Source organism: Raskinella chloraquaticus (SeqCode) (assembly GCF_021731865.1).
Classification (GTDB): domain Bacteria; phylum Pseudomonadota; class Alphaproteobacteria; order Rhizobiales; family UBA4765; genus Raskinella; species Raskinella chloraquaticus.
This window is the reverse complement of sequence record NZ_JAKFWN010000020.1, coordinates 1-43,691: the sequence shown is the minus strand read 5'-3', so window position 1 is coordinate 43,691 and position 43,691 is coordinate 1. Positions and strand designations below refer to the sequence as shown.

At 61.3% G+C, this 43,691-nt stretch carries 37 protein-coding genes and 1 tRNA gene; 21 read left to right on the top strand and 17 right to left on the bottom strand.

Going from position 1 to position 43,691, the window contains the following annotated elements:
* The 5 genes from ACINK1_RS07690 to cpdR all read right to left on the bottom strand — a co-directional run.
* Positions 1-854 (bottom strand): enolase C-terminal domain-like protein (locus ACINK1_RS07690; protein WP_395760052.1); only part of this gene is annotated, 854 nt, incomplete at its 3' end.
* A 52-nt stretch (positions 855-906) separates the two neighbouring features.
* The gene (acdA, locus tag ACINK1_RS07685) at positions 907-2,127 is read right to left on the bottom strand and encodes a 3-sulfinopropanoyl-CoA desulfinase (RefSeq protein ID WP_376802652.1); all 1,221 of its coding nucleotides are present in this window, start codon (positions 2,125-2,127) and stop codon (positions 907-909) included.
* 113 nt (positions 2,128-2,240) lie between these two features.
* Positions 2,241-3,137 carry a LysR family transcriptional regulator gene (locus tag ACINK1_RS07680; RefSeq protein WP_376802651.1) on the bottom strand — a complete coding sequence of 299 codons (897 nt, stop codon included), beginning with the start codon at positions 3,135-3,137 and terminating at the stop codon, positions 2,241-2,243.
* 152 nt (positions 3,138-3,289) lie between these two features.
* Positions 3,290-3,364, bottom strand: a tRNA-Val gene (locus ACINK1_RS07675).
* Between the two features lie 73 nt (positions 3,365-3,437).
* Complete coding sequence (gene cpdR / locus ACINK1_RS07670; protein ID WP_376802650.1) at positions 3,438-3,797, bottom strand: cell cycle two-component system response regulator CpdR; 360 nt, start codon at positions 3,795-3,797, stop codon at positions 3,438-3,440.
* A 289-nt stretch (positions 3,798-4,086) separates the two neighbouring features.
* On the opposite strand from cpdR, the gene ACINK1_RS07665 reads away from it, so the two are divergent.
* A complete protein-coding gene (locus ACINK1_RS07665; RefSeq protein ID WP_376802649.1) occupies positions 4,087-4,974 on the top strand; it encodes an N-formylglutamate amidohydrolase in 888 nt (295 codons plus the stop codon).
* A gap of 435 nt (positions 4,975-5,409) precedes the next feature.
* Positions 5,410-6,192, top strand: coding sequence for an inositol monophosphatase family protein (locus ACINK1_RS07660; protein WP_376802648.1), 783 nt, complete (start codon positions 5,410-5,412; stop codon positions 6,190-6,192).
* 131 nt (positions 6,193-6,323) lie between these two features.
* Here the strand turns inward: ACINK1_RS07660 and ACINK1_RS07655 are convergent, their stop codons facing one another.
* Positions 6,324-7,280 carry an alpha/beta fold hydrolase gene (locus ACINK1_RS07655; protein WP_376802647.1) on the bottom strand — a complete coding sequence of 319 codons (957 nt, stop codon included), beginning with the start codon at positions 7,278-7,280 and terminating at the stop codon, positions 6,324-6,326.
* A 159-nt stretch (positions 7,281-7,439) separates the two neighbouring features.
* On the bottom strand, positions 7,440-7,739 hold the full coding sequence (locus ACINK1_RS07650) for a hypothetical protein (RefSeq protein WP_376802646.1): 300 nt from the start codon (positions 7,737-7,739) through the stop codon (positions 7,440-7,442).
* 269 nt (positions 7,740-8,008) lie between these two features.
* Between ACINK1_RS07650 and ACINK1_RS07645 the strand changes: the two genes are divergently transcribed.
* Entirely contained in the window at positions 8,009-8,482 is a 474-nt protein-coding gene (locus ACINK1_RS07645; RefSeq protein ID WP_376802645.1) for an Hsp20 family protein, read from the top strand.
* 77 nt (positions 8,483-8,559) lie between these two features.
* Here the strand turns inward: ACINK1_RS07645 and ACINK1_RS07640 are convergent, their stop codons facing one another.
* Positions 8,560-9,261 carry an SDR family oxidoreductase gene (locus tag ACINK1_RS07640; RefSeq protein ID WP_376802644.1) on the bottom strand — a complete coding sequence of 234 codons (702 nt, stop codon included), beginning with the start codon at positions 9,259-9,261 and terminating at the stop codon, positions 8,560-8,562.
* A 25-nt stretch (positions 9,262-9,286) separates the two neighbouring features.
* Positions 9,287-10,357, bottom strand: coding sequence for a low specificity L-threonine aldolase (locus tag ACINK1_RS07635; protein WP_376802643.1), 1,071 nt, complete (start codon positions 10,355-10,357; stop codon positions 9,287-9,289).
* 304 nt (positions 10,358-10,661) lie between these two features.
* On the opposite strand from ACINK1_RS07635, the gene gltB reads away from it, so the two are divergent.
* The 6 genes from gltB (at position 10,662) to ACINK1_RS07605 (ending at position 19,433) form a co-directional block, all read left to right on the top strand.
* Positions 10,662-15,377 (top strand): glutamate synthase large subunit, encoded by a 4,716-nt coding sequence (gene gltB / locus ACINK1_RS07630; protein WP_376802642.1) that lies wholly within the window; start codon positions 10,662-10,664, stop codon positions 15,375-15,377.
* Positions 15,378-15,479: 102 nt separating this feature from the next.
* Positions 15,480-16,898, top strand: coding sequence for a glutamate synthase subunit beta (locus ACINK1_RS07625; RefSeq protein WP_376802641.1), 1,419 nt, complete (start codon positions 15,480-15,482; stop codon positions 16,896-16,898).
* A 109-nt stretch (positions 16,899-17,007) separates the two neighbouring features.
* Positions 17,008-17,388 (top strand): hypothetical protein, encoded by a 381-nt coding sequence (locus ACINK1_RS07620; protein ID WP_376802640.1) that lies wholly within the window; start codon positions 17,008-17,010, stop codon positions 17,386-17,388.
* A complete protein-coding gene (locus ACINK1_RS07615; RefSeq protein WP_376802639.1) occupies positions 17,385-18,443 on the top strand; it encodes a Rieske 2Fe-2S domain-containing protein in 1,059 nt (352 codons plus the stop codon). The genes ACINK1_RS07620 and ACINK1_RS07615 overlap by 4 nt, the downstream gene beginning before the upstream one ends.
* Positions 18,433-19,194 (top strand): hypothetical protein, encoded by a 762-nt coding sequence (locus ACINK1_RS07610; protein WP_376802638.1) that lies wholly within the window; start codon positions 18,433-18,435, stop codon positions 19,192-19,194. Before ACINK1_RS07615 ends, ACINK1_RS07610 begins: the two co-directional genes overlap by 11 nt.
* Entirely contained in the window at positions 19,191-19,433 is a 243-nt protein-coding gene (locus tag ACINK1_RS07605; protein ID WP_376802637.1) for a hypothetical protein, read from the top strand. The genes ACINK1_RS07610 and ACINK1_RS07605 overlap by 4 nt, the downstream gene beginning before the upstream one ends.
* A gap of 132 nt (positions 19,434-19,565) precedes the next feature.
* Here ACINK1_RS07605 and ACINK1_RS07600 read toward each other — a convergent pair whose 3' ends face one another.
* Both ACINK1_RS07600 and ACINK1_RS07595 read right to left on the bottom strand, forming a co-directional pair.
* Positions 19,566-20,762, bottom strand: coding sequence for a patatin-like phospholipase family protein (locus ACINK1_RS07600; protein WP_376802636.1), 1,197 nt, complete (start codon positions 20,760-20,762; stop codon positions 19,566-19,568).
* 58 nt (positions 20,763-20,820) lie between these two features.
* Positions 20,821-21,567, bottom strand: coding sequence for a molybdate ABC transporter substrate-binding protein (locus ACINK1_RS07595; RefSeq protein WP_376802635.1), 747 nt, complete (start codon positions 21,565-21,567; stop codon positions 20,821-20,823).
* Positions 21,568-21,695: 128 nt separating this feature from the next.
* Between ACINK1_RS07595 and ACINK1_RS07590 the strand changes: the two genes are divergently transcribed.
* Complete coding sequence (locus ACINK1_RS07590; protein WP_376802634.1) at positions 21,696-23,120, top strand: amidase; 1,425 nt, start codon at positions 21,696-21,698, stop codon at positions 23,118-23,120.
* A gap of 14 nt (positions 23,121-23,134) precedes the next feature.
* Entirely contained in the window at positions 23,135-23,899 is a 765-nt protein-coding gene (locus tag ACINK1_RS07585; protein WP_376803728.1) for a class I SAM-dependent methyltransferase, read from the top strand.
* Here ACINK1_RS07585 and ACINK1_RS07580 read toward each other — a convergent pair whose 3' ends face one another.
* Both ACINK1_RS07580 and ACINK1_RS07575 read right to left on the bottom strand, forming a co-directional pair.
* On the bottom strand, positions 23,900-27,097 hold the full coding sequence (locus tag ACINK1_RS07580) for an efflux RND transporter permease subunit (RefSeq protein WP_376802632.1): 3,198 nt from the start codon (positions 27,095-27,097) through the stop codon (positions 23,900-23,902). It abuts the gene before it with no gap.
* A 59-nt stretch (positions 27,098-27,156) separates the two neighbouring features.
* Positions 27,157-28,308 carry an efflux RND transporter periplasmic adaptor subunit gene (locus tag ACINK1_RS07575; RefSeq protein ID WP_376802631.1) on the bottom strand — a complete coding sequence of 384 codons (1,152 nt, stop codon included), beginning with the start codon at positions 28,306-28,308 and terminating at the stop codon, positions 27,157-27,159.
* Between the two features lie 459 nt (positions 28,309-28,767).
* Between ACINK1_RS07575 and ACINK1_RS07570 the strand changes: the two genes are divergently transcribed.
* From ACINK1_RS07570 to ACINK1_RS07555, 4 genes are all read left to right on the top strand, one after another.
* On the top strand, positions 28,768-29,835 hold the full coding sequence (locus tag ACINK1_RS07570) for a TAXI family TRAP transporter solute-binding subunit (protein ID WP_395760051.1): 1,068 nt from the start codon (positions 28,768-28,770) through the stop codon (positions 29,833-29,835).
* A 141-nt stretch (positions 29,836-29,976) separates the two neighbouring features.
* On the top strand, positions 29,977-30,102 hold the full coding sequence (gene ykgO / locus ACINK1_RS07565; RefSeq protein ID WP_376802629.1) for a type B 50S ribosomal protein L36: 126 nt from the start codon (positions 29,977-29,979) through the stop codon (positions 30,100-30,102).
* 114 nt (positions 30,103-30,216) lie between these two features.
* Entirely contained in the window at positions 30,217-30,864 is a 648-nt protein-coding gene (locus ACINK1_RS07560; RefSeq protein ID WP_395760050.1) for a tetratricopeptide repeat protein, read from the top strand.
* 28 nt (positions 30,865-30,892) lie between these two features.
* Positions 30,893-31,912, top strand: coding sequence for an alpha/beta fold hydrolase (locus tag ACINK1_RS07555; RefSeq protein WP_376802627.1), 1,020 nt, complete (start codon positions 30,893-30,895; stop codon positions 31,910-31,912).
* Here the strand turns inward: ACINK1_RS07555 and ACINK1_RS07550 are convergent.
* From ACINK1_RS07550 to ACINK1_RS07540, 3 genes are read right to left on the bottom strand one after another with little or no spacing between them, the layout of a single operon-like run.
* The gene (locus tag ACINK1_RS07550) at positions 31,878-33,245 is read right to left on the bottom strand and encodes an AarF/ABC1/UbiB kinase family protein (protein WP_376802626.1); all 1,368 of its coding nucleotides are present in this window, start codon (positions 33,243-33,245) and stop codon (positions 31,878-31,880) included. The genes ACINK1_RS07555 and ACINK1_RS07550 overlap by 35 nt on opposite strands.
* 60 nt (positions 33,246-33,305) lie before the next feature.
* Positions 33,306-34,178 carry a 3-keto-5-aminohexanoate cleavage protein gene (locus ACINK1_RS07545; RefSeq protein ID WP_376802625.1) on the bottom strand — a complete coding sequence of 291 codons (873 nt, stop codon included), beginning with the start codon at positions 34,176-34,178 and terminating at the stop codon, positions 33,306-33,308.
* Positions 34,179-34,181: 3 nt separating this feature from the next.
* On the bottom strand, positions 34,182-35,960 hold the full coding sequence (locus ACINK1_RS07540; RefSeq protein WP_376802624.1) for a M3 family oligoendopeptidase: 1,779 nt from the start codon (positions 35,958-35,960) through the stop codon (positions 34,182-34,184).
* Between the two features lie 212 nt (positions 35,961-36,172).
* Between ACINK1_RS07540 and ACINK1_RS07535 the strand changes: the two genes are divergently transcribed.
* From ACINK1_RS07535 to ACINK1_RS07525, 3 genes are all read left to right on the top strand, one after another.
* Complete coding sequence (locus ACINK1_RS07535) at positions 36,173-37,708, top strand: sigma-54 dependent transcriptional regulator (protein WP_376802623.1); 1,536 nt, start codon at positions 36,173-36,175, stop codon at positions 37,706-37,708.
* Between the two features lie 86 nt (positions 37,709-37,794).
* On the top strand, positions 37,795-39,192 hold the full coding sequence (locus tag ACINK1_RS07530) for a murein L,D-transpeptidase (protein ID WP_376802622.1): 1,398 nt from the start codon (positions 37,795-37,797) through the stop codon (positions 39,190-39,192).
* 198 nt (positions 39,193-39,390) lie between these two features.
* A complete protein-coding gene (locus tag ACINK1_RS07525; RefSeq protein ID WP_376802621.1) occupies positions 39,391-41,046 on the top strand; it encodes a DUF882 domain-containing protein in 1,656 nt (551 codons plus the stop codon).
* Between the two features lie 28 nt (positions 41,047-41,074).
* Here the strand turns inward: ACINK1_RS07525 and ACINK1_RS07520 are convergent, their stop codons facing one another.
* On the bottom strand, positions 41,075-41,353 hold the full coding sequence (locus tag ACINK1_RS07520; protein ID WP_376802620.1) for a DUF2312 domain-containing protein: 279 nt from the start codon (positions 41,351-41,353) through the stop codon (positions 41,075-41,077).
* A gap of 289 nt (positions 41,354-41,642) precedes the next feature.
* On the opposite strand from ACINK1_RS07520, the gene ACINK1_RS07515 reads away from it, so the two are divergent.
* The 3 genes from ACINK1_RS07515 to ACINK1_RS07505 all read left to right on the top strand — a co-directional run.
* Positions 41,643-42,926 carry a glycerate kinase gene (locus tag ACINK1_RS07515; RefSeq protein WP_376802619.1) on the top strand — a complete coding sequence of 428 codons (1,284 nt, stop codon included), beginning with the start codon at positions 41,643-41,645 and terminating at the stop codon, positions 42,924-42,926.
* Positions 42,923-43,417, top strand: a complete 495-nt coding sequence (locus ACINK1_RS07510) for a DUF1036 domain-containing protein (protein WP_376802618.1) — start codon at positions 42,923-42,925, stop codon at positions 43,415-43,417. The genes ACINK1_RS07515 and ACINK1_RS07510 overlap by 4 nt, the downstream gene beginning before the upstream one ends.
* Positions 43,414-43,691, top strand: a 278-nt coding sequence (locus ACINK1_RS07505) for a pyruvate kinase (protein WP_395760049.1), incomplete at its 3' end; no start/stop codon positions are given. The genes ACINK1_RS07510 and ACINK1_RS07505, both read left to right, overlap by 4 nt.

Below are 43,691 nucleotides of genomic sequence, written 5' to 3'. Positions count from 1 at the left end.
CGCTGCCAGCCGGTGATGCCGCCGATGCGTTCAAGGTCGGGCATCATGATATCGGCGGCGCGTTGGGCGATGGCGATGGCCATGGCGTGGGGGCCAGAAAAATTCTCGCCGATCTGGATCGGTGTTTGCAGCGCGGCAGCAAGTTCGGCGTTACCGGCATAATCATCATGGCGGATCGGTTCCTCGATCCAGGATGCGCCTTCGCAATCAAGCGCATAGCCACGCTTCATGGCTTCGGGCAGATCGAGGCCCTGGTTGAAATCAACCATCACCGCCACATGGTCGGGCACAGCGCGCCTTACCGCGCGCATATTTGCAAGATCTTCCGCGATGGTTGGAAAGCCGAGGCGCAGCTTGATGGCGCTAAAGCCGGGTTCAAGCAGTTCCAGCGCCTCAGCGGCAACACGGGCTGGTTCCATCAACCCCAGCCCGTTGCTGTTATAGGCGGGAACGCTGGACGCGTTGGCGCCCAGCAGATGCGACAGAGGCTGGCCGGCGGCCTTGGCGAGGATATCCCAGCAGCAGATGTCGAAGGCGGCAATTGCCATGCGCACCACGCCCTGAACGCCGATCAGGCGGAAGCGCTTGGCAAGCTTGCGGCCAAGATCGACGGGGGCAACAACGTCGCCTTTCACCATCTCCTCGATACCCTTCAGCATGGAGATGATGGCCGGGCCGGCAGCACGCGTATAGGCAAACAGATAGGCGTGGCCGGTGATGCCATCCTCGCTCGTTACATCGACGAGAACGAGCGGCGCGGAGCGCAGGGTCGCAGCCGATGTCCCGAGCGGCCGGTTGAGCGGCACGTCGACGGCGCGGGCGTGGATGGAGCGGATGGACTGCAGCGTCTTCATGCGCGCAGCCTGTCAACAAGCGCTGGCAGGCGCAAGGGCCAGACGCGCAGATTTATTCCGCGGCGATCGCATAGCGGGCGGGCGCGTAGGCATCACGCGCCTGTGGCAGTTTCCAGCCCAGGAGTTTTGACGCCACCAGATTGCGCAGCACCTGTGTCGTGCCACCGCCGATGGTGAACATGCGCACATCGCGCAGCATGCGCTCCAGCGGCAGGGCGTTGGAATAGCCGCGGGCGCCGAACATCTGCAGCGCGTCATTGACGATCTTCTGCGCCGCTTCGCTGGCAAATATCTTGGCCTGCGCTGCCAGATTGGGGCAGGGAAAGGGGCTGTCATGGGACCCTCGCGACCCGGCGGCGGCATAAAGCATCAGGCGGGCGGCGGTGAGCTGGGTCTGCATGTCAGCCAGCATCCATTGCAGCCCCTGGAATTCGCCGATGGGGCGGCCGAACTGGTGGCGCTCCTTGACCCAGGCGAGCGCCTCATCGAGCGCACCCGCAGCAATCCCCATCGCTACCGTTCCAGCCCCGACACGCTGGCTGTTATAGGCGTTCATCAGATCGCCGAAGCCGTTGCGGAAACCGCCTGGCGGGGCAAGAACGCGATGAGCGGCGATCTTCAGATCAGCGAACACCAGTTCTCCCTCGGGCATGCCACGCAAGCCGAGCGTTGCTTCCCGCCTGGTAACCGCGATGCCATCATCCTCGCCAGCGATGGCGATGAACCCGCCAATGCCGAGTTCGCGGCCAGATTCATCGAAGGCGCGGGCGAAAATGAGATGGAGCCGGGAAATGCCCGCACCGGTGATCCAGTGCTTGCAACCATTGAGGATGAAATGGTCGCCGCGCCGGTCAGCGCGGGTTGTCATCGAGGTGGCGTCGGAGCCGGCATCGGGCTCGGAAATACAGATCGCCGGTTTGTCGCCGGCCAGAACCAGGGCTGCTGCCAGTTGTTTCTGCTCTTCGCTGCCATAATGCATGATGGCGGCCAGTGCGCCCATATTGGCCTCAACGACGATGCGGGCGGTGACGGCGCATTGTTTTGCCATCTCCTCGACCACCAGCACGGCATCGAAAAAGGAGCGTCCCTGGCCGCCATAAGCCAGCGGAATGGTCATGCCCATGAAGCCTTCAGCTGTCAGCGCCGTGACAATATCAAGCGGGTAATCGCCGTTGCGATCAATGGCGGCGGCGCGCGGGCGAACGGTGTGGAGGGCAAAGTCGCGGGCGCGCTCGCGCAACGCCGACTGGTCTGCTGTCAGGGTCAACGACATGATCTGCCCTCCTGTCACCAAAACGTGATTGTGACAGTATGGCAGTGTCGCTAAAATCAATCAAACGAAATTTCACGCGCGCTAAATTCATTATTTCGACATTTAATGAAAGATTACGACCCGCTTGCAAGTCGCGAACCGGCAGACGCGGTGACACGGAACGAATTGAGCAGCCCGAGCAGCAAGGCTGATTTGGCCGATTGTGCGTGGAAGATCAGCGACACATTGCGCGAGGCTTCGGGATCATCGATAAACGACAGCCTGATCATGTCGCGCCGGGCGCTGCCCAGGCTGCGCTCGGGAACAATGGCGATACCCAGGCCGCGTTCGACCATGGCGAGAATGGCGTCAAGCGAATCAAGCTCCATATGCTCTTCGGGATGGAGCCCTTTGCGCTGCAGATAGCGGTCAATGATCTCGCCAACGCCGACCCGACGATTGAAGCGGATGAAGGGGTGGTGTTCGCTTTGGGCTAGCCCCAGAGTGCCCTTGAAGCCGGGAGCGGCAATGATCATGAGCCGCTCGCGCAGGATGGTCTCGCAGCGCAGCTCGGGCGGCAGGGCCGGCGGCTCGGTAATGACGGCGCCGTCAAGCTTGCCCGCCAGCACATGATCGACGAGCGAGCCGGACAGGCCGCTTTCAACGGTGATGCGGATGCCTGGATAGCGCCTCCCCAGTCCGAGCAGCGCATCAGGCAGCAGGCTTGATGAGGCAGTGGGAATAACGCCAAGGGTCAGACGGCCGGTGAGACTGTCTCCGGCCTTCACGGTCTCGGCGATGGAGCGCACCAGACCCAGGATCTCGCGTGCGGGCCGGACAATCGCAATCGCCGCCTCCGTCATCGCCGGCGGGCGCACGGAGCGGTCAAAAAGTGCGACGCCCAATTCGTCCTCAAGCGCCTTGATATGCATGCTGACAGAGGATTGCTTGAAGCCAAGGCGTCTTGCTGCCTCGAGAAAGGACTGACTGTCGTGAATGGCGACCAGGCACTGCAGGGCCTTCAGATTCATTGTCGGAGCGCCTCAAACTTTGACCTAATCCAGCCTGTCAGACACAGGACACGCCGGCGGACCTCGTCATGGAGCGTGCAAGACGCCGTGAAGACGTGGTGCCGGCGGCGGCGACACAGGAAAGCATTCTTTGTCATGAGCAGGGAAGGGGATGGTGGGTGCGACAGGGATCGAACCTGTGACCCCTTCCATGTCAAGGAAGTGCTCTCCCGCTGAGCTACGCACCCATTCCGCAAGACGGAAAAGGCTCTTAACCGATCAAGTGAAGGGCTGCAAGCCTTGGTTGTTATTTGTAAAGTGTCAGGCGGCGAGCATGCGCTGGACTTCGCCCACAAGTTCTTTCAGGTGAAAAGGCTTGGAGATCACACGCGCGTCGCGCGGGGCGTTCGAATCAGGATTGAGGACCACCGCCGCAAAGCCGGTGATGAACATGACCTTCAGCGCCGGGTCGATTTCGGTGGCGCGGCGGGCGAGTTCGATGCCGTCCATTTCCGGCATGACGATGTCGGTCAGCAGGAGTGTGAACGGTTCTTCACGCAACCGCTCAAAGGCGGAGCGTCCATTGTCGAAGGACGTCACCTCATAGCCAGCTGTTGTCAGAACCTTGGAGAGAAAGCGACGCAAGCTGTGATCGTCTTCTGCCAGAAGGATTTTTGTCATAAAGGACCTGCGCGGTTAACTTCCAGTGCCGACAGCGCGAATGACACCGCGCTGCGTTCATCGTCATCACATTATCATGTCATCCAACATGCTTAACAGAGCGTAAATTTTCGTGCACTCTATTGCAGATTAATGACATATCATGGTCCTTATTCGTCGAAAGCCGTTGGAGCGGGAGGTGTGCGGCGCCGGACATCGATGGGGCCGGTGGATGCTGGCGGGCTGACGAAGATATCCGCCAGGTGGCGGATCGTTTTTGATGATAACCTCTCAGGCGAAGGCTGATTTCATGGACTATAGCGATCCGCTCGAACGGCCGGCATTCGACATCATGGAGCCGCAGATGCTGCGTGCGCCCGTTATTTTCAACTCCCCTCATTCGGGAAATCATTATCCCAAATCATTTCTGGCAGCCTCCCGGCTTGACGCCCTCACCCTGCGCCGCTCGGAAGATGCTTTTGTTGACGAGTTGTTTGCAGGTGTTGTCGAGCGCGGCGCACCGCTGATGCGCGCCCATTTCCCGCGCGCTTTCCTTGACGTTAATCGCGAGCCTTATGAGCTTGACCCGCGCATGTTCAGCGGGCGTTTGCCGGCCTTTGCCAATACGCGCTCGCTGCGCGTTGCGGGCGGGCTTGGCACGATCGCCCGCGTCGTGGCTGATGCCGAGGAAATCTACGCCAGCCCGCTCAAGGTGAATGAGGCGCTGGCGCGCATTGATCTCTTCCACAAGCCCTATCATGCAGCGCTCAACGGGCTGATGAAGCGCCTGCGCCAGACATTCGGTTATATGGTGCTGGTTGACTGTCATTCGATGCCCTCTGTTGTGCGCCAGGGCGGGGAGCGCATGCGGGCTGATTTCATCATCGGTGATCGCCATGGCACAAGCTGCGCCTGCGAGTTGAGCGACCATGTGGAACTGACATTGACGCGGCTTGGCTACAGCGTCCTGCGCAACAAGCCTTACGCCGGGGGCTATATCACCGAGCAATACGGAACGCCGGCCATCGGCTGGCACGCCATCCAGATCGAGATCAACCGCGCTCTCTATCTTGATGAAACCACATGCACGAAGACCGCTGATTTCGAGCGGCTGCAAGCCCATCTGATGATTTTAGCCGAGACGTTGATTGCGCTTGATACGCCGCTCTCAGACAGCGCGGCGGCTGCCGCCGAGTAAGACTGTACAGAGATTGCAATCGATGTGCCGGGACCCACGACCAGACTTGAAGAAAAGGGGGCCGTCCGCGTTGGCGAACGGCCCAAGTCTAGGGAGGAAACGCCCAAGGAGGGCAGCGGTGCGACGCAGCAACGTCTCACCGCTCATGACGATAATGGTGCAGTGCAAAAGAAAATGCAAGTGCGCCGCAACGTAAAATGCCGCAAGGTTCATGCGCTGGCGTTTGGTCAGCTATGCGCAACAGAAAGAATCGACAAAAAATAATAAAATATGAGGTGTTTTCTGGAACAAAATTTATTTGACTGAAGCATTCTTATGAAAATTCACGAAAAATGATGAGGGGTATCCCTTGTGGCAGCAGCGTCATCAGGCTGCGACTTTTTTGCACTGCGATAAAATACCTATATCAATCCCGCTCGGAATTCAGGTGGTTCGATGGTTTGCGACGAATTTCTCTTTCTTGACGAATTAAATGATGCGGCGCAGGCGGTCACCTTGCCGATGTTTCGGGGGCATCTGGTTGTCGACAGCAAGGGCAATGAGCCGGGTGATTTTGATCCGGTGACGGAAGCTGATCGCCAGGCGGAGCTGACGTTGCGGCGTCTCATCATGGCGCGATATCCTGATGACGGGATCGCGGGCGAGGAATTTCCCGACCACAAGCCGCAGGCCGGTCGCGTCTGGCATCTCGATCCGATTGACGGGACGCGGCAATTCGTGTCCGGCATGCCGCTGTGGGGAACCATGATCGGCCTCATGCAGGGGGGCGAGCCATGCCTCGGTTCGATCGCCCATCCGTTTACCGATGAGCGGTTTTATGGTGGCGGTGGCCGGTCGCGTTATCGACGCGGCGGGGTTGACGCGCCCTTGCATTGCCGCCGCTGTGCCGGCCTTGGCGAGGCAACGCTGTTTTCAACCAGCCCCACCTTGTTCCGTGGCGACAGGAGCGAGCGGTTTTCGCGGCTCAGCCACAGCGTGAAGCTTACACGCTTTGGTGTCGACTGTTACGCGTTCTGCCTGGTGGCGCTCGGCACCATTGATATGGTGGTCGAGACGGGGCTCGATGACCATGACATCATCGCCGCCGTGCCGATCATCGAGGCTGCCGGCGGCGCCGTGGTCGACTGGCAGGGCAGGCGTGCCCGAGCCGGTGGCGATGTTCTGGCGGTGGGCGACAGGCGGCTCATTGAGCCGGCGTTGCGTCACCTCAACGGCTAGAGCATGCTGCGAAAAAGTGAAGCCTGTTTTTCGATAACAGCATGCGAAAACAACAAGATAAGAGCAGGTTGCGATGCCGTGTAAACGCAATTTGCTTCAACAAGGCGGGTGGCGGCGTGAAGCGGCGTTGATCAGCGTGTTCGGCCACTGTCATCGCTGAAAAAAGTATCAATCGCCGCCAAGACCTGCTCACGCGCGATATCTCGTTCCATCAGCAATTCGTGGCGGGCACCGGTGATCGTGAGATGGCGGGCCATCGGCAGACGCCGGGCGATGGCGTCAATGGCGCGATTGGAAACGATAGCGTCGTTACCAGAACTGAGGATCAGTAAAGGCACCTTGGTCTGTTCCATCACACCTTCACTCTCGATATCGGCCATGGCAGCAAGCGAGGCGCCGACCCAGCCGATGGTCGGGGAGCCGATGCCTAGCTGCGGCGCTGCCGCGATGATGGCGGCGTTGCGCGCATAGCGCGCCTCATCCGACGTCAGCACATTGCCGAGAAACGGCTGGTTGTCGCCGGGCTTGGCACTGCCGGTCGGGATAAAAAATCGCCCGAAGCCGGTCTCGTTTGCCACGCGCACCAGAAGACGGGCGATGGCCACGGGCTCATAGGATGTTCCAAGCCCGAGAAAGGGACAGGTCAATACCGCGCGTTCGAAATAGCGTGCCCGGCGGGTCATGAAGCGCAGCACAATCAGACCGCCCGTTGAATGTGCAAGCGCGTAATAGGGCGGCGGGCAATCTTTCCTGACGACCTGCTCGAACAGGGCCACCAGATCGGTTTCATAGCGGTCGTAATGGCTGATGTGGCCCTTGCCCGGGTTGGATAACAAGCGTTGAGAGCCGCCTTGGCCCCGCCAGTCAAGGGTCGCTACCGCAAAGCCTTTGGCGCGCAGATTGGTTATGGTCTCGAAATATTTTTCGATGTATTCGGCCCGCCCCTGTAACAGGCAGATGGTGCCCCGGCCCTGGCCGGATGTGGCAAGCCAGCTGGCCGTGCGCAGGCTGATCGCGTCGCTTGCCTGGATCATCTCCACGCGTGCGCCATCAGGAACGGGATTAGCAGGGGTGGCGATCAACGGCATCGACGCTCTCGCGGACAGAAGGGACGATCAGGGTCGGGATCCGGTCCGGCTCCTGACACAAGACCTCAATCGTATCATGTCCCTCTACCAGTCGCTCGCGCGCTAACCTAGAGCTGATTGGCCGGCATGGCACTGAGGGACGTGGCGCGGAGCGCCCGGTCAGGGGTGAGGACGCTCGCCGACAATCGTGCCATCGCTGGCTACGACCAGTTGGCGCCGGTCGCCACGTGCGCTGGTCGCGCTCACCAGATAGACATCGCCGCGTTTGCGGATGTCACCCAGGTGGCGATAGCCGCGCCGCAGCAGCAAAGCGCTGATCGTCTCGCTATCCGGAGGCGCTGCCGGCTTGCTGGTGAAGATCTGGGCAGCCAACGGCAAGGTGAGCGCCGACAGGCTGGCAAGGATGAGAAAGAGGGAGCGACGACGCATAAGGATATCCGGCAGGCAAAAAGCGATCATGTTGGCGTCCCGTATACCGGCGCCTGCTTGAACCGGACGCTACCTGCCTGTTCACGCCCGATTCATCTGATCCGCCCGGTTTCAGCCGCGTTTGTTATATTTTTTCTGTCGCCGCCCTTGTGTCCGTTTGATCGTTTCCTACATCACCCTTGTGGCGGCCCAACCGGGAGCCATGACAGGCCGGGCCCCGTGGGCCGGTTTGTGTTCACGTGCGCCTGCGGGCCTGCGCCTGTGGTCGCCATCATGTCGCTTCTTGAGGAGGATATGTCATGCGTATCGATTTTTCCCCGCTTTATCGTTCAACCGTTGGCTTCGACCGGCTGTTCCAGATTCTTGATCAGGTCGGTGGCGCCGAGACCGTGCCGGCCTATCCGCCCTATAATATCGAGCGCACGGCGGAAAATGCCTATCGCGTGTCGATCGCGGTTGCCGGCTTTGCCGAAAAGGACCTCAGCATCGAGGTCAAGGAACTGGCGTTGACGGTGCGCGGCGACAGGGCCGAAAAAGCTGACGATCAGCGCGAGGTGCTGTTCCAGGGCATTGCCGGGCGTTCCTTCGAGCGGCGCTTCCAGCTCGCCGATCATGTCCAGGTGGTGGGTGCGGTGCTGGAAAACGGCCTCCTGCACATCGATCTGGTGCGCGAGATCCCGGAAGCCAAGAAGCCCAAGCTCATTCCGATCAAGGCCGGTGCTTCGCGGGCGCTGGAAGGCGCCAAGATTGAAGGCGTCAAGACGGCCGCCTGAGCGTTTCGGAGCGGTTAAACTGACAAGGGGCGCCCCCTTCCCAGAGGGGCGCCTTTTTTGTGGGCTCGAGGATGCGCTTACACGGACCGGGTGATCCCGCCATCCACGCGCAAATTCTGCCCCGTGATATAGGCAGCGCCGGGCGATGCCAGAAAGGCGATGGTGTCGGCAATCTCGCTCACCTTGCCATAGCGCCCGAGCGGAATACGGCTGCGGAATTCCTCCTTCGGCGGGAAGCTGTCGATGAAGCCGGGAAGAACGTTGTTCATGCGGATGTTTTCAGCCGCGTAGCGGTCGGAAAAGAGTTTGGTATAGGCGGCAAGCCCGGCGCGAAAGACGCCGGATGTGGGAAAATTCGCGTCCGGCTCGAAGGCGGCGAAGGTCGAGATGTTGATGATCGCCCCGCCCTTCTGCTTCTGCATGATCGGGGTCACCAGCCGTGCCGGGCGAACGACATTGAGGAAATACACCTCCATGCCGCGATGCCAGTCCTCGTCCGATATGTCGAGGAGAGGGGCGCGTGGCCCATGGCCAGCGCTGTTGACGAGGACATCAATGCGCCCCCAGCGCTCAAGCGTGCGGTCGACAAGGCGGCTGAGATCCGCATTCGACTGGTTGGAACCGGTGACGCCAAGGCCGCCCAGTTCCCCGGCCAGGGCTTCGCCTTTGCCGGACGAGGAGAGGATGGCGACCGAAAAGCCGTCAGCCGCAAGACGGCGGGCAGCTGCCGCCCCCATGCCGCTGCCGCCGGCGGTGATGATGGCTACACGTTCGCCCATATCGTTCTCCTTTTTGCAGTTTCTCTCAGGCCTGGCGGCGCGCGGTGGCGAGCGCGGCAAGAAAATCATCCACGTCCGTCACTTTTGTTTGAAACGAACAGATAAGGCGGGAAATTTCCTCATGCGGTTTCAGGCTCGCGCCAGCTGCAAGTGATGATGCGCCTGGCCAGGGGTAGAAAACATGGCCTGACTGACGCAAGTGATCGGCAAGCGCCATCGGCATGATGGGGAACACCTCATTGCCGTCAGCTGGCCAGGCGAGCATCAATCCGCTCGTGACGAGGCCATCAGCAAGGCGCTTGGCCATGGCGTTGGCATGGGCTGCCAGATCGCGCCAGTGATCGTCTTTCAACCAGGCCTCGACCTGGGCGGCAACGAACCGCATTTTAGATAAAAGATGGCCGCCACGCATGCGACGATAGAGAAAATCACTGGCGCGGGCAGGATCGAAGAAAACGACCGCTTCGGCCGCCATGGCGCCGTTCTTGGTGGCGCCGAGCGACATGACGTCGACACCGGCTTGCCATGTCATGGCGGCGGGGCTGGCATTGGTACTGACGAGAGCATTGGCGAAACGGGCGCCATCAAGATGGACGGTGAGATGATGCGCATGCGCCAGAGCCGCGAGCGCGGTGATTTCGGCGGGTGTATAGCAGGTGCCGCACTCGGTGAGATTGGTGAGGCTCAAGGTCGCTGGCTGCGTCGAATGCGCATCTCCCCGCCGGGCCCGGGAGATGGCCGCATCCAGCGCTTGCGGCGCGATTTTTGCGCCTGCCCCTGCAACGCCATGGAGTTTGGCGCCACTGTAGAATTCCGGCGCGCCGCATTCGCTGGTCGCGACATGTGCCATCTCATGGGCATAGATGGTGCCCCAGGGCGGCGTTACATGGGCAAGCGCCAGCGCGTTGGCGGCCGTGCCGGAGGTCATGAAAAAAACGGCGCAATCGCGCTCGAAAAAGGCTGAAATGGATTGTTCAGCCCGCCCGGTCCATTCGTCGGCGCCATAGGCGGTCGCCGGTCCGGCCTGCATGGCTGCCGATACCGCATTGATGACGGGTGTGCTGGCACCCGCCCAGTTGTCGCTCGCAAATGACATTGCTGCTGCTTTCCCAAATTTGAATACCAAGCCCACAATGTGGCTGCGTAAAACGCAAGGATCAACCGCGGGGCCGGTTGATTGGTGTTTGATTGCCGTGGATGGTCATTATTCGCAATCATTGGTATGGCCAAGACGGAGTTTACGAAAGACTATGTTGAGCGATGGCACTGGCGGCTTGTGAGGGGTTGCAAGCTGTGGCAGGGTGCGCTTTCGTTTAGGACAGGTATGTTGCCATATTTTCGCAGGGGCAGAGCCGATCAGTTTGCCCTGACGATGACGGACGGAACGGATGGAGGCACGCATGGGCGATCAATCGCTTGGCCACAATGCGGTAACGGGTGTGGAAACCGGGTTGTCAACGACAGCCCGAACGGTTCGCCCGGGCAAACCGCTCGCCCATGGCCTGTTTGATCCCAAACGTGAGCATGATGCCTGCGGCGTTGGCTTTGTTGCCCGCATGTCGGGAGAGAAATCCCATGACATCGTCACCATGGGCATACGCATGCTGCAAAATCTCGAGCATCGCGGGGCGGTGGGGGCTGATCCGCGGGCTGGCGATGGCGCCGGCATGCTGGTGCAGATCCCTCACCCCTTCTTTGTCCGGGAAGCAGCCGGGCTCGACATCGTCCTTCCAGAACCTGGCCGCTATGCGGTCGGTCATATTTTCATGCCGCTCGATGCGGATAGTCGCGGAAAGATCAAGAAGCGGCTGACGGAGATTTGCTCGGAGTTCGGGCAGAAGCTTCTTGGCTGGCGCGTTGTGCCAACCGACAATTCAACACTTGGCGAGAGCGTCAAGCCGTCGGAACCCTACCAGGTCCAGTGCTTCATCGAACGTGGCGCGGCGATCAAGAGCGAGGAGGCTTTCGAGCGTCGTCTCTACATCATCCGCAAGGTGCTCTCGAACTTCGTTGCCGCGCAGAACGATCCGGCGATGGAGGGGTTCTACGTCGTCTCGCTGTCGTGCCGCACGATCACCTACAAGGGCATGTTCCTCGCCGATCAGCTGGCGACCTACTATCCCGATCTGTCGAGCCCGGATTTCGCGTCGGCGCTGGCGCTCGTGCACCAGCGGTTTTCGACCAATACTTTCCCGGCCTGGCCGCTGGCGCACCCCTATCGCCTGGTGGCGCATAATGGCGAGATCAACACGTTGCGCGGCAACGTCAACTGGATGGCGGCGCGTCAGGCGACGATGAGCTCGGAGAAATTCGGCGATACCATCGATCTGCTCTGGCCGATTTCCTATGAGGGACAGTCGGACACGGCATGTTTTGACAACGCCCTCGAATTTCTCATCCAGGGTGGCTACAGCCTGGCGCATGCCATGATGGTGCTGATCCCCGAAGCGTGGACCGGCAACAAGCTGATGGATGACGGTCTGCGTGCCTTCTACGAATATCACGCGGCGATCATGGAGCCGTGGGATGGCCCGGCGGCGGTGGCGTTTTCCGATGGCCGGCAGATTGGCGCGACGCTTGACCGCAACGGCCTGCGGCCGGCGCGCTATTTTGTCACCGATGACGGGCTCGTGGTGATGTCCTCCGAGATGGGGGCGCTGCCGATCGAGGAAAGCCGCATCATTCACAAATGGCGGTTGCAGCCTGGACGCATGCTGCTGATCGATCTGGAAAAGGGCCGCATCATCGATGATGAGGAGGTGAAGAAGGAGCTTGCCTCGCAGCATCCCTATCGCGACATCCTCGACCGGACGCAGATCATCCTCGAAGAGATGCCGGCAATGGAGGCAAGCGGGCCACGCGCCAAGAGCGCGTTGCTCGACCTGCAGCAGGCGTTTGGCTATACGCAGGAAGACGTGAAGCTGCTGATGGCGCCGATGGCGACCACGGGGCAAGAGGCCGTCGGCTCGATGGGAACGGATACGCCGATCTCGGCGTTGTCGTCGAAATCAAAGCTTCTCTACACCTATTTCAAGCAGAACTTCGCGCAGGTCACCAATCCGCCGATCGATCCGATCCGCGAGGAAATGGTGATGAGCCTTGTTTCCTTCATCGGTCCGCGCCCCAACGTTTTCGACACGCACAAGCTGTGGGATGAAAAGCGCCTCGAAGTGCGCCAGCCCATCCTGTCGAACGAAGATCTGGAAAAGATCCGCGGTATCTCGGAAATGGCGGAAAACCATTTCATGACGGTGACCCTCGACATCACCTATGCGGCCGACAAGGGTGCGGCGGGGATGGCGGAGGCCTTGCAGCGGGTGTGCGAAAAGGCCGAGCGTTTCGTCGTCAATGAAGAGCGCAACATCATCATCCTGTCCGATCGGCTGGTAGGGCCGGGGCGTATTCCCATCCCGGCGCTGCTGGCAACCGCCGGCGTTCATCACCACCTCATACGCAAGGGGCTCAGGACCTCGGTCGGCCTTGTTGTCGAGACCGGTGAAGCGCGCGAGGTGCACCATTTCTGCTGTCTGGCGGGCTATGGAGCGGAAGCGATCAATCCGTGGCTTGCCTTTGATACCATGCGTGACATTCAGCGGCGTGGCGAATTGCCGCCTGAGGTTGATGGCGACGAAGTCGTCCGGCGGTACATCAAATCGGTCGGCAAGGGCATCCTCAAGGTGATGTCGAAGATGGGCATCTCGACCTATCAATCCTATTGCGGGGCGCAGATTTTCGACGCGCTCGGCCTGTCACAGGAGCTGGTTGACCGCTTCTTCTACGGCACCGCCTCGACCATTGGCGGCATTGGTTTTGCCGAGATCGCCGAAGAAACGGTGATGCGCCATGGCCTGGCCTTCGGCGAGGACCCGGTGCTGCGTCACACGCTCGATATCGGTGGCGAATACGCCTTCAGAACGCGAGGTGAAGACCATGCATGGACGCCCGATATCGTCGCGCATCTCCAGCATGCGGTACGCGCCAACCTGCCGGCCACCTACCGCGAATTTGCCCGCGAGGTGAACGAGCAGAACGAGCGCTTCACAACCGTGCGCGGCCTTTTCCACCTGAAGGGCGCGGACGAAGTCGGGCGCATGCCGGTCGGGCTCGATGAGGTCGAACCGGCCGCCGATATTGTCAAGCGCTTTTCAACGGGCGCCATGTCGTTTGGTTCGATCAGTCGCGAGGCGCATACGACGCTTGCCAGGGCGATGAACGCGATCGGCGGCAAGTCGAATACGGGCGAAGGCGGCGAAGAGGCCGACCGCTTCATGCCGCTTGAGGATGGGTCTGCCAATCCGATGCGCTCGGCCATCAAGCAGGTTGCCTCCGGGCGTTTCGGGGTGACGACGGAATATCTCGTCAATGCCGATATGTTGCAAATCAAGGTGGCGCAGGGTGCCAAGCCCGGTGAGGGCGGGCAGTTGCCGGGCCACAAGGTGGATGCGAGCATCGCCAAAGTGCGCCATTCAACGCCCGGTGTTGGTCTGATTTCGCCGCCGCCGCATCACGATATTTATTCGATCGAGGATCTGGCGCAGCTCATTTTCGACCTCAAGAACGTCAACCCGCAGGCCGATATTTCGGTCAAGCTGGTATCGGAGGTGGGTGTGGGCACGGTCGCGGCCGGTGTTGCCAAATCGCGTGCCGACCACATCACCATCTCAGGCTATGAGGGCGGCACCGGCGCTTCGCCGCTCACCTCGATCAAGCATGCCGGCAGCCCGTGGGAAATGGGTCTTGCCGAAACCCATCAGACGCTGGTTGCCAATCGCCTCCGGGGGCGGGTGGCGCTGCAGGTCGATGGCGGCTTGCGCACCGGGCGCGATGTCATCATCGGCGCGCTGCTGGGGGCGGATGAGTTCGGCTTTTCAACCGCGCCGTTGATAGCCGCCGGCTGCATCATGATGCGCAAATGCCATCTCAACACCTGTCCGGTGGGTGTGGCGACGCAGGACCCGGTGTTGCGCCGGCGCTTCAAGGGAACGCCTGAGCACGTCATCAATTATTTCTTCTTCGTGGCCGAAGAAGTGCGTGAACTCATGGCGGCGATGGGTGTGCGCCGTTTCGATGAATTGGTGGGGGCTTGCGAGTATCTCGCCAAGCGTGACGATATCACCCATTGGAAGGCGAAGGGGCTCAATTTCGACCGGCTTTTTGCCAAGGCGCAAGCAGGCGAAGGCACGGCGATCCGCCATTGCGAGCGCCAGAATCACCCCATCGCCAATGTGCTTGATCGCAAGCTTATCGCTGCGGCGATGCCAGCACTCGACGGTGGCGGCCCGGTCAAGATCGACCACGATATCGGCAATACTGATCGCGCGGTCGGCGCCATGCTGTCGGGCGAGGTGGCGCGGCGCTTTGGCCATGAAGGACTGCCGGACGACACGATCGAGATCGATCTTCATGGGACGGCTGGCCAGTCATTCGGTGCCTGGCTTGCGGGCGGGGTCACCATGACCCTCCACGGGCAGGCGAATGATTATGTCGGAAAGGGCCTGTCGGGGGGGCTTCTCATCATCCGTCCCTCGGCGCAGTCGACGATCGAAGCTGACAAGGCGATCATCGTCGGCAATACGGTTCTCTATGGGGCGATTGCGGGTGAAGCCTATTTCAGCGGTGTTGCCGGCGAGCGCTTTGCTGTTCGCAATTCCGGGGCGGTCGCGGTCGTCGAGGGCGTCGGCGACCACGGGTGCGAATATATGACGGGTGGCATTGCTGTCATCCTGGGGTCGACGGGACGTAATTTTGCCGCCGGCATGTCAGGCGGTGTCGCCTATGTGCTCGACGAGGATGGCCAGTTCGAGAGCCGGTGCAATCTGTCGATGGTCGAACTTGAGCCGGTGGAGGAAGAAGAGGTGCTGCTTGAGCGCCATTTTCATCATGGCGGGGATCTTGAGCACAAAGGCAGGGTCGATGTGGGCGGAGACCTGACGCGTCATGATGAGGAGCGGTTGGTGCAGCTCGTCGAAAACCATCACGCCTATACGGGCTCATTGAAAGCCAGGAAGATTCTCGACAACTGGGCGACCTACCGTCCCAAATTCCGTAAAGTCATGCCGGTTGAATACCGCAAGGCAATCCAGCAGATGCAGGCCTATCGCCAGGCGGCGGAATAGGGGTGGTATGGGGCTGGCCGCACCGCATGGCGGTTGCGGGGGTGGACAGGCATTGGCAGCAGATTGCCGGTTGATGGCAACGATATTCGAAAGTCAGGATTGATGGGCAAGGTCACGGGATTTCTGGAGATTGACCGGCAGGAGCAGAAGTACCAGCCGGCGGGTGATCGCGTGCGCCATTTTCGCGAATTCACGCTGGCGCTTGACGAGCGCGATGTGGAGAAGCAGGCGGCGCGCTGCATGGATTGTGGCGTGCCCTATTGCCATACGGCCTGTCCGGTCAACAACCAGATCCCCGACTGGAACGATCTCGTCTACGCCAGGGACTGGCAGGAGGCCTCGCGCAATCTGCACTCGACCAATAATTTTCCTGAATTCACCGGCCGTGTCTGTCCTGCGCCCTGCGAGGAAGCCTGCACCCTGAACCTCGAGGATGCTCCGGTCGCGATCAAGACGGTGGAGCAATCCATCGTCGACCGTGCATGGACGGAGGGGTGGATCCATCCAGAGCCCCCCAAGAAGCGCACGGGCAGGCGTGTTGCGATCGTCGGGGCTGGTCCGGCGGGGCTGGCTTGCGCCCAGCAATTGGCACGGGCCGGACATGAGGTTCATCTTTATGAGCGTGAACCGCGCGCCGGGGGGCTTCTGCGCTACGGCATTCCTGATTTCAAAATGGAAAAATGGCTGATCGACCGCCGCGTCAACCAGATGGAAGCGGAAGGCGTCACCTTCCATTTCGGCCAAAGCATCGGCCATACGCTGGCAGCAGGCGAGCTGGTGGAGGCCCATGACGCAGTGGTTCTTGCCTGCGGCGCTGAATTTCCACGCGATCCGCAGCTGCCGGGCCTGGAGCTTGAGGGCGTGCATTACGCCATGCCCTATCTGGTGCAGCAGAACCGGCGTGTCGGCCATGAGCCGGTCATCCCCGAAGTGCCGATCCATGCCGCGGGCAAGAAAGTCGTCGTCATCGGCGGTGGCGATACGGCGTCCGACTGCATCGGCACAGCCTTCCGCCAAGGGGCCTTGCAGGTCACTCAGCTCGACATTCGCCCTGAGCCGCCCAAGCGCGAAAACAAGCTCACCGTATGGCCTTATTGGCCGACCAAATTCCGAACCTCGTCATCACAGGCCGAAGGGGCGGCGCGCGAATTCTGGGCGGCGACGCTTGGGCTTGAAGGCAAGAATGGCAGGCTGAAGCGCGTCTTGTGCGCCCGTGTCGATGACCGTCGCCAGCCGGTTGAGGGAAGCGAATTTCACATACCAGCCGACCTCGTGCTGATTGCCATCGGTTTTGCGCATGCGATGCATGACGGGCCGGTGAAAGACCTGTCTCTGTCGCTCGACAAGCGCGGCAATGTTGTTGCCGACGATATGGCCTATCTCACGAACCATCCCAAAGTGTGGGTGGCAGGCGATATGCGGCGCGGTCAATCGCTCGTGGTGTGGGCCATTCGCGAAGGACGCCAGGCAGCCCGCGCGGTTGATCTTCAACTGATGGGCAGCAGCGCCCTGCCGCGCTGATGCCCGCGCATAAACTCGTAAAACGATTATCGGTCTACGGGCATTCCCTACTGTTTTCGACAGCCATCTCGGGTTAGGTTCGCCTGTCAATACGAGGTGCGGGGTGGTCGTGTCGCAGGCAATCGTTTCCTTTCTTTATGCCTATGGCGCGGCTGGCCTCGTGGCGGCTTTGCTGTTCCTGTTGCTGGGGATTGACCGTGTTGAGCCCTCAGCGCGCGGCGCCTACGCGTTTCGCCCGCTGATCGTGCCCGGTCTTGTCATGTTGTGGCCGCTCGTCTTGTGGCGATGGTGGCAGATTGTGCAGGGGCGGGGCGCTGATATGAGCGTCCGTCGCTCTTTTCTGGCGCGCCACGCGGCGGCGTGGAAAACCTTGGCGGTCGTTTTGCCGATCATGCTGGTTGCGGCACTGGCGCTGCGCCAGAGCGGCCCGTACGAGCTGCCTGCCGTGCCGATCGACCAGCGGGCAATGTCAGTGGAGAGCGGGCGGTGAGCGTCACTTTGAAGCCGGTCATCTGGTACCGCAGCAAGCTTGTCTATGATGGCGTGGTGTTGCTGGCGATGTTCCTCTACATCATCGCCTATCTTCGACTTGCGCCGAACTTGCAGCTCGTCAGCCGGCCCATCGATGACGCGATCCTGCGCATGCGCGCGTTCGGCTCCTGCGCCTTTCTTCTGGTGAGCTTCATTCTGGCGATCGGGCCGTTGTCGCGGCTTGACCGGCGCTTCCTGCCGCTTCTCTATAATCGCCGCCATTTCGGGGTGATTGCCTGCTCGGTTGCCTGCGCCCATGTCTATTATGTCTATTCCTGGTATCTCAACCTGAGCCCTCTCAACCCGCTTCTGGCGTTATTTTCGGCCAATACCAGCTACGGGCAGGTGCTGGGATTTCCCTTCGAGATATTCGGCGTTCTGGCCCTCGTCATACTTCTGGCTCTTGCCTTCACCAGCCATGATTTCTGGTTGAGCTTTCTGACGCCCCGTTTGTGGAAATCGCTCCACATGCTCATCTACCTCGCCTATGGCGCCATTGTTGCCCATATTGCGCTGGGCAGTTTTCAGGGAAGCGGGGATCCATTCTTTGTCATGATTGTCTGCGCCAGCGCGCTGGGTCTGGTTGGCGTGCATCTGGCCGCCCGCTCCGTCAGCCGGGCGCCCGAGGGCACGGCAGGCGATGACAACTGGGTCGATGCCGGGCTGATTTCGACGATTGCTGACAAGCGGGCACGCATCATCGACCTTGGCGAGGGAGAGAAGGTGGCGATCTTCCGCTATGATGGCAAGCTCTCGGCCCTGACCAATCTATGCGCCCATCAAAACGGTCCGCTCGGCGAGGGGCGTATCATTGATGGCTGCGTCACCTGTCCGTGGCATGGCTTTCAGTACCGGCCCGAAGATGGCTGCGCACCGGCGCCCTTTACCGAGAAGGTCGCCACCTATCGCCTGCGCCGTGATCTGGATCGTCTTTGGCTTGACCGGCGGGCAAATCCGCCTGGAACCCGCGTCGAGCCGTTACCGGTTAACGAGGGGGTGGCTGATGGCGGGTGATGGCAAGGATGCCTTCTTCATCGGCTATATCAATGCGGTGCCGCAGCCGCTCGGCCGTTTCCTCGCAGTCATCGGGCTCATTGTTGTCGTGGTGATGGGTGGACTTGGCCTCGTCTTGTCGCGACGCACGGCCGATCCCGGCTGGGCGGTAACCGGCTATCAGCACATCGAGGTGCGCGGCATTCTTGAAGCCAGACCCTATCCGGTGCTGCGCGTGCCGGATGGCGAGGGACGCAAGCCGCGCGCCTATCTGCTGGCGGGGGAAGGCAAATATGGTGTCCAGAGCCAGGCTGACGGGCTTTACGGGCGGTGGGTGACGGTTGCCGGTTATCTGTTGAAGCGCGGCACGCTCGATATGCTGCTGGTTGATGACAAGGAAGGAATCGTTGTTGCCTCCGCCAGCGATGTCCTGCACCCCGCCCCGCCGCAATCACTCGGCCGCTGGCGGCTGACGGGCGAAATCTGTGATGGCAAATGTTATAGCGGCGCCATGAGCCCGGGCAACGGGCTGGCGCACAAGGCGTGCGCCAATCTCTGCCTGGTCGGGGGCGTTCCACCGGTTTTTGTCAGCACCGGCGCGGTCAGCGGTTCGGAGTATTTCCTGCTCACCGATGATAAAGATGGCGTCAACGCGCGGCGATTTGCGGATTTTGTCGGCCAGCTCGTTTCGGTCGAAGGCGAGATTGAACGCGTGGACAATTTCTATATTTTCAAGAGCGATCCCGAAACAATGAGAGCGGCGGGGCCGTGAGCACAATCGATGATCGTTCAGGACTTGCCCGGCTGATAGGGCGCAGCCTCTTGACGCTGGCGATTGTCGCGGCGGCGGCGGTGCTGTTTGCGCTCGCCGCCCTGATGTTAACAGACGGGATCATCGGCGAATTTCGTATCGTGGTCCCGGTTCTCGCCGTGTTCCTGCTGGTCACCGCCATCGACTGGCTTCACGGATATGTGGCGACATGGCTGAGCGGGCCTGATCACTCTGCCTAAGGGATGGCTGGGGCTCATCGAACGCGCGATCCGGGAGCAGGTTGCGTTGATGAGGAACCACGATTCGCTCTTATCGTCATGTTTTCACAGGCGTTTATAGGAAAATTGGTTTCCGCCTTTTCACACTACACTCTAGGATTTTGACGGTTTATCAAAGCCAGGATCCTTGTGGACAATGACCGGGTTCAACGGATCGAAGGCCGTCTTTGTCCATGGCTTCGCGTCAAACATGCGCAGCGTGTCCTCACGTCCCGCCTGCCAGCGCCGCGTCACGCCCTGAGGTGAGAAATCAATATCCTTGGTGTGATCCTCGCCCGGGATGATCGGTGCGGACAGGCGAACGACGTGCATGCGTGTCGTGCAGCCATAAGCTGCCAGTTCGACAACGTTCTCCATCTCGCTTGCCTCATCGGGCAGATGACCAACCAGCTCTGTAATGACATGGCGCAGCTTGTGCAGCTGGCGCTGGCGCATGATGTGTTCGTCATCGCGGCTGGCGTACTGGATATCCTTTTGCCGGGTCAGCGCGTCGTTGACGGTTTTGGGCACAGGCCCATGTCCGTGCCAGACCTCGACGGAAAACACCAGGCTGCTCTTGCGCTGGCTATCGTCGAAGACGGCTTCGATCGGCGTGTTGGAAAGAATGCCGCCATCCCAGAAATAGCAGCCGTCGATCTCGACCGAGGGAAAGGCCGGCGGCAGGGCGCCGGAGGCCATGATGTGCGCCACCGACAAAGCTTTGCCATCCGGCATGTCGCGGCTGTCAAAATACTTCATTGAACTCTCGACCACGTTGACGGCCCCGACCGTCAGGCGCGGTGCGTTGCTGTTGAGAAGAGACGTGTCGATCAGCTCGCTCAGTGTCTTTTCAAGGGGCGAGGTGGAATAGATGGCGGCCTGCGCCGGTCCGCCGCCGCTCAGAGCGTTAAGGGGCTTGGGAGCGAAAAAGCCAGGAAGTCCCAGCATCATCGTGGTGGCGGCAGGAAACAGGTTGAAGGGTGGAAAGAGCAGGCTGTTATCGCGCGACATGCGATTCCAGAATTCGCTCAGCGCCTCGACGCGGCGCTCTGGCGGATTACCGGCGATCAGCCCGGCATTGATCGCGCCGATGGATGTGCCGATCACCCATTCCGGCTCGCAGTCTGCTTCGTGCATCGCCTGGTAGACGCCAGCCTGATAGGCACCAAGCGCGCCACCCCCCTGCATCACCAGAACCGGCTGCAAGTGGTTGCCGGTCAGGTCGTCGAGCCCGCAGACATGGAACGCCGATAATTTCTCGGGGTCCGGCGTTCGTTGCTTGCGGGATTGTGGTTTTTGCGATTTGGCCATGGACGATGGGCCCCTTTTACTGGACAGAAGGTGTGGCGCGGATGGCGGTCTGTTCGGGCTAGCGGAAACCGCTCCGCGTGAAAAGCTTCAGATTGTCGTCATCAGCGATGTGATCGATGAAGGCGCGCGCCGGCTCGCCATCGCTCAAGCGCGCAGCCCGCACGACCAGCCATTTCTGCAGCGAATGTGGCAGAAACCCGGCCAGCACGATGCCGGGGCGACTGACGAATTCATTGGCCCAGCCAACCGCCAGGTCAATCTCGCCGGATGCCAGCGCCCGCTCGACCATGTCGGGCCGCGCCAATGGACGCAGCTTGGTGGCCGTCTGGCTTGCAAGCTTTAGCCTCGACAGGGCGATATGAAACTGCGCGGCCGATCCTGTCTCCGATTCTGCATAAGCGATGGAGCGGGCAGCCGTCAGGCTTGTCTTGAATTCGTCTTCGGTAAACACCGCCGGCAACGTTCCGCCGGCCTTGACGGCGACACCAAGCCCAGCTCGCCCGAGTTCCGCAGTTTCGAGGTAGCGCAGTTTTTTCTGCGCCTCCAGGCGGTCAAGCGAAACAGCATCAAGAATGACGATGTCGGCGCGTTCGCCCGCTTCAAGGCGCTGGAGGAGCAGGCTTGCAGGTGCTGACTGGATGACGACCTGATGGTGATAGAGCTTCTCGAAACCCGGCACGAGTTGCTGGATGCCGTTTCGGGCGATATCGACGACCAGGAGTTGGAGCGTCTCGGCCTGCGCAAGGGGGCTCACCACCAGTGTTGCCGCTACCAGGCAGGTTCGCCAGAAAATGCCAGACATCATGTCTCCGGGTTGATCGCAATTTTTGGAACGGTGCTGGCTTAGCACAGATGGGCGCGGAAAGGTGAGGTGGCGATTACTTAGACAAAATATCCTGTCTCATCTAACGTCGGGTTACAGGGGACGAAGCGATGAATGATGTTGATGCCATGGACGGCGAGGCGCTGCGCCGCCAGTTTACCCGTCGCGCCTTGTCGCCGGTCGAGGTAACAAAAAACCTGCTCGCGCGCATTGATGCCAGCGAGAGCGCGATCAATGCCTTCGTCTTCATCGACCGCGAGGGAGCGCTGGTGGCGGCGCACGCCAGTGAGCAACGCTACGCCAAAGGGGCGGCTATCGGCCCGGCTGACGGGATTGCCGCGACGGTGAAGGACAATCTGTCGCTCAAGGGATTTCCCAAGCGCAACGGGTCGCTGGCAACATCGGATGCGCCGGAAGCGTTCGATGCGCCCGCAGTGGCAAGGCTGCGTGAGGCTGGGGTGGTCATTCTCGGCAAGACGACGATGCCTGAATTTGGCTGGAAGGGGCTGTCCGACAGTCCGCTTACCGGGTTGACGCGCAACCCGTGGCGGCTTGATCGCACGACCGGCGGCTCGTCTTCGGGGGCGGCGGCGTGTGCAGCCCTCGGGCTTGGTCACATTCATCTGGGAACCGACGGGGCCGGCTCCCTGCGCATTCCGGCGGCCTTTACGGGCGTTGTCGGCTTCAAGACGACGCATGGGCGGGTACCGGCCTATCCGATTTCGGTGATGGGAGAGCTTGCCCATGTCGGTGCCATCACCCGCTCAACCAGCGATCAGGCACTCGCGCTGTCCCTCATCACGGCACCTGACCGGCGTGATTTCCTGGCATGGACCGACAAGGCCCTTGATCGTCGCGGCAGGCTTGAGGGCGGGATCACGGGATTGAAAATCGGCTTTTCGCCGCGGCTTGGCCACGTCAGCAAGATCGATCCGGAAATTGAAACAAGCGTGGCCGCGGCAGCGCGGGTGTTTGAAGAACTCGGCGCTCATGTCGAGGAGGCCGATCCACGCATGAGCGATCCGCGCGATATTCTCAATGATCTGTGGTTTGCGGGTGCGGCGCTGGCGTTGCGGGCTTTCAAGGACAGCGACCGGGCGGTGATGGATCCGGGATTTCTCGCAGCTGCGCTGCGCGGGCAGGGGGTGAGCGGCGCCACGGTTCTGGAGCGATTGCTGGTCGCGCGCGGGCAACTCATTCAGGCCTTCCACGATTACCATGATCGCTATGACCTGCTGCTCACGCCGCAGATGTCAACAGTCGCCTTGCCGTTTGGCAACAACATGCCGCCGCCGGGCTTTGCCGGTGTCGCGGCATGGGGCGATGAGTGGACGGAATGGAGCCCCTTCACCTACCCCTTCAATATCACCCAGGCGCCGGCGATCTCGCTCCCTTGCGGGCTTAACAGCGAGGGATTACCCATCGGTCTTCAACTCGTTGGCCGGTTGCGTGAGGATGAAACCGTGCTCACCGCCGCGCGCGCCTTTGAGAAGGCAAGCCCGTTCGCCCGCATCGACTCACCACGCCCCGCCTGACCCAGGACAGTGCCATGACCATCGCCTTTCGCAGCGGACTTGCCGCCTGCGACCATTACATCGAAGCTCTCTATGACAGCGTGCGTGGCATGTCCTCGCGCTTTGCGGCAACGATTACCTGTCATCTCATGCGCCGGCAGAGCGACATGGGCATCAATGGTCCCATCGCTGAAATCGGGACGTTCGAGGGGCGGTTTTTCATTGCGCTCGCCCATGCCCTGCAGGCGGGCGAGAAAGCCTTGGCCATCGATCTCTTCAACTGGCCAAATGATGGATTGCTTGATCTTTTCCGGCAGCATCTGGCGCGTTGCGGCATTGATGAGGCAGGCATCGTCATTCACAAAGGTGCGAGCGATGAGCTGTCGCCTGCCGATATCCGCGCCAAGCTTGGCAGCGAGGCCGGCTTGCGGCTTTTTCACATCGACGGTGAGCATTCGCGCGAGGCGATCACCCGCGACCTTGATCTCGCGCATGCGGTAATGCATGCTCAGGGGCTGATCATTCTCGATGACATGCTCCATCCCGGTTACCCGCTTCTGGTGATTGCGGTTCACGACTGGCTGCAGCGCCACCCCGACATGAAGGTGCTGGCGATCATTGATCGTGAGGATATTGTTGCGGCTGCCAAATTCGTGCTGTGCCGGGCCGATGCGGTATCGCTTTACGAGGATGATCTGATGGCAAGCTTCCCCGCCCAGCATTTCGTGCTGGGGGCGGAATTTGAAAGCTATTTCTGCGTCGTACTGACACCCAAGCCGCGTCTTGCCGAGGTCGACTGATCACACATCGACCTGACCGGGCGGCACAGGCGGCAGCGGCGCTGCTGTGGTGCGGCGGGAGGCAAAATAGCGCACCACGACATAGAAGACCGGTGTGAACAGCAGCCCGAACAAGGTGACGCCAAGCATGCCGGAAAAGACGGCGGTTCCCAGAGACTGACGCATCTCAGCGCCGGCGCCGGATGACAGGACGAGTGGTACCACGCCAAGAATAAAGGCGAACGAGGTCATGAGAATGGGCCGCAGCCGGGTTCGTGCGGCAGCGATCGCCGCCTCGAAACGGTTCATGCCCATTTCCTCCGCCTGCTTGGCGAATTCGACGATCAAAATCGCGTTCTTCGCGGCAAGGCCAACCAGCACGACCAGCCCGATATCAACCAGGACGTTGCGATCAAGACCGCGAAAGCCGATGCCGATCATCGCCGCCAGGATACACATCGGGACAATCAGAACGACGGCGAGCGGCAGCAGCCAGCTTTCATAAAGAGCTGCCAGCAGCAGGAAGACAAAGACAACGGCAAGGCCAAAGGCGAGCAGGGCCGTGTTGCCGGCAAGCTTTTCCTGGAGCGCGATTTCCGTCCACTCGAAACCAAAACCTGGTGGCAAGCGCTGGCTTGCCAGCCGCTCCAGCGTGGCAATGCCCTGACCGGATGAGACGCCAGGCAGCAGGGCGACCTGCACTTCGGCAGCCGGAAAGAGGTTATAGCGCGGCAGGCGATAGGGGCCGGTGGTATCGGTGAAATTGGCAACGGAGCCGATGGGTACCATCTCGCCGCTGGCGTTGCGGGTGCGCAAATTGGCGACATCGCGCAGGTCAACCCGGAAGGGATTGTCGGCCTGTGCGGTCACCCGGTAGGTACGACCGAGAATGTTAAAATCATTGATGTAGGCGGAGCCCATATAGACCGACAGCGTTTCAAAAACGCGGGCGATGGGCACGCCGAGTTTCTCAGCCTTGGTGCGGTCAATATCGGCAAAAATCTGGGGCGTCTTGGTGTTGAACAGCGTAAACCCCTGCGCAAATCCGTTCTGCGGATTGGCAGCGCTCGCCATCGCCCACGCCGCCCCTTCGAGGGCGGCGACGCCACGACCGGAGCGGTCCTGCACATAGAGTTTCAGCCCGCCGCCGGTGCCGATGCCCGGCACCGAAGGTGGTTCTATGACCAGAATGAATGCTTCCTTGATGGCTGCCACCTGCTGGCGCAGATCGCCCAGAATAGCCCTGGCACCAAGACCCCTGGCGGCCCGCTCCTCGAAGGGCAGGAGGCGAACGAAAATAACCCCCGTGTTCGGGGCGTTGGTGAAGGTCGCGCCATCAAAGCCGACGAAGACGACGGCGCGATCAACGCCTGGCCGGCTGCGGATGAGCGCACTGGCTTTACGCACCACCTCATCGGTGCGGGTGAGCGATGATCCCGGCGGCAGCTGGAAGGCGGCAATGAAATAGCCGCGATCAAGCTGGGGGATGAGGCCGGTCGGCGTGCTGGCGAGGCGGACATAGGTGAACGCGATCAGGCCAGCATAGGCAATCAGGACAATCACGGCAAAGCGCACAAGGCGGCTGGTCAGGGCGCCGTAGCCGGTTGACAGCTTGCCGAAGGCCCAGTTGAAGCTGCGGAAGAATGCATTGAGCGGGGCTGATATGACCGCAATCATTCTGCCAAAAAAGCCGGTAGGTGCGGCGGCTCGGCCGTGCGGGCGCAACAACAGGGCAGCAAGAGCGGGCGACAAGGTGAGCGACACAAAGGCCGAGAGAAGCGTCGAGACGGCGATGGTGACGGCGAACTGCTTGTAAAACGAGCCTTGAAGCCCGGTGATGAAAGCGGTCGGCACGAAGACCGCACAGAGAACCAGCGCAATCGCCAGCAGTGCATTGCCGACTTCATCCATCGTCTTGTGGGCGGCCTCGCGCGGGTTCATGCCCTCGGCCAGATAACGCTCGACATTTTCTACCACGACGATGGCATCATCAACGACAATGCCAATCGACAGCACCAGTCCAAACAGCGAGAGCGTGTTGAAGTTGATGCCGAGCACCGCCATGAAGGCGAAGGTGCCGAGAATTGACACGGGAATGGCGATGATCGGGATGACGGCGGCGCGCCATGTCTGCAGAAAGATAATCACAACAATGACGACCAGAAGTATCGCCTCGAAGAAGGTATGGATAACGGCATCGACGGATTGCTGGATGAATTCGGTCGGATTGTAGACAACGCGGTAGTCAAGGCCGCTCGGAAAATTCTGCTTCAGCTCCTCCATGCGGGCGCGCACGGCGGCAGCGGTCGACAGGGCGTTTGAACCGGGGCGCTGGAACACCACGAGGGCGGTTGCCACGGCATCATCGAGATAGGCGTTGACATTGTAATCCTGCGAGCCGAGTTCGACGCGGGCGATGTCGCGCAGGCGGGTGACGGCGCCGTCACTGTCCGTCTTGACGATGATGTCAGAAAATTCGTCGGGGTTTGACAGGCGTCCGAGCGTGCGGATGGCAAGCTCGAATCCTCCCGCCGACTGGGCCGGTGGCTGATTGATCGATCCGGACGCTACCTGGACGTTGGCTGCGCGCAGCGCCGTGACAATCTCGCCAGCCGTGAGGCTGCGTGCCTGGATGCGGGCTGGATCAAGCCAGACCCGCATGGAGTAATCGCGTGCCCCGAAAATGCGTGTATCACCGACGCCATCGACGCGGCCAACAACATCCTTGACGAAGAGCGTGGCGTAATTCGACACATATTGCTGATCACGCGTGCCGTCGGGCGAGATCATATGGATGACCATCATCAGGTCGGGTGAGGCTTTGCGCACCGTAATGCCAAGGCGTTGCACATCATCGGGCAGGCGAGGCTGGGCCACTGCAACGCGGTTTTGCACGAGAACCTGCGCCTGATCGATATTCGTGCCGGGCTGGAAAACGACGTTGATCGACAGCCGCCCATCGCCGGTTGACTGGGAGGTGATGTAGAGCATGTTGTCGACGCCGTTGACTTCCTGTTCGATGGGCGTGGCGACGGTGGCGGCAATGACTTCGGATGATGCGCCGGGATAGAGGGCAGTGATGTTCACCGTCGGCGGAGCGATTTCAGGATATTCGGACACCGGCAAAGCACGCAGCGCGATGACGCCGACGATGCTGAGAATGATCGACATGACGCTGGCGAAGATCGGATGATCGATAAAGAAATGCGTGAAGCGCATGGGTAAGGCGTCCGATCAGGCTTGAGGTCGAGCAATTAGTCAGAAAATGCGCGGCTGTTTCAGTTGGTCGGCTGTAACTTGATTTCGCCCGGCTGCGGCGTCACCTTTGAACCAGGGCGGACGAACGGGTTCGACCGGCCGTTGATGATGACGCGCTCATCGGGTTTGAGGCCGGCGCGGATCACGCGCAGACCCTCGGCGAGGGGGCCCGGCGTGACGGTGCGCGCGCTCACCATGTTGTCCTCGCCAACGACCAGAACGATCTTGCTCGCCTGATCCGAGGCGATGGCGGAATCAGGAATGAGGAGCGCCTCGCGATCACCTGCCCACAGCCGCATGCGGCCAAAGACGCCGGGCGTGAGGAAGCCGTCCTTGTTGTCGAAAATGCCGCGACCGCGAATGGTGCCGGAGCGGGGATTGACGACGTTGTCGACAAAGTCCATGCGCCCCTCGCGCGACCAGCTGGTCTCGTCGGCAAGCCGCACCTGGACAGGATTGGGGGTGTCGCGTCCCGAAGGGCGCCGGCCGGTCTGCGACAGGCGTGAATATTTGAGATAGTCGGCTTCGGATGCGTCAAAGGCGAAGTAGATAGGGTCGAGGGCAACGATCGTCGTCAACAGGGTCGAGGCGCCCGCGCTCTGGCCACCGGCGACCAGATTGCCGACATCGATACGCCGGTCGGATACGCGGCCGGACAGGGGCGCCCGCACTTCCGCCCATTCAAGATTGAGTTCGGCGGTCTTCACGGTCGCCTGGGCGGTTTGCAGGGCGGCGAGCGCGACGCGCTGGGTTGACAGGCGATTATCGAATTCGCGCTGTGTCAGCGTCTTGTTCTGCAACAGCGGCTGGGCGCGCTCAACGTCGTTTTGCGCCAGTTCGAGCTGGGCCTGGGCACGAGCGATGTCGGCGCGCGCTGATTCAGCGGCAATCTCGTAAGGGCGCTTGTCGATGGTAAAGAGAATATCCCCCTTCTGGACAATCTGCCCGTCGCGGAAGTGAATCTGCTCGATGAAGCCGGCGACGCGGGGCCTGATCTCAACGGCGGCCACGGCGTCGAACCGGCCAGTGTATTCATCCCATTCGGTGATCGTCTTTTTCACCGGCGTTGCGACCACCACCTGCGGCGCGGGCGGGGCCTGCGCCGCTGCGCTCCAGCCGATCACCAGCGCGGCAACCACAAAGGCGGAACGGATATTGAACAAATTGTGCATGACGGCCTCTTGAGCGGATCACTGGCTGGCGTTCTCGACATCATAGATCGGGGCAAACGCGCTTGATGTGTGCGATCACCGACAAAATCGCCCTGACCCTGATACCAGGTTCAATCAGCCGCAAGAGAGGAAAAGCCAGCTCATGACAGCTGTCATCCCGCCTCTGCTTTGGGTGTACCTCTAGTCATATCGAGCGTGCCGGGCTAATCAACCCACGAGTTGAGCAGAGCGATCAAATTTTGTCGATCAAATGCCAACGATGAGCGAAAGCAGCTCTTGTCTTTAGCAATATTCTGACCTTTGATAACGACGAAAGCCACAATTCAGTCACGCTTTTGCAGTCGGTTTGCAGCAGAAGAGCAAATGGTCGTTGTTGTTGGCCTCGGGGGAGTATTTTCCATGCGCATATCTGTGTTGCACGCCTTGAAAAAGCTCTGCCTTTTCGCTGCCCTTCTAACAATGATCGTGCCGCGAACGGCCACAGCACAAGCGCTGGCGGAGTTGCCTGGGCGTAACGACATCAATTCCTGGACGGTGGGCCTTGCTGGCGGATTGCTGGAGGGGTCCTATATCCGTTACGCAGCTGATCTAGCGCGCGCGCTCAATGATGGCAGCAATCTTCGCATCATTCCCATGGTCACGTTCGGCGCGGTCGGCCACGTCTCCGATCTGCTTTATCTGAAGGGCGTCGATATCGCGATCACCCAGGCTGACGTTCTCGACTATTTCGAGCAGGAGCAGAAAATTCCCGGCATCAAAGGCCGGATTCATTACATATCGCCGCTCTTCTTGTCCGAAGTGCACATCTATGCGCGCTCCGAATTCAAGTCTCTCGCCGATCTGGCGGGCAAGAAGGTGGCATTCAACACGGTTGGCAGCGCCGCCAATCTGACCGGTCAGATTGTTTTCCGCCGCCTCGGTATCACGGTTGAACCGGTGTTCATCAACAATGCAATCGCGCTGGAACAGATGCGCACCGGAGAGATATCCGCCGTCGTCCACGTTGTCGCCAAACCCAATGATGCGTTCACCCGCTACAAGCCGGAGCCGGGGTTTCACTTTCTGCCGGTCGAGTACAATTCCATCTTCGCCGACTTCTATCTGCCAACCGCGCTTGAAGCCACTGATTACCCGAATCTGATACCGGCGGGCGGCAAGGTGCAAACGATTGCCGTCCTCAACCTGCTCGCCGTTTTCAACTGGGCAAGTGACAGTGACCGCTATCGTCGCGTATCGCGCTTCATCAACGCCTTCTTCAACAATTACGACAAGCTCAAGACCGCCTCCTTCCAGGCCAAATGGGCGGAGATCAATTTCGCCGGCACAGTTCCAGGATGGACGCGATATCGCGTTGCCGAAGAGGCGCTGGCCAAATTCAAGGCAGGCGGTCCCAATCAGGAGCGATTACGCTCGCAGTTCGAGGAATTCTTCAAAAGTTTTGCCAAGAAGGCTGGAAACCGCAAATTCTCGGAGAGCGAGCGGGAAGCCCTGTTCAAACAGTTCGTGGAATGGGAGCAGAAACGCTAGCGACGCGTCAGCCGTCGAGAGCAGCGGCAGAATTGACAAAATGTCCATGCTGCATTAGTGCACCACTTCCTTTTATGTGGGTGCGCCGTCTCAGTTTTATCGCAGGCGGGTGTGCCGGTTCGAAAACCCAGGTTGGCTGTCATGAAAATCCGCAATTCACTGAAATCCCTGCGCGGGCGTCATCGCGGCAACCAGCTGGTGCGCCGCAAGGGCCGCGTCTACATCATCAACAAGACCAATCCGCGTTTCAAGGCGCGCCAGGGCTGAGCTGTTCGCCCTGACAATCAGGTGGCGGGTTGTGTGCTCTTGCCGCTAATTGATGGTTGACGCCGGGCGGGACCCGGCTAGGCTTCACGAATGAAGCCGCTAGCCCTTTTTATAGTGATTGCCCTGTGGCCTGGTTTTGCCGCAGCGCAGAGCGATGCCGGTCAATCACCGAAAGAGACAGGCCAGCCGGAAACCGGGGTGCCGCAGAAGATCGAGCGCGAACCGGTGGCTCCCGGCCCCAATCCCCAACAGCGCGGCGAGGCGCAATCGCCCGAGGCTTACGCCAAGCTGGTTGATGCCCTTTATGTTAAATTGCGCGAGGCCAAAAGCGAAACCGAAGCGGAAACCATCGATGACGCGCTGACGGCGCTGTGGGTGCGGCGCGGCGGGGCAACGGCGCAAACCCTGCTTGAGTGGTCGCAGGAAGAGTTTGCGCAGAAGCGCTATGCGACAGCGCTTGATTATCTCGATGCGCTGCTTGCCATCAACCCCGATCATTTCGAGGCTTATTTCCGCCGTGCGGTGGTTGCCTACCAGATGCGGGCGATCGGGCAGGCGATCAATGATCTCGGGCGGACGCTGGCGCTGGAGCCGCGCCATTACGGGGCGTTGGGTGTGCTTGGAAACATACTCGCTGAAATCGGCCGGGAAAAAGAGGCGTTCGCCGCCTTCCAATCGGCGTTAGCTCTCATCCCGCTGCGCGGCCAGTTGAAGAAGCAGGTGGAGCGCCTGTCGCCACAGGTCGAGGGGCGACCGGGGTGAGAGCGGGCTTGTTATTTTGGCTGCGCGGATGAGTTTCCTTTCAGGCGATAGCCTGTGGCTTGCCGCTTTGGCGCTCGTGATGCTGTGGTGGGCGTCGCGTCGCGTTTCACGTACATTTGAAAAGCAATATCCTGCGCTGGGCAGAAAAGTGCCGGTGTCGGGCCCAGCGGTGCTGCATGTGATTGATCGGGCGCCGGACGATCCGTCTGCCGTGCCGGGACTGCCGATTGTGGTCATTCACGGCGCGAGCGGCAATGCGCGCGATGGCGAGGCGGCGCTTGGGGCTCGTCTTGGCGCCAAGGCGCGCATTCTTTTCTTCGACCGTCCCGGCCATGGCTGGAGCGAACGTCCGCCGGGGCGATCGGCGAGCGCGCCGGATGGGCAGGCCCGCATGATCGTCGAGGCTCTTGACCAGCTTGATGTCGGCCAAGCGGTCATTGTCGGTCATTCGCTGGGGGCTGCGGTTGCCTGTGCGGTGGCGCTGATCGACAAAAAGCGGGTTGCAGGGCTCGTTGTGATCACCCCCGCCACCCATCCATGGCCGGGCGGCGGCGGGGTTTCGTGGCATAACCGGATTGCGGCCTTGCCGGTCATCGGTCGCGTCTTTTCGGAGCTGTTCCCGCCGTTCCTCGGCGCGCTTGTCATGCCGCTAGTGCTGCCGTCGATCTTCACGCCCAATCCGGTTCCCGATCGCTATGAATTGCGCAGCGGCGCAGCGCTGGCTTTGCGACCAAAGGCCTTCCGCGCCAATGCCCTTGATGTGGTTGGGCTCAAGGCCAATGTCACGCGTCTCAGCCCGCAATATTGTGAGATTACTGCACCCACCCTCATCGTGTGCGGCGGCGCGGATGTCATCGTGAGCAATGCGCTGCATGCCGAGCGGCTTGCCGGTGAGATCAAGGGCAGCCGCCTGGTAGAGCTGGCGGGCATCGGCCATATGCCGCAATGGTCGGCTGGCGATGAGGTGGCCCGACTTATTCTTGAATTCACGGCGGTTTTGCCCGTGCCGCCAGTTATGCCGGCGCAGGCTCCAGCCCCACCGCCGTGAGGGCCTGCGACTGGCGAGCCGCGAGATCATCCTCGACATGGTTGGCGATGGTGTCGTTGAAGAGGCGGTAAAAATTCAACTCAGCGCGCAGATGCAGGAAGACGCTGCCAAGGCCGATGGCGGCGCGGTCCATGAAGACGAATTCGCGCGGCACCGTCACGGGTCCGCGTTCCTTCAGGGCCTTGTGGACCTGAAACGCCTGGCGGCGCCCGTATTCGGACGGCGCTACCCCATCGGCGATGGTGCGCACGCGATCCTCCAGCATCGGCCCGTAGATAAAGCGTGCCCAGATGTTGAGCGTGTCGATCAGCTCCTTGCTGAGATTCTTGAAACCCCAGATGTCGTAGGCATGCACCACCTGGTCGGGGCGGCTGTCGCGCAGGCCTTCGTAAAGGTCGATGACGCCGGAGACGAAGCGCGGCGGAAAAATGCGCACGCAACCGAAGTCGAGCAAATTGATACCCTGTGCCTCGCCCTGATCGCTGCGCACCGTGTAATTGCCCAGATGCGGATCGCCATGGATCACCGCGAACTGGCTGAAGGGGTGCCACCAGGCGCGGAAAAGGGCGGTGGCGAGAAGATTGCGGTCTTGCTGCGAGGCTTCGCGGTAATCGAGCAGAGGATCGCCGTCGACCCAGGTCATCGACAGCAGGCGCCCGGTGGAGAGTTCCGGGCGAAGATCAGGGACCCGCACCAAAGATTCGCGGCTCAGGATATGGCGGTAAAGCAAGAGGTGGCGCGCTTCGCGGCGGTAATCGAGTTCCTCGCGGATACGGGCGGCGATCTCGCCGCGCATTTGACTGGTATCGATGGCGCGATCGAAGCGGGCGTGCAGTGAAAAGACGAAATCGAGTTGTTTGAGGTCGGCCTCCACCGCTGATTGCATGTCAGGATATTGCAGCTTGACGGCAAGCGCCGTGCCATCATGGGCCGTGGCGCGATGGACCTGGCCGAGCGAGGCGGCGGCTGACGGTTCATGGGTGAAGTCAGCGAATTTCGTGCGCCAGTCAGGGCCAAGTTCGGCCTGCATGCGGCGCTTGACGAAGGCCCAGCCCATGGCGGGCGCGTGCGCTTGCAGCTTTTGCAGTTCAGCCGTGTATTCGGGCGGCAGAAGATCGGGGATGGTTGCCAGCAATTGCGCCACCTTGACGATGGGGCCGCGCAGATTGCCAAGAGCCGCGCGCAGGAGCGCAGCCTCGCTGCCGCGAGAGGATTGGCCGATGAGGCGGGCGCCGGCGATGCGGGCGGTTGCCTGGCCAACGCCGGCGCCAACGCGCGCATAGCGCCGGGCGCGCTCGCTCATTCGGTTCTTTTCAGGATCGTCAGCGCTCATGGTGGCCTGTGGATCACTATAGCGGGAAAGGCGAGGGAGGGGGCGCGGCGAAGCGTCACGTCAGCTGAGGGCGGCGCGGATGATGGCAGGTGTGGCAAGTGCGCCGCCGGCTCGCGCAACTTCGCGTGCGGCGATGGCCGTCAGCACGCCATTATCCATCGGCGTGCCGAAGCGGGCGTCCTCGAGGCCGGCGCGCACATGCCCGCCTTTGTCCACTGTCATGGCAATCAGTTCGACAAGATCAACGCCAAGACCGGCAATCATCCATGGTGCATGCGCCGCTTCGTCGGCGAGCAGGGCAAGATGTGCCTCGAGCGCATAAGGCTCGGGAGGAAAGCCCCAGGCAAATTGCTCGGAGAACATGAAACGATAGATCGCCCGGGGGGCGGGGATGAGCCGGGCCACATGCGCGCCAAGGCGGGTAAAGCCCGGCTCGTAGATGGCAAAGCTCGGGTGAAAACGATACAGAGCCGCGAGCTCCAGACCGCGACGGATATGATCATCGGGGTTGGCGTAGACGAAGCCCGGCATGTGATGACCGGCAGCATCACGGCGGGCAAAATTGACCGATCCCGGATCGACGACCGCCCATTCGATGAGGCCCATTTTCGCCAGCGCCTCGACATGGGCGAAACGCTCAAGGGCGCTGCCACCCGGGCCGGAGAGCGCGCTGCCGGCAATCGGCAAAGTGGGATAGACGATGGCGCCGGTAGCGCGGCGCAGACGCTCGATGATCGGTGCATAGATCGCTGCGTCGTCGCGCTGGCGCCCTGTCACCTCGTCATAGGCGTGGAAATGCAGGATGGCCGCGCCTTCGCCGTGAGCGGCAATTCCTGCCTCGACAATCTCGTCTGCGGTAACAGGAATCGCCGGCTGGAGATCGCGACCCCAGGGCCCGTTGAGCGCGCATTCAAGCCAGACCGAACGGCTCATCGCTCACCCCATGGCCTCAAGTTCGCCGATCATGCGCTCGATGAGCGACAGACCCAGCGTCCAGAAATCAGGCTCGCTCGCATCAAGGCCGAAGGGCTTCAGCAACTCACTGTGATGGCGGGTGCCGCCGGCTGACAGCATGGCGAGATATTTCTCGGCAAAGCCGGTTTCGGCGCGCTCATAGACGGCATAAAGCGAATTCACCAGGCAATCGCCGAAGGCGTAGGCATAAACATAAAAGGGCGAATGGATGAAATGGGGGATATAGGCCCAATAGGTTTCATAACCCGGATGCAGGCGGATGGCGGGTCCGAGGCTTTCGCGCGACACCTCCATCCACAGATTGCCGATGACGTCGGATGTAAGCTCGCCTTGCAGCCGCTCGCCATGGATGCGCCGCTCGAAATCGTAAAAGGCGATCTGGCGCACGACCGTGTTCAGCATGTCCTCGACCTTGCCGGCCAGCAGAGCGCGGCGCGCGGTCTTGTCAGTCGTTGCCGCCAGCAGGGAGCGGAAGGTCAGCATCTCGCCGAAGACGGAGGCGGTTTCAGCAAGCGTCAGCGGGGTTGGCGCCATGAGCGCGCCGTTGTGAGCAGCCAAGACCTGATGCACGCCGTGGCCGAGTTCGTGGGCAAGCGTCATCACGTCACGCGGCTTGCCCTGATAATTGAGCAGGATATAGGGGTGCGCCGAGGGAACGGTCGGATGGGAAAAGGCGCCGGGCGCCTTGCCGGGGCGCACCGGCGCATCGATCCAGCGCTCGTCAAAGAAACGGCCGGCGATCGCCGCCAGTTCAGGCGAAAAACGACCATAGGCTGAGAGCACGCTGTCTCGGGCCTCGGCCCAGGAAAATTCACGCTGTTCCACCCGCGGCAGCGGGGCGTTGCGGTCCCAGTGATCAAGCATCTCCTTGCCAAACCAGCGGGCCTTCAATGCGTAATAGCGGTGAGAGAGGCGCGGATAAGCTGCCTTGACGGCGCTGACGAGCGCCTCCACCACTTCCGGCTCGACGCGGTTGGAGAGGTGACGGGAGGCTGCCATATCGCCAAAGCCACGCCAGCGGTCAGCGATGTCCTTGTCCTTGGCAAGCGTGTTGGTGATGAGGGTGAAGACGCGCAAATTCTGCTTGAGCGTCACCCCAAGCGCCTCGGCGGCGGCACGGCGGCGATCGGGATCGGTGTCCTGGAGCCGGTTCAGCGTCGGTTCCAGCGCCAGGTTTTCACCTTCGACATCAAAGCGCAAGGCGGCAATGGTTTCGTCGAAAAGGCGATTCCACGCGGCAGCACCGGTGACGCTTTTTTCCAAGAAAAGCTGTTCGAGGCGATCGTCGAGCTGGTAGGGGCGCTCGCGGCGCAAATCGGTGATCCATGGGCGGTAATCGGCAAGCGCCGGGGAGTGCGACAAGGCTTGCGTCATCACGGCATCGTCGATGCGATTGAGTTCGAGTTCAAAGAACAAGAGGTGGGTTGACGCATCGGTCAGGCGTTGCTGCACGTCTCCGTAGAATTTCGCGCGTGTCGCGTCGGTGGTCTCGCCGGCATAAAGCAGCCCTGCGAAGGAGGCGATCCGACCCATACGGTCCTGAATGGCTTCATAATCAGCCAGCCAGGCCGCCAGCGTGTCGGGCGCCTCGCGCGCAACAGCATCGAGCTTGCCTTTGGCCTTGAGAGCGAAGGCCTCGCATGTGCCGCTGATGTTGTCGAGATCGCCGCGCAGCTGCGGCGAATCGGCGCCAGGGTACAGGTCGGCCAGATTCCATTCAGGAAGGGGGGAAGCATTCACGGTTTGGCATTGTCCCTGTCGCGCGGTTGAGCATTGGCGTCCAGTGCTAGCATGCGAAGACAGGCTTTTAGAAGGCGCATCGATTAAGCAGCTGTTCACACATTCTCGTTTCGGCACGTCGCAGAGGCAGAAAATAGCATTTGGAAAGACGCTGTTTACCTATTGCAAGCATGGTTGGCGTCGATTGTTCCAATTTCGTACAGGTTTCCTTGATGCCAGAAACTATTCTTGTCGTTGACGATGATCCGATCCAGAGGCGTCTGGTCGAGGAGGCGCTGAAGCGCATCGGCTATCGCGCCATCACGCTTGATGGCGGTGAAGCGGCGCTGCGCTTCATGGCCTCGCGCGAGTCGGCTGATATCGCGCTCATCGTGCTTGATCTGGTGATGCCTGATCTCGATGGCATGGGTGTGCTGGCGCGCCTCAAGCAAGCAGGTATCGACAAGCCGGTGATCGTGCTCACCGCCCAGGGCGGCATCGATACGGTGGTCTCGGCGATGCGGGCGGGTGCCTTCGATTTCGTCGTCAAGCCGGTATCGGTCGAGCGGCTTGATGTGTCGGTGCGCAATGCGCTCAAGGTCAATTCGCTGCAGGGCGAAATCCAGCGCATCAACCGCCGGCGTGATGGCGGCCTGTCGTTCAAGGACATCCTGTCGCGCTCGCCCAGCATGGTGCGGGTGCTGGAGCTTGGCAAACGCGCGGCCGCTTCCACCATCCCCATTCTGCTTGAAGGCGAATCAGGTGTCGGCAAGGAGCTGATCGCGCGCGCCATCCAGGGAAGTTCCGACAGGCGCACCAAGCCCTTCGTGACCGTCAACTGCGGCGCCATTCCCGATAACCTCGTTGAATCGATCCTTTTTGGCCACGAAAAAGGAGCCTTCACCGGCGCTCAGGAAAAGCATACCGGCAAATTCATGGAGGCTCATACCGGCACGCTCTTCCTTGATGAGGTGGGTGAATTGCCGCTGGAAGCGCAGGTCAAGCTGTTGCGCGCCATTCAGGAGGGCGAGGTCGAGCCGGTCGGCGGGCGCAAGACGATGAAGGTTGATCTGCGCCTCATATCGGCAACCAACCGGACGCTGGTCGAGCAGGTCAAGGATGGCAAGTTCCGCGAGGATCTTTACTACCGCATTTCGGTGTTTCCGATCTGGATTCCCCCGCTTCGCGAGCGCCTCACCGACATCCCCGATCTGGTCAAGCATTTCATCGCCCGCTTCTCGTCAGAAGAAGGCAAGCGTATTGATGGCGTGTCGGAGGCGGCGATGGGGCTGCTGTCGACCTATCGCTGGCCTGGCAATGTCCGTCAGCTGGAAAATGCCGTGTTCCGTGCGGTTGTCCTCAGTGACCGGTCGATCCTCGATGTGAGCGAGTTCCCGCAGATTGCCGCGCAGGTCGACGGCTTCGAGGAGGCAGCGATCCGTCGCGAGCCGATCGCCGCGGTCTCCTCGTCGGCAAGCGCTGCGGCGCCCGTGCCGGGGAATGTGGTACCGGTCGATTTCATGCCGGTTGCAACCCACAACATGGTCTCGATGCCTCCGCCCATGCGCGGCGGGCAGGTGAGCATGCTGGACGAGGTGGGGGAAATCCGCTCGATCACCGATGTCGAGCGTGACCTGCTGCGTTACGCGATCACGCATTATCGCGGCAACATGACGGAAGTGGCGCGCCGGGTGGGGATTGGTCGCTCGACGCTTTATCGGCGTCTGCGCGAGCTTGGCCTGGCTGAATCGGTCTCGGCGGCGGAATAAATCGCTGTTGCGGGCATTTTCCGGTTGATTCGAACGCCCTGCCGCGTCATGCCTTGCAACGACGGTGATCGACAGGAGATAACCGCATGCCGATCCGTGGTCGTTATGCTCTGCGCTTTTCAGCGCTGTTGATCCTCGGTTTATGCTCCGTGCCGCCGTCGGCGGTGCTGGCGCAGACCCCGCCGCAACAGACGGACGGGTCCCGGGCGGCCTCCTCGCTGCTCGGAGCGCAGATCGAGGCGCGGCTTGCCGCCGGAATTCGCGCAGGCGTAACGGAGAAGAAAAATCTCGACGCCATTCTGGTGTTTTATCGCCAGCGGCAATTTGCGCCGCTTTTTGTTTCGGATGAAGGCTGGTCGCCGCAGGCGCAGCTGCTGCTGAAACGCCTGGCTGGCGCGCGCTATGACGGCCTCAATGCCGAGGATTACGATGACAAGGTTTTCGGGTTAATCACCGCGAGCGCGTCAGCTGATATCAAGGCTGCTGGTGAAATAGCGCTGATGCGCGCGCTGCTGCGCTATGCACGCCATGCCATGGGCGGGCGCGTCGATGTGACAAAGCTGCAACCCAATGTCTTTGCAAAACGCCCCGAACCGGAGCTTGGGGCGCTCCTTGATACTCTGGCAATGAGCGCCAACCCGGTCGCCGTCATCGAGGCGCAGAACCCGCCGCATGCGGCCTTTCTTGCGCTTCGGCGTGAGCTTGGCCGCTTGCTCGATGAAGCGAGCACCAGAAACCAGGGGCTGATTGCCGATCTCATCATCAATATGGAGCGCTGGCGCTGGTTGCCGCGCCAGCTTGGCTCATCGTTCGTCATGGTGAGCGTGCCGGAATATCTCGTGCGCGTCATCGATACCGGTCGTCTTGCCTATCAGGGGCGGGTGATTGTCGGCCAGCAGACGACGCCGACGCCGCTGTTTTCGGGCGAAATGCAGTATATCGTGGTCAATCCGAGCTGGACGGTGCCACCGGGCATTCTGAAGAACGAGATCCTGCCGCTTTATCGGCGAGACCCGGCGGCGGTCGCCCGGCGCGGGCTGCAGGTGGTGCGGTCGGGCAGTGGCGGCGTGTCGTTCCGTCAGGCGCCGGGCGAGCGCAACGCGTTGGGGCGGATCAAGTTCATGTTCCCCAATGATCATGCGATCTATCTCCACGACACGCCGGGGCGACATCTTTTCACCCGCAATGAACGGGCGTTGTCGCATGGCTGCGTCAGGGTCGATCAGCCTCTGAAATTTGCCGATGCGGTGTTTGCGCGCGAAGGCAACCTCGACAGCAAGCGTATCGAACGGCTGTATGGCAAGGGTGAGAGCTACGTGAAATTGAAGCGGCGTATTCCCGTCCATCTGACCTATTTCACGCTGTCGATCGCGGAAGGGCAATTGTCCAGGCAAGCTGATATTTACGGGCTTGACCGCAAAATGAAGCAGGTTATGGGGTTGCAAAACCCGTCCACGCAGACAAGCGCGACCCTGATCCGATAAAGCCAGCCGGTTGACCGGTGTTGTTGCCATGAGCTGCCGGCTTCGCGCGCGCGACTGGTCAACAACATCGCAATCGGCCATAATGAGGCGCTGTGCCTGCCGAAAGCGCCATGGTGGCGCCGGATGCTTGCCCAAGCTTTGCCATGAACGGCAATTATTGATGTTGTGGAAGGGCTTGGTTAACCAAGCTCGGACAAAATGGATGAGGCATCGGCAGAACGCCGCTGTGGCGGGCTTGGACGAGGTAATGTCATTTTGTGGTTTGGCGGGCGAACTCATTCTCGCGACGGTTTGAAACGTCTGGCGTTGCTCACGGTGTGTGCGCTGTCGATCGTGCCTGTGTTGTCGAGTGCCTTGCAGCCGGCGGACGCCAATGGCGACACGCGGTCGCTTCGCATCAAGAACACGCATAACGGAGAGAGTATCGACGTCGTCTTCAAGCGTGATGGCCGCTACGATCAGGAAGGCTTGAAGAAATACAACTGGTTCCTGCGCGACTGGCGGACCAATGAACCGACCGAGATGGACCCGCGCCTGCTTGATCTCGTCTGGGAGGTCTATCGCGACCTTGGCGGGAATGAGCCGCTCCAGCTGGTCAGCGGTTTTCGCTCACGCCAGACCAATAGTTTCCTGCGCTCGCGCTCAGCGGGCGTTGCCAAGGAAAGCCAGCACACGCGCGGCAAAGCCATGGATTTCTTCGTGCCCGGCGTCGCCTTGTCGCGCATTCGCGAGCGCGGCATGCTGCGCCAGCGCGGCGGGGTTGGCTTCTATCCAACGTCAGGTTCGCCGTTCGTGCATCTGGATGTCGGCAATGTGCGCGCCTGGCCACGCATGACGCGTGATCAGCTGGCGCGCCTGTTCCCGGATGGCAATACCATCCATCTGCCCGCCGATGGCAAACCGCTTGCGGGCTATGAGACGACGCTGGCGCGGCTGGGGCGCGATGGCAAGCGCGGCGAAACCGTTCTTGCCTATGCGGGGAATAGCGACAAGCAGCCGGCCGAAAGCCGGGGTGGTTCGGCGACGAATATTCTGGCGAACCTCTTTGGCGCCGGCAAATCCGACGATGAGGATGAGGACGACAAGAAGATCGTTTCATCGACACAGCGCCCGGTTGCGGCGCGTGCCGTGCCGCCGCCGCCAACGCTTGGTGTTGCCGCCCGCGATACGGTGGGCAAGGAACCGGCGGCAGCGCCCGCATCTGACGTAGCTGATACGCCGCGTGCGGTCGCAAGCCCGGTGGCGCGCCCATTGCCACGCCCGATTGTGACAGCCTCGCTTCAGCCGCCAACGATTGGCGTTGCGGAAGATGGCGCGGCGCCTGTTCCCGCGCCGCTGCCGCGCCCGGCCACCAGCGCCATCAGCAGGCTCATTCCCCTGCCGCTTGAGCGACCGCGCGAGGCCGTCGGTCAACGTCCGCAGGATGAGCTGTCGATTGCCGCATTGCAGACGGACGGCGAGCCGGTTGCCGCGCTCGCGCCGCTTGCCGCGCGCCTGCGGGACAAGGCCGGCCTTGCGGCGATCGCCCGTCTTGATCAGCCGGCGGGCGCGCCAGCCACGGGGCTTGAAACGCAGGGCGAGCAGGTGTCAGCCCTGGCGCCGCTGGCTGCCCGCCTGCGTGACGAGGTGGCAAAAGCCGTCCTAGCCAAACTTGATTATCGCCGTCTCGACCGCAGGACGTTGACCCCCACGCCGATGGCTGAGACAGCGCCGATGACGCCGCCGTCAGTTGGCAATCTCGAACTCACGATGGGGCCAGCGATGCTGGCGACGCAGTTTGGCCGCCGGCCGACGCCCACCTTGTCGGCTTTTGGCGGTCAGGCGATCAGGGCCAAGCGGCCGAGCACCATCTGACCCGGCGCCGTTCCTTCCTGGCATAAGATCAGTTGTCGCCGGGCGCGCGCGTCAGCCCATCACCCAGCATGCCAAGGGCCGCCAGATAAGTGTCGAGGACGGCCTCTTCCTCGGCGCGTTTTTCGGCATCCTGCCTGCGTAGCGAAATCACCTTGCGCAACACCTTGGTGTCGTAGCCATTGCCCTTGGCTTCGAGATAGACATCGCGGATATCGTCGGCGAGAGCTTTTTTCTCCTCCTCCAGCCGCTCGATGCGCTCGACGATGGCCTTGATCTGGGCGCGCGCCGTCATGTCGATATCGCTCATGGTTTCTCCGTCGCTTCATTGAGGCTCATCGCATGGCGCCCAAGTCAGGCGCGGTCAAGGCTGAAACCGGTGAATGTGCCGCCATCCCCGCAATTCTTCGCCTGAAGCCGCAATACCCGAGTAGCGCGCAGAAGGAGGGGCGGTTTGGTGTCATCTACCCTTGTCATTGCCTGATGCGGTGCGCGATAAGGGCTGGTTTTCACCAATGGTTTGTTTCAATGATGGGTCAAGGCACGCGGGCGGTGGCAGCCAACGCCCGCCATCGTCAAGAGCAAATGAGAGCCGCAGCGTGACACACAAACGCGATGAAGTGAGGTCAATTCTGCAGGCGGCGATCAGGGCGGCTCAACCAGCGCAGTTTCTTCCCCGCCACCTGCCTCCAGCACCGCGCGGCCGGCTGATCATCCTGTCGGCCGGCAAGGCGGGCGCGTCGATGGCCGCCGCCGCCGAAGCCCATTACATCGATACGCTTGGCCTCACGCCCGAGCGCATTACGGGCAGCGCCGTCTGCCGCTACGGGTATGCAACGACAACAAGGCGCGTTGCGGTGATCGAGGCCGGTCATCCGATCCCCGACGAGGCAGGCGTCAGGGCAGCCAGCCAGGCGCTGGAGCTTGCCAGCGCGGCGCAGGCCGATGATCTGGTGCTGGTGTTGTTGTCCGGTGGCGGCTCGGCCAATTGGGTGGCGCCGGCCGGTGCCGTGTCGCTGGCTGACAAGCAGGCTTTGACCAGGGCCCTGCAGCGGGCAGGGGCGCATATCGGCGAGCTCAACTGCGTGCGCAAGCACCTGTCGCGCCTCAAGGGCGGGCGGCTGGCTGTTGCCGCGCATCCGGCGCCGCTGGTGACGATTGCCATCTCCGATGTACCCGGTGACAATCCCTCGGTGATCGCCTCTGGCCCGACGGTTGGTGATGACAGTACGCTTGCCGACGCCCGGGCGGTTCTCGCCCGGTTTGGTATCGGGCCGTCGCCGGCGATTGCCCGCGTGCTGGGCGATCCGGCAAACGAAAGCCCGAAGCCCGGCGATGAGCGCCTTGACGGTGAGCGCTTCATCATCGCCTGCCGGCCGCGCGACGGGCTTGAGGCAGCGTGCCGCGAGGCGGACCGGCTGGGATATCCGGTCATTTCACTTGGCGCGGATGTCGAGGGTGAAGCCCGGGAGGTTGCGGGCGCGCATGCGGCCATGGCGCGCCGGTTGGCCGCACAAGGGCAGCGGGCGGCCATCCTGTCGGGCGGCGAACTGACGGTAACGGTGAACGGCAAGGGCCGTGGCGGTCCCAATCAGGAATATGTGCTGGCGCTGGCGCTGGCGCTTGATGGCAACGCGGCCATTCACGCTCTTGCGGCCGATACCGATGGCACCGACGGGGGCAGTGGCGCGCCGGATGATGCGGCAGGCGCGATGGCTTTTCCCGATACGCTGAGGCGGGCGCGAGAGCAGGCGATTGATCCTGCCGCATTTCTTGCCAACAATGATGCGACGACGTGCTTCGAGCGTCTGGGTGATCTGGTGATGACCGGTCCCACGCTCACCAACGTCAATGATCTTCGTGTCATACTGGTTGATCCATGATGCAGATAAGGTGGTGGCGCTACTCGAAATGGCTTTCCAGCGGGGCTCCCTTGGTGGTGCTGCTTGCGGTTCTCTGGCTGGGGGTTGGCATGTCGCCGGCGCAGGCCAATCTGCGCATCTGCAACAAGACGTCGAGCCGCGTCGGGGTGGCGCTTGGCTACAAGGATGCGCAGGGCTGGGTAACGGAGGGCTGGTGGAACATGTTGCCCGGTACGTGTGAAACCCTGCTCGAAGGGCCGCTGAGCGCGCGCTACTATTACCTGCGGGCGGTTGATTATGACCGCGGGGGCGAATGGGGTGGTCCCAATCTGATGTGCGCTGATCCCAAGCTCTTTACCATTCGCGATATCGGGGAGTGCGTGGCGCGCGGCCATGAGCGGGCCGGCTTCTTCGAAATTGACACCGGTGAGCTTTCCACCTGGACAGTTCAGCTGACCGAGCCGGGTCGCTCGGGCAAAGAGGCCGAGGCCTCGTCAGGAGCAACGAAATGAGGCGTCGGCGTTCAACCAAAATTGTCGCGACACTCGGTCCGGCCTCCTCCAGCGCGGAGATGATCTCGAAGCTGTTTCTGGCGGGCGCTGATACATTCCGCATCAATATGAGCCATGCCAGCCATGATCGCATGCGCGAGCTCGTCGTCATCATCCGTGATCTTGAATCGCGCTTCTCGCGACCCATCGGCATTCTGGTCGATCTGCAGGGGCCAAAGCTTCGGCTGGGTGAATTTGGCGACAACAGCGCGATGTGCCCCACCGGCGCGCATTT

Bases quoted from the DNA above. Each gene is read 5' to 3' on its own strand.
- acdA (WP_376802652.1), bottom strand. From the start codon at position 2,127: ATGTCGTTGACCCTGACAGCAGACCAGTCGGCGTTGCGCGAGCGCGCC.
- ACINK1_RS07680 (WP_376802651.1), bottom strand. From the start codon at position 3,137: ATGAATCTGAAGGCCCTGCAGTGCCTGGTCGCCATTCACGACAGTCAG.
- cpdR (WP_376802650.1), bottom strand. From the start codon at position 3,797: ATGACAAAAATCCTTCTGGCAGAAGACGATCACAGCTTGCGTCGCTTT.
- ACINK1_RS07665 (WP_376802649.1), top strand. From the start codon at position 4,087: ATGGACTATAGCGATCCGCTCGAACGGCCGGCATTCGACATCATGGAG.
- ACINK1_RS07660 (WP_376802648.1), top strand. From the start codon at position 5,410: ATGGTTTGCGACGAATTTCTCTTTCTTGACGAATTAAATGATGCGGCG.
- ACINK1_RS07655 (WP_376802647.1), bottom strand. From the start codon at position 7,280: ATGCCGTTGATCGCCACCCCTGCTAATCCCGTTCCTGATGGCGCACGC.
- ACINK1_RS07650 (WP_376802646.1), bottom strand. From the start codon at position 7,739: ATGATCGCTTTTTGCCTGCCGGATATCCTTATGCGTCGTCGCTCCCTC.
- ACINK1_RS07645 (WP_376802645.1), top strand. From the start codon at position 8,009: ATGCGTATCGATTTTTCCCCGCTTTATCGTTCAACCGTTGGCTTCGAC.
- ACINK1_RS07640 (WP_376802644.1), bottom strand. From the start codon at position 9,261: ATGGGCGAACGTGTAGCCATCATCACCGCCGGCGGCAGCGGCATGGGG.
- ACINK1_RS07635 (WP_376802643.1), bottom strand. From the start codon at position 10,357: ATGTCATTTGCGAGCGACAACTGGGCGGGTGCCAGCACACCCGTCATC.
- gltB (WP_376802642.1), top strand. From the start codon at position 10,662: ATGGGCGATCAATCGCTTGGCCACAATGCGGTAACGGGTGTGGAAACC.
- ACINK1_RS07625 (WP_376802641.1), top strand. From the start codon at position 15,480: ATGGGCAAGGTCACGGGATTTCTGGAGATTGACCGGCAGGAGCAGAAG.
- ACINK1_RS07610 (WP_376802638.1), top strand. From the start codon at position 18,433: ATGGCGGGTGATGGCAAGGATGCCTTCTTCATCGGCTATATCAATGCG.
- ACINK1_RS07600 (WP_376802636.1), bottom strand. From the start codon at position 20,762: ATGGCCAAATCGCAAAAACCACAATCCCGCAAGCAACGAACGCCGGAC.
- ACINK1_RS07595 (WP_376802635.1), bottom strand. From the start codon at position 21,567: ATGATGTCTGGCATTTTCTGGCGAACCTGCCTGGTAGCGGCAACACTG.
- ACINK1_RS07590 (WP_376802634.1), top strand. From the start codon at position 21,696: ATGAATGATGTTGATGCCATGGACGGCGAGGCGCTGCGCCGCCAGTTT.
- ACINK1_RS07585 (WP_376803728.1), top strand. From the start codon at position 23,135: ATGACCATCGCCTTTCGCAGCGGACTTGCCGCCTGCGACCATTACATC.
- ACINK1_RS07580 (WP_376802632.1), bottom strand. From the start codon at position 27,097: ATGCGCTTCACGCATTTCTTTATCGATCATCCGATCTTCGCCAGCGTC.
- ACINK1_RS07575 (WP_376802631.1), bottom strand. From the start codon at position 28,308: ATGCACAATTTGTTCAATATCCGTTCCGCCTTTGTGGTTGCCGCGCTG.
- ACINK1_RS07570 (WP_395760051.1), top strand. From the start codon at position 28,768: ATGATCGTGCCGCGAACGGCCACAGCACAAGCGCTGGCGGAGTTGCCT.
- ykgO (WP_376802629.1), top strand. From the start codon at position 29,977: ATGAAAATCCGCAATTCACTGAAATCCCTGCGCGGGCGTCATCGCGGC.
- ACINK1_RS07555 (WP_376802627.1), top strand. From the start codon at position 30,893: ATGAGTTTCCTTTCAGGCGATAGCCTGTGGCTTGCCGCTTTGGCGCTC.
- ACINK1_RS07550 (WP_376802626.1), bottom strand. From the start codon at position 33,245: ATGAGCGCTGACGATCCTGAAAAGAACCGAATGAGCGAGCGCGCCCGG.
- ACINK1_RS07545 (WP_376802625.1), bottom strand. From the start codon at position 34,178: ATGAGCCGTTCGGTCTGGCTTGAATGCGCGCTCAACGGGCCCTGGGGT.
- ACINK1_RS07535 (WP_376802623.1), top strand. From the start codon at position 36,173: ATGCCAGAAACTATTCTTGTCGTTGACGATGATCCGATCCAGAGGCGT.
- ACINK1_RS07530 (WP_376802622.1), top strand. From the start codon at position 37,795: ATGCCGATCCGTGGTCGTTATGCTCTGCGCTTTTCAGCGCTGTTGATC.
- ACINK1_RS07525 (WP_376802621.1), top strand. From the start codon at position 39,391: ATGGATGAGGCATCGGCAGAACGCCGCTGTGGCGGGCTTGGACGAGGT.
- ACINK1_RS07520 (WP_376802620.1), bottom strand. From the start codon at position 41,353: ATGAGCGATATCGACATGACGGCGCGCGCCCAGATCAAGGCCATCGTC.
- ACINK1_RS07510 (WP_376802618.1), top strand. From the start codon at position 42,923: ATGATGCAGATAAGGTGGTGGCGCTACTCGAAATGGCTTTCCAGCGGG.